Origin of the sequence: Tenacibaculum soleae (assembly GCF_001693415.1) — a bacterium.
GTDB classification, from domain to species: Bacteria; Bacteroidota; Bacteroidia; order Flavobacteriales; family Flavobacteriaceae; genus Polaribacter; species Polaribacter soleae.
Genome location: NZ_MAKX01000041.1, coordinates 57,672 through 115,342, shown reverse-complemented (window position 1 = coordinate 115,342; position 57,671 = coordinate 57,672). Strand labels below are relative to the sequence as shown.

Sequence of the window (57,671 nt, the reverse complement as noted above, 5' to 3'; positions counted from 1 at the left end):
ATCTTGTATAAAAAAATCAGCTATTATTAAATAATAGCTGATTTTTTTTATCATTTCATAAAACATAGTTTTACTTACACTTCCTCAAATTTTGAATTTTCTGAATACGTTCGCCATTTCACTAAACAATTTTCAATATCTGTAGGTATTTCAGTATTAAATTGCATAAACTCACCTGTTGTAGGATGTGTAAAACCTAATGTTTTTGCATGTAACGCTTGTCTTGGTAGTGTTTTAAAACAATTTTGCACAAATTGCTTATACTTTGTAAAAGTGGTTCCTTTTAAAATAGCGTCTCCTCCATAACGTTCGTCATTAAAAAGTGTGTGCCCTATGTGTTTAAAATGCGCTCTAATTTGATGAGTTCTTCCAGTTTCTAATTTACATTGCACCAAGGTAACATACGTTAAACGCTCTAAAACTTTGTAATGTGTTACAGCATGTTTACCATGATCGCCTTCAGTAAAAACATCCATTTGCAAACGGTTTTTAAAGCTACGTCCAATATGGCCCTCAATAGTTCCAGTATCCTCCTTTACATCGCCCCATACTAACGCATAATATAATCGCTCGGTAGTTCTATCAAAAAATTGTTTTGATAAATGCGCCATTGCAAATTCGGTTTTTGCAACCACTAACAAACCACTGGTATCCTTATCAATACGATGTACTAACCCTGGACGTTCATTAGAGTTTGTTGGTAAATTTTCAATATGATAAATTAATCCATTCACTAAAGTACCTGAGTAATTTCCATGTCCTGGATGCACTACCATTCCTGCTGGTTTATTTACCACAATTACTGCATCATCCTCGTATACAATATCCAAAGGAAGCTCTTCAGCTACTAATAAATTTTCAGCTGGCGGGTATGCTAAAACCACACGAACAACATCTTTTGGCTTTACTTTATGATTTGGCTTTACTATTTGATCGTTCACCAAAACATTACCAGCCTTGGCCGCTTGTTGAATTTTACTTCGCGTTGAATTTTCAATAAAATTCATTAAAAATTTATCTACCCTTAATGGCTCCTGTCCATCAGTTGCAACAAATCTGTGATGCTCATATAAGTCATCATTTTCGGCTGCTAAATTTACATCTTCCTGCATAAATCAGTTATATTTTATTACCTTTTACCGTCTCCTAAAACAAGATTAATCGTTGTTTTTTTTGGTAATTTTGTTCCTGGCTCAATTATCTTTCCGTTATATTTCAAACCTCTTACTACATTTTTACCTATATCTCTTACCCAAGTAATTTTTTTCCCGATTATAAAACCTTGAGATTGTAAATGTGTTGTTGCCTGTCTTTTGGTTCTTCCATTTAAATTAGGCACCTCAATATCTCTATATTTAGACGGATTTAAAGTTAAATACAACTTTCGTTTTTCTTTTACAAAATCTCCTACTGTAGGGTCTTGTTCTATCACCGATTTTTTTGGATATTCAGGATTATAAGTTGCACTATCAATTATAATAAAATCTAAATTAAGTTCATCTAATTTCTTTTCAACTTCTGCTAACGACATTTTATGCAAGTTAGGCACCTGTATTTTTTGGTCATGATTCGTAGTCATTCCCAACCACCATTGTAATGTAAAAACAAATAATAATAGCGATACAACCGCAATTCCTATTTGAATTAAAAATGTTTTACTCTTTATAAATTGAAATAAACCTTTAAGGTTTCCTATAAAATTATTCATATCCTTTTTTTGTAAGCTGGCGCAAATTTACAGTAAAAAAATTACTATTTTTAATTCATGAACTCTTAAACGAGTTTTTTTGGTAAGTTTGTATAAACTTAGGCAATCAATTTTATAAAATTAATAAATCAAAAGTATTTAAAGTGAAAAAAAACATAGCTATAATTATGGGAGGTTATTCCTCTGAAGTTGAAATCTCCTTAAAAAGCGGTGCCGTGGTTTATAAGCATCTTAACAAGCAAAAATATACTGCTTATAAAATTCATATTTTAAAAAACAAATGGGTTTTGGTTGATGACAACAATGATGAATTCCCTATAAACAAACATGATTTTTCTGCAGATGTAAATGGGAAAAAAATAACTTTCGATTGTGTTTTTAATGCCATTCATGGTGCACCAGGCGAAAACGGAACTATTTTAGCTTATTTTGATTTAATTGGATTAAAACATACTTCTGCTCCTTTTTATCAAATGGCACTAACATTTAATAAACGTGACACCTTAAGTGTTGTTAAACAATACGGTATTGCCACTGCAAACTCAATATATTTAAATCAAGGAGATGCTATAAATATTGATAAGATTATTACCAAAGTAGGCTTACCATGTTTTGTAAAACCTAACAACGCAGGCTCTAGTTTTGGAATATCAAAAGTACATACTAAGCAAGAATTAATACCTGCTTTAGAAATAGCTTATAAAGAGGATTCTGAAATTTTAATTGAAAGTTTTTTAGACGGAACTGAAGTTTCTGTAGGAGTAATCAACTACAAAAATAAAATTACCGTTTTACCAATCACTGAAATTGTTTCGGAAAATGACTTTTTTGATTACGAGGCAAAATACGAAGGGAAATCACAAGAAATTACTCCTGCTCGCATTTCTAAATCACAAGAAAAAAAAGTTACCGCTGTTGCTAAACGTGTCTATCAAGTTTTAAATATGAGTGGTTTTTCACGTTCTGAATTTATTTTCGTAAACGACGAGCCACATTTTTTAGAAATAAATACTGTTCCTGGTTTAACAGAAGCTAGTATTTTGCCACAACAAGCAAATTGCGCAGGTATTTCATTAGCCGAATTATTTGGTAACACTATTGAAACGGCCTTAAAATAACCCTAAATGGAAAACACTACCATAAATATTAATGAAGCTACAATTAAAAATTTTGTAGCATCAATACGACCTGAAGATATTGAAATTAGAAAACAATTAGATTTTGGGTATTCTTTTGATAAAAACATCGCTATTCTTTATGAAATTAGACCTGACTGGCTTAACCCAGAAGAAAAAAACCATATCGAATTTGCTAAAATTAGATTTTATAAATCTAAATTAGAATGGAACTTATATTGGATGCGCGCTAGTGAAAAATGGGAACTGTACAAACCTTTTCCGAAATCAACACACTTAGATGAAATTATTCAAATAATTAAAAAAGATAAAAATGGTTGTTTTTTTGGCTAATAAAAAACACCTTTTTAAATACCTAATTTTATGAAAAAAGCTATTTTCCCAGGATCTTTTGATCCTATTACTTTAGGACATGTAGATATTATTGAACGTGGTGTTACCTTGTTTGACGAACTCGTAATTGCTATTGGTGTAAACTCTGATAAAAAATACATGTTTTCTTTAGAAGAACGCAAACGTTTTATTGAAGAAACTTTTAAACACCAACCAAAAATTAGAGTCGTTACCTACTCTGGTTTAACGGTAAATTTTTGTAAAGAAGAAAACGCGCAGTTTATTTTAAGAGGACTTAGAAACCCGGCTGATTTTGAATTTGAAAAAGCCATCGCACATACCAACCGTAAACTATCTGAAATAGAAACTGTTTTTTTACTAACCTCGTCTGGTAAAAGCTATATTTCATCATCTATTGTACGTGATGTTATTAGAAATGATGGTGATTATACTGGTTTGGTTCCTGATGCTGTAAAAATTTAATTCTTCTTATTTTGAAAAAAACACTCTTACTTTTATTGTTGATTTCCTTCGGATGTCAAAAAAAATTAACAAAAAAAACAGACGATTTTACCACCTTATTTGAAACATCAAATGGAACTGAAACTCCTGAATACAAAGATGTAATTTCTTTTTATCAAAAATTAGCTACTAATTACCCTGAAGTTTCACTCTTTGAAATGGGAGAAACTGATTCAGGAAAACCACTACATTTGATAGTTTTTAATGCTGATGGAAAAATTGATTTAAAAAAATTAAAAGACTCTTCAAAAAACAGAATTTTAATCAACAACGGAATTCATCCAGGTGAATCAGACGGTATTGATGCATCCATGCTACTTTTACGCGATATTGTTCAAAATGACTCACTAAAAAAAACATATAAAAACGCACTTATTTGCGTTATTCCTGTTTACAATATTGGAGGTGCTTTAAATAGAAATTCGCATACACGCTCCAATCAAAATGGCCCAAAAGAATATGGTTTTAGAGGAAATGCACGAAATTACGATTTAAACCGTGATTTTATAAAACAAGACACTAAAAATGCCGCTTCTTTTGCTGAAATTTTTCATACCATAAACCCTGATGTTTTTATTGACAATCACGTAAGTAATGGTGCCGATTACCAATATGCAATTACCCACTTATTTACTCAGCACAATAAACTGGGTGGAAAATTAGGACAATTTTTAGAAACAGAAATGCGTCCTTACATCGAAAATTCTTTAGCAAAAAAACAAATTCCCATTACACCTTATGTTAATGTATGGGGAAATACCCCTGAAAAAGGATGGTCGCAATTTTATGACTCACCCAGATATTCAACTGGCTACACAACATTATTCAACACTTTAGGTTTAATGGTAGAAACTCACATGTTAAAACCTTATAAAACACGTGTAATACAAACCTATGAATTATTGTTTTCTACTTTAGATTTCACAGAACAAAAATCATCAGAAATAAAATTGCTTCGTAAAAATGCAGTTGCTAAAATTATTAACAACAAAACTTACCCTATTACCTTTAAGATTGATAAAGAAAATACTAGCAAAATTAATTTTAAAGGATATGAAGGCACTTACATCCCTAGTAAAGTAACCACAGGAAAACGATTGTTTTACGATAAATCTAAACCATACAATAAAACAATTTCTTATTACAATAATTTTAAAATAATAAAGGAAATAAATATTCCTGAAGCCTATATATTACAAAAAGGTTGGCATAGAATAACACAAAGACTTATTGATAATAAAATTAAGTTTACTCCTTTTAAAAACGACACTACTCTAATAGTAGAAACTCAACACATCAATAGCTTTAACACAAAAAAAGCAGCTTATGAGGGGCATTATTTGCATCATAACACAACTGTTAAAACAACAACAAAAACAATTCATTTTAAAAAAGGAGATATTTATATTCCTACAAAACAAAATGGAATTCGATATATTATTGAAACTTTAGAAGCCGAAGCGACCGATTCATTTTTTAACTGGAACTTTTTTGATACTATTTTACAACAAAAAGAAGGGTTTTCAGCTTATGTATTTGAAGATGTTGCTGCTCAATTCTTAAAAAATAACCCAATCATAAAAAAAGAATTTGACCACAAAATAAAAACAGATAAAAAGTTTGCAAAAAACACCCACGCACAATTAAATTTTATTTACAAAAAAACACCTCATTACGAAAAATCACATATGAAATTACCTATCTATAAAAAATTTTAGTCAGTATTTAAATTTTTTTGAATACTACTTAATTTCAATTTTATATTTTTGTTATACTTTATATGAACAACCTTCCTCAAAAATCTGTTTGTGAACAAAAAAATTTCGAAAAAATTTTTAACAAACATTCACAAACCTTAAGAAACTACATTTACTATAAATGTGGAAACATGCAGCAATCCGAAGATTTAGTGCAAGAAGCATTTATAAAACTTTGGGACAACTGTGATAAAGTAATATTTGAAAAAGCTAAATCGTTTTTATATACAGTTGCAAACAATCGTTTTTTAAACGAGATAGCTCACAAAAAAGTGGTTTTAGAACATTATCGAAAAAATATTTATCTAGATAAAACCAATGAAACACCTCAGTTTATTTTAGAGGAAAAAGAATTTCATCAAAAACTTAAAAAAACAATTGCTAATCTACCAGAAAAACAACGAGAAGTTTTTCTTTTAAGTAGAATTGACAAGAAAAAATATACTGAAATAGCCGAAATTACAGGAATATCAGTGAAAGCAGTAGAAAAAAGAATGAGCAAAGCCTTGCTCATACTAAAAGAACAAATTGGTAAAATTTAACAATACGCATTAATAAGTAGGGTAATTAAACTTTTAATTGTTCTTATACTACAAGTGTGAAAAACAAAATATGAAAAAAGAATATTATACAGATGAGACTTTTTTAGCTCGGTGGATTGAAAATGATCTATCAACAGAAGAGTTAAAACAGTTTAAAAATTCTGAAGAATATCATCAATTTAAAAAAATAAATGACGCTACAAAGTTATTAAAGGTACCTGACTATAATTTAAAAGACGCTTTTAGTACTGTTTCAGAAAAAATAGCTCACAAAAAGAAATCAACAAAAATTTTAAGACTAAAACCTACTTGGTTATATAGTGCTGTTGCTTCTATTATTTTATTTTTAACTATTTTTTATTTAAACAATGATAATAATACGGTTTTTTCAACAACTTATGGAGAAAAAATGGTTGTTACCTTACCTGACAATTCTGTTGCACACCTTTCTCCTTTGTCTAGTTTAAAATTTAAAAAAAACAACTGGAACAATAAAAGATCTTTATCTTTAACTGGAACTGCATATTTTGAAGTAGAAAAAGGTCAATCTTTTACCGTAAACACAAACGAAGGAAATGTTGTTGTGTTAGGTACAAAGTTTACTGTAAACACCTCAAGTAATTTTATTGAAGTACAATGTTTTGAAGGAAGTGTAAAAGTTACTTCAAGAAATAATAAAAAAACAATTCTAACTAAAGGAGAAGCTTTTAGAAGCTATAAAAATAAAAGTGAAAATTGGAAATTTTATTTAAAAAAACCTTTATGGGTAGATGGTGAAAGTAATTTTAATAACGCCCCCCTTAGTAAAGTAATTTTAGCTTTAGAAAAACAATATAACCTAAAAATAAACACCAGTAAAGTAAATATCAATAAACGTTTTACAGGTACTTTTACTCATAAAAATGTTAATATCGCACTAAAAACTGTTTTTGCTCCTATGAAAATTTCTTTTAAATTAGCAAAAAATAGCTCAGTGATATTAAAATCTGATGAATAAAAAAATAAGTATTCTTTTTATAAGCTTAGCAATGTCTGTTTTTTCTCAAGAAAAAATAGACATTGCTTTTTCTAATGCACCAATATTAACGGTGTTAAAAAAAGCGGAAGAAAACTTTAATGTTAAATTTTCTTTTGATGCTTACATTACTGAAAAAGTTTTTTTTTCCTTAACTAAAAAGAAGTGCTCATTACGAGAATTTATAATAGCAATAGAAAATAAAACACTTCTTAAATTTAATAAAATAACAAATAAGTATTATTTTATTACTTTACTAGAAAAAAAAGAGAATTATAATCTCTTAAATGAAGTTTTAATAGATAGTTATGTTACATCTGGAATTAATAAAAATAAAAACGGATCTATCGCTATTCTACCACAACAGTTGGGAGTATTACCTGGTTTAACAGAACCAGATGTGTTGGAAAGTTTAAAAATTATACCTGGTGTGCAAAGTCCTGACGAAACAGCTGCTGGAATATACATAAGAGGTGGTACTCCTGATCAAAATTTAATTTTTTGGGATGGAATAAAAATGTATTATTCTGGTCATTTTTTTGGAATGTTATCTGCCTTTAACCCATATACCGCAAAAAAAATAACCCTTTCTAAAAGTGGGACCCAAGCCAGATATGGTAATAAAATTGCTGGTGTAATTGACATAAAAACAATAGATAGTATCCCTCAAAAAATAACAGGTGGTTTTGGTACTAACATGACACATGCTGATGCTTATATAAGAATTCCTTTATCTAAAAAGACAGCTTTCACAACTTCCCTGAGACGTTCTTTTAACGATGTTTTTAACACCTTTACTTTTGATAAATTATCAAATAGAGTTTTTCAAACAATTAATGCTAATCAAGAAAGAAATATACTAACTAAAAACGTCTCTTTTAACAGAAACAATCATTTCTTTTTCTCTGACTATTCAGCTAAATTCATATATAAACCTACACCTACTCAAAGCCTATCTTTTAGCTATTTACATACTATAAATGAGTTATCTTATAACTTCGAAATACCTATTTATAAAGATAATTATATAAATGACTTAGATATTAGAAGTAACGGTTTAAGTATTGTTTGGAACAACGAATTAACGTATAAATTAACACAAAATTTTAAAGTATATTTCTCTAACTTTAATTTAAACTATCATGGTAACTACAACTATCTTGATAATTACTTAATCAAAAAGTCCTCAAAAAAAAATTCAGTTAACGACTTTGGTTTTTCATACAATATAAAATATAAAGTTAATAATCGCACAAGTTTTTTATTCGGTTATGACTTTTTATCAAACGAAACTGAATATTTATTAGAAGACGAAACTGAATCTAAAGATAACGGTACTAATAACTCTATTCAGCAAGACAAAGGAACTAATAATACACATTCTTTTTTCTCTGAATATATATATGATACTAAAAGTTGGAAAATAAATGCTGGTGTCAGATTTAATTATTTTAATAAAATAAACGAATCAGTCTTAGAGCCAAGACTTTATTTAGAAAAAAAAATAAACAATAGTTTAAACTTTAAGGTTTCTTTAGAACAAAAACATCAAATATTAGGACAAATAATAGAGTTTCAATCCTCTAGCTTAGGCTTCGATTTAGAGAATCAAATTTGGGCACAAGTAAATAATAATAATATTCCACTACAAAAAAGTTTTCAAGTTTCATCAGGATTAATTTTTAATAAAAACAAATGGAAAATAGATTTTGATACCTACATTAAAAATGTAAGCGGTATGACCTCTCAAACAAGAGGTTACAATGATCAAACAAAAGATTTTTCTAATGGAGAAGGAAAAATTTTTGGTATTGATGTACTTATTAATAAAAAATTTAGAAACTATCGAACCTGGGTTAATTATTCATACACAAAAAATCAATTTAAATTTTTAGATTTAGAAAACACTTTCTTTCCTTCTAATCATGATATCACAAACTACTTTTCATGGTCACATGCTTTTAAGTATAAAAACTATGAATTTTCGTTAGGATGGATGCATAGAACAGGAAACCCTTACACTGAAGCTCTTGAATTAAAAACGAATACTAATAACGGAAATCTTGTAATTGTATTAGACACCAACAATATGAATTCTAAACGACTACCTAAATATCATCGTTTAGATACATCTATAACATATTCTTTTAACTTTTCAGAAAACTGGAAAGGTAAATTTGGAATATCTATTTTAAACATATATAATCAAAAAAATATTATTAATAGAACTTACACAGCAATGCCTACGCTAAACAGTGATAATACTATCTCTTATGAATTAGCAAAAGCTGATAAACTTTCTTTGGGTATAACTCCAAATTTTGTTTTTAGAGTATATTTCTAACTTTACTATTACGTAAAGTTGTTTTTGCTAGTATTTTCTATATTTTTTAGATTCTTCAAAAACATGTTCTAGAATTTTTTTCTCCTTTTCATCAAACTCTATATCACGTCTTTTCATTACAACTTCTGCTACTTCAAAAACTTTATTTGTTTTATACTCTGTAAAACCAGCTGCTCCACCCCAACTATAAGAAGGGACAAAGTTTCTTGGAAATCCAGTTCCAAAAATATTTGCTGACACTCCTATAACTGTCCCTGTATTAAACATGGTGTTAATACCACACTTAGAGTGATCTCCCATCATTAATCCACAAAATTGCAATCCTGTTTTAGCAAAACGCCCCGTTTCATAACTCCATAATTTTACTTCAGCATAATTGTTTTTCAAATTAGAATTATTGGTATCAGCTCCTATATTACACCATTCACCAATCACTGAATTTCCTAAATACCCTTCATGTCCTTTACTAGAGTATCCCATTAAAATAGAGTTATTAACCTCACCTCCTACTTTACAACATGGTCCTAAAGTAGTTGCTCCATATACTTTTGCTCCCATTTTTAATACTGATTTTTCACACATTGCTAATGCCCCTCTAACAAGAACACCTTCCATAATTTCAGCATCTTTACCAATATATATTGGTCCATTAGTTGCATTTAAAGTAGCAAATGATAGTTTTGCTCCTTCTTCAATAAATATATCTTTTTTATTTATATAGTTAACTGTTTCTGGTATAGGCTCAGACTCTCTTCCTTCAGTTATTAAATCAAAATCAATCTTTATTGCTTTATCATTTAATGAAAAGATATCCCATGTATTTTTTATTTGAATGATTTCTTCTTCAAATTCAATTTGTTTATATAAAGAAAAATCTACTTCCTCTTGTGTATCTTCTGTATAAAAAGCAATGACATCTTCTCCTTTAAAAATAGCTTGATTTTTAGATAAACTTTGTATTTCTTTAATCAATGACTTTGTTGGTAAAAAAGAAGCATTTAACAATACATTTTTTTCCATTTCAACCATTGGGTACTTCTCTTCTAAATATGCTTCCGTTATGGTAGTAGTTGTTGATCCTAAATATTTTTCCCATTTTTCTCGAATCGTTAAAATACCAACTCTAATATCAGCTACAGGTTTAGTATACGTAAAAGGTAAGAGTGATGTACGAACATCACCATCAAATAAAATGTAATTCATCTTATGCTTTTAATTTTTACAAATATAAAATATTGATGGTTAATTACCCTAACAAAAAAACACTATTACCACATATTAAACCCCTACAAATAACTACAAAAATCATATTAACAACATTAAACAACACACAAACAACATTTTGCATTTTAAACTTTATATGTTTTTAGTTTTTAACTATTTTACTAGGAGTATTAATATTACTTTTGTTTTATGAAAAAAATATTAACACTTATTATTGGCGTTATCTTGGTAATTGCTAGTTTGTATTACGCGTTTATATATTATGTTCCTTACAGCGAAGGGGTTCGTTCTGGTGAATTAATAAAGATTAGTTACAAAGGTGTACTTATAAAAACATGGGAAGGAGAAATAAGTCAAGGAATTTCTGGAGCACAAATTTTTTCTTTTTCTGTTGAAGATCAAAAAAAGAAAGTAATAGCTGATTTACAAAAATTTCAAGGTCGCTATGTTAAAGTTACCTACAAGGAGCGTTATGACGCTTTACTTTGGTTGGGAGATACCAAATATTTTATAACAAAAGTAGAAGAAGAAGTTTCTCCGCATTTTAGAGGATTAAAGCAAGAAAATGAGCAATAAAAAATACAAACAGGTAGCAGAAACTTATATTACGATTTCTGAATTAATGCTTCCTTCACATGCCAATTTTAGTGGTAAAATTCACGGAGGATACATATTATCATTATTAGATCAAATAGCTTTTGCTTGCGCATCAAAGCACTCAGGAGAATACTGTGTTACCGCATCTGTCGATACAGTAGATTTTTTAAACCCAATTGAAGTTGGTGAATTAGTTACCATGAAAGCGTCTGTAAATTACACAGGACGAACCTCAATGGTTGTTGGTGTTCGTGTCGATGCCGAAAATATTAGAACAGGAGAAAAAAAACATTGTAATTCTTCTTACTTTACCATGGTTGCCAAAGATGATGAAGGAAAAAGTATTGAGGTTCCTGGTTTAATTGTTAAGAATGATATTGAGGTTAGTCGTTTTTTAAAAGCTATAAAACGAATTGAAATGAAAAATAAACGTCAAGATGAATTTGATGGGGATAAATTTACCCCACATGATTACGTAAAAGAACTAGAAAATTATAATGTAAAAATTGAATTATAGTTTATGTCTGAAATTATAGATTTAAGTCAAGAAATATTTGAAGGGATGCCAGTTTATAAAAGTCTTCCTCAAGTAAAAATGACAGTTCATAATACGCACGAAGAATGGGACGGAATTAAAAACCCAGCAACAAAAACTCCCGCGGTTTATAAATTAGAAATGGGAGAACATACCGGAACTCATGTTGATGCTTTAAACCATATGGAGGCCAAATATATTGGTAAATCTATTGACACAATGCCACTTTCTATGTTTTATACAGAAGGAATTTGTTTAGATTTTTCACATAAAAAACTACAAGAACTAATCACTACTAAAGAAGTTAAAACGGCTTTACTTAAAAGCAACCAAACCATAAATAAAGGAGATACAGTTCTTTTATATACTGATCATTATCGCAAACATTTTAATACTGATAATTGGGGCAAAGGTCCTGGAATTACAGCAGAATGCGCTCGTTGGTTAGGTGAACAAAAAATAGCCGCTTTTGGTGTTGAAACCATGTCACCAGGTATTCCAAAAATTTCTAATAAAGAAGTACATCATATTTGCGGGGAATTAAAATTTACGCATTATGAAAATATGATTAATTTATATAAATTGATAAACAGAGGACGATTTCGCTTTATAGGGCTTCCTTTAAAAATAAGAGGCGGTACAGGCTCTCCTGTAAGAGCTGTTGCTGTTTTTGAATAAAAAAAATCCGAAGTTAGCTAACTTCGGATTTTTTATGCTGGTTTAGCTCTTAAAAATTCTTATTATCTATTAAGGTTCCTGCTAATTGTAATAATTGCAATTCAGCATTTTTGGCTGTATATTTTGCATTACTTACACTTAATTCTGCATTAATTAAATTTACTTGTGCTTGACGGAAATCAATCGATGTTACTTGCCCTAATTTATAACGCTCGTTAGTTCTATCAAAATTAAGCTTATTTGTTATTACATTTTTTTCTTGAGCTTGTAATGAAAACAAGGCGTTTTGATAAGTTTCCCAAGCATTATTTACATCTCTTTCTAAACGTTCTTCTTGTTGTAATTTTTGAATCTCCTGTGTTTCTAATGCAATCTTTGAGTTTGTAACATTCGTTTTGGTACGTCCACCATCAAAAATATTCCATGATAAGTTTACACCTGCGTTTAACCCTTTACGTGTATTAGAAATCGGACTAAATGCATTAACAGCATCGTTATTACTTTTTACCCAAGCATACGAACTTGTTAAACCGATATTAGGCATCCATCCAGATTTATTAACCTTAACATCTAATTGCCTCAACTCAATATTCTTTTGGGCTTGTAATAAATTAGCATTGTTAATTTTTGCTTTTTCTAAAACATCAATTAAATTTAAATCTATTGCATAATTCACATCCGTATTTACAGTAATTGGTGTGTTTACACTTCTACCTAAAACTACGTTTAAATCTCTTTTAGCATTCGCTAATTCTCTTTTTATATTGATGTAAGTAATACTATCATTATTCACATCAACTTCAGCATTTAAAACATTTAACTTCGTATTTTGACCGTAATTAAAACTATAATTTGCTCTTTGTAAACGCTTTTTTGAAATCGCTAAAGTTTGCTTTTGTGTAGTTTCATTTTCAGTTAATCTACCAACTTCATAATAGGCCAAAAACAAAGTCGTTAATGTATTTTCAATTACTTGACGCGCTTGTAACTCTGTTAAATTATATAGTTCTTTTAAACGTTTAAACGTATTCTGTCTGTTAAAACCATTAAAAATGGTATAATTTAAACCAATCGAAGCATTATAACTTTTAGACTCTGCTCCAGACACCGAATTTATGGTTCCGTTTTGAAACTCATTATCAGAATCATTGTTACTATAGGTAGCTCCAGCATTTCCAACTATTGTTGGTAAATAACCACTATTGTAAATACTTTTATTATTTTTAGCCGTTTCTAAGTTGTTTTTAGTAACTCGTATGTCATAGTTATTTTCTAAGGTAATTTCTACCGCTTTTTCTTTCGTTAAAACTTCTTGTCCATAAAAAGAAATAGTCACTAATAAAAATAAGGTATTTAAATATGCTGTTTTCATCTTGATTTTCTTTTTACTATGCTGTTTCATCTTTTTCAGATTTTAATTCTTTAATTGCTCTTTCAACTTCTTCTTTTGTTGGCTTTTTTCCTTCCCACAACCATTTTGTATACACTTTCGAATAGTTTGCTATAGATAATAAAATAGGTAATGTTAGCAAGGTTAAAAAAGTAGCTATTACGATTCCGTATGCGATTGATATTGCCATTGGAATTAAAAATTGTGCCTGACGACTTGTTTCTAAAATCAAAGGAGCTAAACCAGCTACCGTAGTTATCGTGGTTAAAAATATGGCTCTGAATCTTGATTTTCCTGCCGCAAATAAAGCTTCTTCAAACTCTAAACCTTCTTTTAAATAACTATTGAATTTACTTATCAATACCAAACCATCGTTTACCATAATTCCTATTAAAGCAATGATTCCTAAAAATGATAAAATATTTACTGGAAATCCGTGAAACCAGTGTCCCCATGCAACTCCTATCAAACTAAAAGGCACCATAATTAACAACATAAATGGTTGTCCGTATGAGCGGAATGTAAACACAATTACAATATAAATCAGCAATAAAATTACAGGACCAACTAAAGTTGCAGAGCTTGAAACTTTTGATGCTTCTCTATTCTGACCTTCATACAAAGCCGTTACTGATGGATATTTTGCATTAATTTGAGGCATCAATCTTGTTTTAATATCATTTAAAACATCTGTTGCACTTCCTTGCGCATCTTTTAAATCAGCATTTACTTTTATTTCTCGTTGCCCATCTAAATGATTTATTGATATTTCTCCACGTTGAATAGTATAGGTTGCTATTTCTGATAACGGAACTCTACTTCCGTTTGGAGTAACAATTCGCATATCATCTAAATTTTTAATTGATGAACGCTCTTTTTTATCATAACGAACCCATACTTTTATTTCATCTTGGCCACGTTGAAAACGCTGTGCTTGACGACCAAAAAATCCGCTTCTGATTTGCGACATTACATCGTTTAAATTCAAACCTAACAAATATGCGTTGTCTTTTAAACGCATGTTTATTTCTTTAATTCCCTGTGGATCATTATCTGTAACATCCTTTAAATTCTGATTTTTAGTTAACTCAGCTTTTAATTCAGTTTTTGCAGCTTTTAATTCTGATATGTTATTACTTAATAATGATACAGAAACCGGACTTCCTCCAAAATTCCCTCCTGAGCCAAAAGTTAACGACTCTACTCCGTAAATATCTCCTACTCTTTTTCTGATTTCGTTGGTAATTTCACCCGAACTAAAAGTTCTTGTTTCACCTGGTAATAAATTGATTCGCAAAGATGCCTTTGCTGAACCTGGTCCAATTTGTTTTAAAACATTTTCAACTACAGGCTCATTGGTAATCGCATATTTTTTAGTAAATTCTTTTTCTACTTCCCATGTTTTAGCTTCGATGATAGAAATAATACTATCTGTAATTTTTTCGTTAGTTCCTTGTGGCATCGTTAAATTTACCGAAACACGATCACTAGCTATTGATGGAAAAAAAGTTCCTTTTATAATTCCTCCTTGGAAACCTCCCATAGTAATCATCAATAAAGCAACTGGGATTACCAATCCAAAAAATTTATTATTTAATACAAATCGTAATGCTGGCGCGTATAATTTATCACGCATAAAATCCATGAAATTTTCAGCATACTTATTAAAAGCATACAATTTCTGATTTCTATCCAATGCTTTTGAATGTGCAACGTGCGCTGGTAAAATAATTAAAGCTTCAACTAACGACAAAATCAATGTTAATGCAACTACGGTAGCAACTTCTCCAAAAAACTCTCCGATATTTCCATCTAAAAAGAAAAATACTGAAAAAGCTAAAACCGTTGTGGTAATTGCCGAAATAATTGGCGGAACAACTTCCATAGTTCCGTCAATTGCAGCCCTAATTGGGTTTTTACCTTTTTCATAATGATGGTAAATATTTTCAGCAATTACAATTCCATCATCCACCAAAATACCGATAACGATAATCATACCAAATAATGACAATACATTAATGGTAATATTAAAGTATCCTGCCAACATAAACATTCCGAAAAAGGCTACCGGCAATCCTGCAGCTACCCAAAATGCTAACCTCGGACGTAAGAATAATGATAAAAATAACATCACTAATAACATTCCTTGCCACGCATTTTTAAATAATAATTCGGTACGCTGGTTTAAAGTAATTGAGGAATCACGTGTTATTTCAATATGAATATTATCATGTTCTTTATTAAACTTCTCTATATATTCATTAATTTTCTCTGCTGATGATAATAAGTCTTCATTATTCGTATTATTCACCTGAATTCTTACCGCTAAATCTCCATTGTAAAAGTTTCTATTTGGTGTTTCGTTCCAAATGTCTTTTACCGTTGCTACATCTTTTAACCTAATAATAGCCCCTGAACTTTCAGTCTTTACCACTAAATTATCTAATTCATCACCATAATAAAAACGATTATTTGCACGAATTAAATACTCTTCAGCTTCTGTTTTTACTGAACCTCCTGTGGTTAAAATATTTGCTTTTGATACTGCATCTGCAACTTGATTAAACGTTAAATTATATGCTAATAAATCGTTCTCTCTAACAGCTATTTCAATTTCTTCGGCTGGATAACCAGAGATAGATATTTGCGAAATACCGTCTATTCTTCTAATATCATTTTCTATATCCCTAGCAATACTTTTTAATGATTTTAACGGTATTTTATCTCCTGTAACTACAAAACTGATGGTTTCTGCTATTTTTTCAATTTTTGAAACAACTGCAGGTTCCATTCCTGAAGGAAAATTTGGTACTTTATCTACCGCATTTTTAACATCTGCTAAAACCACATTAATGTCATAGCCTTTTAAAATTTCAACTGATATACTTGCTGTATTTTCTGAAGATGTTGATGTAACCCTATCTACCCCAACCAATCCTTTTAAATTATCTTCAATTTTTAACACAACTCCTTCTTCCATTTCTTGTGGTGACGCACCTGGATATGCTACATTTATATTAATAAATTTAGCATCAGTTAATGGAAAAAAAGACGATTTTAAAGATGAAAAACCAAAAGTTCCTAATACCACAAAGGCAATGATAATGATGTTTACCGCTACTGGATATTTTATAAAATATGCAATTACTTTTTTCATATCTTATTTTTTTGATGTGTTTTTAGTTTCCGAAAAAATAGTAACTGGCAAACCAACATACGCTCCTGCTACTGGTTTTCTAACTAATATTTCTCCATTTTCCAATCCTTTTACAACTACTGTTTTTTCATTAAAATGAATCGGATTTACAGTTACCATGTCTAACTTATTATTTTTTACAACATATAGCGAAGTATTATCTACTAACAATTTTCTATCAATTTCAATCGCCTCAGTTGCTGTTTTTATAGGTACATTTGCCTCTAAATACATACCTTCTCTAACATCTTTTCCTTTCACTTCAATAAACACTTGAACGGTTTGTGTAGCTTGATCAATTTTACCATTGATTCGTGTTACTTTTCCATTCCATGTTTTTGTTTTTTCTAAATTATTCAACGTTACTTTTTTCCCTTTTTGCAACACATCAGCAAACGATCCGTTTACAGATAAAGCCAATTCAAAAACAGTATCATCAATAAATTCTCCCATTTTTTGTCCTGCACGTACCAAAGTTCCGTTTGTTACTAATGCTTCGGTAATAATTCCGTTAAAAGGCGCTCTTACATTGTATTTGGCCAAACGAGCTTCTAAATTTTTCACATTATAAAAAGTAGTATAGATATTTTTACCGGTGATAAAATACTTTTCTTTATCCGAACTTGGTTCTGGCAAAGGTTTTATAGTGCTTTTAATATCAAAATTTCTTAAATACACATCCCATTTTTGAAAAGATTCGGGATAATCCAATTGCATATCTGGCATAATTGAAGCAATTAAATTTTGTAACGTACTGCGTTGCGATTGAATTGTAGCGTAAAATTCTTGGTTATTAATACGTAATAAAGTTTGTCCTTTTCTATAAGAAACTCCTGCTTTAAATTCTTTTCCTGTTCCTTGTAAAACACCTTGTACTTCAGAAAAAATAGCGACTTTATTTTTAGCTGTTACACTTCCGTTTGCCGTAATTGCAATAGCTACATCTCCGTTTTTTACTTCTTCAGTAAAAACCGTTTTTTCTACTTTAACTGCTTTTTGTTTAGGTCGTTTTTTACTATTTTTAAAGTAATTAGATAAAGCAAATGACAATGCAAGTACTACGACTCCTACTCCTACGATGATTAATTTTCTCATGATTTATAGTTTAGTTGCAATGGCAACTTTTAGTTGATTTTTGTTTGTAAGTTTTCTTGGATCTTTTTTATCACTTTTATAGTTTGAGTTATTTCTTCTGATGATATATTTTTTTGTAACCCAGCTACAAATTTTTCTATGATTGGTAAAGTTTCGTTATATAACAACGCTCCTTTTTTGGTAATATGGATATTATTAATTCGCTTATCTAACTTAGATGGAATCCGAGCTACCAAGTTTTTCTTTTCCATTGTATTTACAAGCCTTGTTAACGATGTTTTATCTCTTCCTGTTAAACAAGCAAGTTCTTGTTGCGCTACTCCGTTTTGCTCTTGTACTTTTTTTAAAAAGACCCATTGTATTTTAGTTAAACAAATGTCTTTTTTACAAAAAAGCTCTTGAACATGATTATCAATCATTTTAGAAGTCCTTCCTAACCAAGGTACCAATGTGTTTTCGATTCCCATAAAACTATCTTAAAATTTTATACAAAAATACTCTTTAATCAAAATATAGTTGCATATGCAACTTATTAATTTTTTGTTAAAAAAAACCGAAACTATATCAGTTTCGGTTTTTAAAAATTTAGCTTATAATTTTACTTACTCAAGTACATTTTACGTCTTGCATATAAATCATAAAATTGATCGTCTTTTAAATCATCAATAAAAAGAATACTTTCTCCTGTTGATTTCATCTCTGGACCTAATTTCTTATTCACATTCGGAAACTTGTTAAATGAAAATACTGGCTGTTTAATTGCAAAACCATCTAATTGTGGATTGAAATCAAAATCAGTAACTTTTTTATCACCTAACATAACCTTGGTTGCATAATTTACATATGGTTCTTTATATGCTTTTGCAATAAAAGGAACTGTACGAGAAGCTCTTGGATTTGCTTCAATAATATAAACCGTATCATTTTTGATAGCAAACTGAATATTTATCAATCCAATAGTTTTTAATTCTGTAGCAATTGTTCGTGTATGATCTTTAATTTGTTGCATTACAAATTCACCTAAATTAAATGCAGGTAGGGTTGCGTTTGAATCTCCAGAGTGTACTCCACAAGGCTCAATATGTTCCATTATTCCGATAATATACACATTACCGTCAGCGTCACAAATTGCGTCTGCTTCTGCTTCAATTGCACCGTCTAAATAATGATCTAATAATAATTTATTTCCTGGCATTCCTTTTAATAAATCAACAACATGCTCAACTAACTCTTCTTTATTGATGACGATTTTCATCCCTTGACCACCTAAAACATAAGAAGGTCTTACTAAAATAGGAAAGTCTAATTCATCTGCTAAAGTTAAAGCTTCATCTGCTGTTTCTGCAATACCAAATTCTGGAAAAGGAATATTATTTTCTTTTAACATTGAAGAAAATCTACCTCTATCTTCGGCGATATCTAACGCTTCAAAAGAAGTTCCAATAATTTTAATTCCGTATTTAGTTAATTTCTCTGCAAGCTTTAAAGCTGTTTGACCACCTAACTGAACAATTACACCTTCTGGTTTTTCATGTTTGATGATGTCATAAATATGTTCCCAAAAAACAGGCTCAAAGTATAGTTTATCTGCAGTATCAAAATCGGTAGAAACCGTTTCTGGATTACAGTTAATCATAATAGTTTCGTAACCACATTCGGCAGCCGCTAAAACTCCGTGTACACAACAGTAATCAAACTCAATTCCTTGTCCAATTCTGTTAGGTCCAGAACCTAAAACGATTATTTTTTTCTTATCAGTTACAATACTTTCGTTTGCAACAGAAACTGTTCCGTCTGCCGACTCAATATTGTTTTCAAAAGTTGAATAATAATAAGGTGTTTTTGCAGTAAATTCTGCTGCACAAGTGTCTACTAACTTATAAACTCTGTTTATTTTAAGTTCTTCTCTTTTACTATAAACTTGGCTTTCTAAACAATCTAGCATATGTGCAATCTGACGATCTCCATATCCTTTTTGTTTTGCTTCTAACAATAAATCTCTATCTAGTGTATCAATTGTATACTTAGAAATTTCTTTTTCTAATTGAAAAAGTTCTTCATATTGCTTTAAATACCACATATCAATTTTTGTGATTTCGTAGATTTTACTCAATGGTATTCCCATTGCAATAGCATCGTAAATCGCAAAAACCCTATCCCAACTTGCGTTGGTTAATTTATCTATAATTTGATTGTAATCTTTATAACCTTTTCCGTCTGCACCTAAACCGTTACGTTTAATTTCTAACGATTGTGTTGCTTTGTGAAGTGCTTCTTGGAAAGAACGTCCAATTCCCATTACCTCACCAACAGCCTTCATTTGTAAACCTAAAGTTCGGTCAGAACCTTCAAATTTATCAAAGTTCCAACGAGGTATTTTTACAATTACATAATCTAATGTTGGCTCAAATAGAGCTGAAGTAGATTTTGTAATTCCGTTTTCTAATTCATCTAACGTATAACCAATGGCTAATTTTGTTGCTACTTTTGCAATAGGGTAACCGGTTGCTTTACTTGCTAATGCTGATGAACGCGATACACGTGGATTAATTTCAATAGCAATAATATCTTCTTTTTCATCTGGTGAAACAGCAAACTGCACATTACATCCACCTTCAAAATCTCCAATAGAACGCATCATTTTTATTGCCATGTCACGCATTCTCTGATAGGTTTTATCAGAAAGTGTCATTGCCGGCGCAACGGTAATTGAATCTCCAGTATGAATTCCCATCGGATCCATATTTTCGATAGAACAAATAATTACAACATTATCGTTTTTATCACGCAATAATTCTAGTTCATATTCTTTCCATCCCATCATTGCTTTATCGATCATGACTTCATGGATAGGAGATGCTTCTAATCCCCTACGCAATAATTCATCAAAATCATTTGGGTCATATACTATTGAAGCTCCTGCTCCTCCCAAAGTATAAGAAGAACGAATTACTAAAGGAAAGCCAAACTCTTGAGCAATTTCTTTTCCTTTTAAAAATGATGTAGCCGTAGCTTGTGGAGCCATTGGTACATCAATTTTTAACATTAACTCTCTAAACTGTTCTCTATCTTCTGTTATATTAATAGCGTCGATATCAACACCTATTAACTTTACATCAAAATCTTTCCAAATTCCTTTATCATCAGCTTCAATACATAAATTTAATGCTGTTTGCCCTCCCATTGTTGGTAAAACTGCATCAATTTGTGGGTGCTCTTTTAAAATTTGAATAATTGATTTTGTTGTTAGCGGCAACAAGTACACATGATCAGCCATTGAAGGGTCTGTCATAATTGTTGCTGGATTAGAATTGATTAAGATTGTTTCAATTCCATCTTCACGTAAAGAACGTAAAGATTGTGATCCTGAATAATCAAATTCACAGGCTTGTCCAATAACAATTGGTCCTGATCCGATTATTAAAATAGATTTAAGGTTTTGATTTTTAGGCATTTTACTTGATGTGTTGTGTTATTTGCAAAAATATAAAATGTTATTTATAAAAAAAGGTGTTACTAAAAAATAGTAACACCTAATATATTAACAATTGTTAATCATTATTTTTTTGGTCTTGGAGCTGAAGATACACTTATACTTTTTCTTCCTTTAGCCCTTCTTCTAGCTAATACTTTACGTCCATTAGCAGATGCCATTCTTTCTCTGAAACCGTGTTTGTTTCTTCTTTTTCTTTTCGATGGTTGGTACGTTCTTTTCGGCATTATTTATATTTTTAAAATCGTCTTTAATTATATGTTTGCTTTTATGAAATTCCGTCTGCTAAAAGCGTGGGCAAATATACAACAGTTTTTTTGTCTGACAAATACTAGTTTTGTTTTTTTTTAATATTTTTTGACTCAGCAAAAATAATAAATTTTTATCGATGTTTTTTCACTTTTTTATTTGTTCGAATTGTTAGACTTCTTACTTTTGCCCAAACCTAACAATACCATGAACAACACTAAATACGTTTTTGTAACAGGAGGCGTAACTTCATCACTAGGAAAAGGAATTATAGCCGCTTCTTTAGCTAAATTATTACAAGAAAGAGGATTTTCTGTAACTATACAAAAACTAGACCCATATATTAATATCGATCCAGGAACATTAAATCCGTATGAACATGGCGAGTGCTATGTTACTGACGATGGAGCAGAAACTGACTTAGATTTAGGGCATTACGAACGTTTTTTAAACATCCCTACTTCGCAAGCAAATAATGTTACTACAGGTAAAATTTATCAATCGGTAATAAACAAAGAGCGTAAAGGAGAGTTTTTAGGTAAAACAGTGCAAGTAATTCCGCATATTACTGATGAAATTAAAAACCGTATTCAAATTTTAGGAAACACTGGCGATTATGATATCGTTATTACCGAAATTGGTGGTACCGTTGGTGATATAGAATCGTTACCTTATATAGAAGCTGTTAGACAACTACAATGGGAATTAGGTGAAGACAATGCCATTGTTATTCACTTAACCTTAGTACCTTATTTAGCAGCAGCTGGTGAGTTAAAAACAAAACCCACACAGCACTCAGTAAAAATGTTAATGCAAAGTGGTTTGAGCCCTAACATTCTTGTTTGCCGTTCTGAACACGAAATTAACGATACTATTAAACGTAAATTAGCTTTGTTTTGCAACGTTAAAAAACAAGACGTAATTCAGTCTTTAGATGCTGAAACAATTTACGATGTACCTAATTTAATGTTTAAAGAAGGATTAGATTATGTTGTTTTAGATAAATTAAACTTATCTACTCGCAAACAACCTGCTTTAAAAAAATGGAATAAATTTGTAGACGCTCATAAAAACCCTGCCGCTACTATTGAAATTGGTTTGGTTGGTAAATATGTAGAATTACACGATTCTTATAAATCGATTACCGAAGCATTTATTCACGCTGGCGCTACAAATAAAGCAAAAGTAAATGTTCGTTGGATTCATTCAGAGGAATTAACACCCGAAAATGCTGCTTCAAAACTAAAAGGATTAAACGGAGTTCTAGTTGCTCCTGGTTTTGGTGATCGTGGAATAGAAGGTAAAATTGCTGCTGTACAATATGTACGTGAAAATAACATTCCCTTTTTAGGAATTTGTTTAGGTATGCAAATGGCTGTTATCGAATATTCTCGTAACGTTTTAGGTTTAAAAGAAGCTATTTCAACTGAAATGAATGAAAAAACAGCGCACCCTGTTATTAATTTAATGGAAGAGCAAAAAGACGTTACCGAAAAAGGTGGAACAATGCGATTGGGTGCTTGGGATTGTGAATTAACACAAAACTCTAAAGTTTTAGAGGCTTACGGAGAAAAACTAATTAGTGAACGTCATCGTCATAGATACGAATATAATAATGAATATAAGGAGCAATTAGAAAACGCTGGATTAAAAGCTACGGGTATTAACCCAAAAACAGGATTGGTTGAAATCGTTGAGATTGATACGCATCCTTGGTTTGTTGGTGTACAATATCACCCAGAATATAAAAGTACTGTGCTAAATCCACATCCTTTATTTGTAAGTTTTATAAAAGCTTCATTAAAACAATCTAAAAAATAAATTTTAAATCCTGTAATTTTTAATTACAGGATTTTTTATAAAGTTGGAACACTGTTTGAGCTATCATACTTATCAAAATTAATCACAGTAAAACATCATAAATAATATAGGGTTTTACTACATTTGTCGGGTTTTTCAATTTTGAGAGAAACAAAAAATGACAAGTTGACATTATAACACATATCAATGGAACAAAAAAAATTTGATTTAAATTCCTTTATAGGAATGCTATTATTAGGAGGTATTTTACTTTGGTGGATGAATACTCGTAAACCAGAAGTAACTCCTGAAAACACTACACAAACCGAGCAAGTTTCTGAAACAACAGCTACACAAAACAATACAACTGAAACACCAATCTTAAACGATTCGTTACAGCAAATTGCTTTAAAAAATAAGCTAGGTGCTTTTGCTTACGGAGCAGCAACTAGTAAAAAAGGTGTTACTTCTATTGAAAATGATCTTGTAAAATTAACTATTGATAATAAAGGAGGACAAATTACCGAGGCGTTAATTAAAAACTATAAGACTTACGATTCACTTCCTTTATACTTAGTAAAAGACAAAAACGCTTCTTTTAATATTAATTTTGGTACTACTGATAATCGTATTTTAAATACTAAAGATTTATTATTTAGCCCTACTTTAACTAAGAATGGAGATTCTCAAATACTATCAATGAAATTGAAAGTATCTGAAGCTCAATTTTTAGAATATCGTTACGAAATTAAAAAAGACGATTACCGTGTTGGTTTCGCTGTTAGATCACAAGGATTAAGTTCGGTAATAAACAGCTCGCAAGCTATTAATTTAGACTGGAGTTTAAAAGGTTTTAGAAATGAAAAAAGTTTAAAAACCGAAAATATGTACTCTTATTATTATTACAAAGCTGATGATGAAGTTGAGTACCTACAAATGAATGATGATGAAATTGCTAATGATATTGATTGGATTGCTTACAAACAACATTTCTTTTCATCAATCTTATCTTCTGACACTCCTTTTAACAACGCTAGTTTAAAATCTGTTGATTTTGCAGGCGAAGAAAAAGATACTGTTTTCACAAAAACTTATGGCTTAAAAACTCCTTTAGCATTAACTAATGGTGAGTTAAACTATAACATGCAATGGTTTTATGGACCAACAGATTATAACTTATTAAAATCATACGAAGGAACAAGTTTAGACGAAATAGCAGATTTAGGTTGGGGAATTTTCGGATTCTTAAACCGTACCGTTTTTCATCCTGTTTTTAATTTATTAAAAGGATTTATTGGTAACTACGGATTGATTATTATTTTTATGACAATCGTTGTTCGTATTATCATGTCGCCAGTACTTTATAAATCATATTTATCTAGTGCTAAAATGAAAGTGATTCGTCCAGAAATGGAAGAAATCAATAAAAAATTTCCTGGTAAAGAAAACGCAATGAAACGTCAGCAAGAAATTATGGCGGTACAGCGAAAAGCTGGAGTTAGTATGATGTCGGGTTGTATACCTGCATTACTACAAATGCCTGTTTTCTTTGCGTTATTCAAGTTTTTTCCAACAAATATTGAGTTCCGTCAAAAATCATTTTTATGGGCTAATGATTTATCATCATACGATATGATTTATCAATTGCCATTTAGTATTCCTTTTTATGGAGATCATGTAAGTTTATTTCCAATTTTAGCCTCGGTTGCTATTTTCTTTTACATGAAAATGAACCAAAGCCAGCAAGCAAACATGCAAGCACCTACACAAGAGGGAATGCCTGATATGAGTAAAATGATGAAGTATATGATTTACTTCTCTCCTATTATGATGCTGTTTTTCTTTAACAATTATGCAAGTGGTTTAAGTTTGTATTACTTTATATCTAACCTATTGACCATTGTAATTATGTTAGTTATAAAAAACTTTGTAATTGATGAAGCTAAAATTCATGCAAAAATTGAAGAAAACAAAAAGAAGCCTGAAAAAGCAAAAAGTAAATTTCGTGAGCGTTTAGATAACGCTATGAAACAAGCCCAAGAGCAACAGGCTGCTCAGCAAAAAGCAAAAAAGAAAAAATAAGCAAGTAATATTATTAAAAAAAAAACCGAAACTTAACAGTTTCGGTTTTTTTTGCTTTCTGTATATTAAAAACAACTCGAAAAAATCATTCTAAATAAACTTGTTTTTTCACCACTAAGTACCTGAATAGTCGATTTTCCTTCTTTTTGATTTTAGGTTTTATTTAACATTCCTTTAACTCCCCCTCTTTAAACCTTTAAAGAACTTCGCAGTCTTATCTATTCAAAATAATTTCAAATTCAATGAAAAAAATTATATTTATAATTACCGCTATACTTTCTTTTTCGGTAACTGCACAAAGACCTAACAAAGGACAAATTCCTAAAATTACCTTAACAGGAAAAATTATTGAAGCCAACTCTAAACAACCTTTAGAGTATGCAACCTTGGTATTAACACATTTAAAAAGTAAACGTATTTCTGGAGGGATAACAGATGCGAAAGGAAGTTTTACAATTGAAGTTCCAAAAGGGGTTTATGCTATAAAAGTAGAATTTATAGGTTTTAAAACTAAAAATCTTCAAAATCAAAAATTAATAACAAATACAAACTTAGGTACTATTACTTTATCTGAAGATACCGAAACTTTAGAAGAAGTAGAAATCATTGCTGAAAAATCTACTGTAGAGATCCGTTTAGATAAAAAAATATACAACGTAGGTAAAGATATGACCGTAAAAGGTGGTACTGCTTCTGATGTATTAGACAATGTACCCTCGGTAAATGTTGATGCTGTAGGTGCTGTTAGCTTACGAGGTAATGAAAACGTACGTATTTTAATTGATGGCAAACCATCGGCTTTAGTTGGCTTAACGGGTACTGATGCTTTAAGAAATCTTCCTGCCGATGCTATTGAAAAGGTAGAAGTAATCACCTCGCCATCGGCACGTTATGATGCCGAAGGAACTGCCGGAATTTTAAATATCATCCTTAGAAAAGGAAAAATAACAGGTTTTAATGGCTCCTTAAACGTTACTGCTGGTAATCCTGATATGCTTAGAGTAGCCCCAAACTTAAATTACCGTACTAAAAAAGTTAACTTATTTTCTAACATCGGGTACTCTTACCGAAAAGGACCAGGAAACTCGCAAACTTATTTTACGAACTTTAATAGTGATAATACTATTAAAGATTTTAGAAATGAAGACAGAACTTTTGATCGTAAAAACAAAAATTTCAATGCATCTATTGGAATGGAATATTATATAAACGATAACAGCTCAGTTACCGGTAATTTTGTGTATAGAAAATCTAATGGAAACGATATTGCAACCAATATTTCAACTTTTTTTGACGAAAACAAGGTTTTAACAAATACAGAAAACAGAATTGAAAATGAAGATGAAGATGGTGTAGACAAACAATACTCTATAAATTATACCAATAGATTAAATGATTCTGGACAAAAATTAACCATCGATTTACAATATGGAGACAGTAAACAAACAGAAAACTCTCCAGTAACTGTAAACGGAGCTCTTTCTGAAGATAATTCACAAATTACCAACTCTAAAGAAAAGCTATTACAAATAGACTATGTATTACCGATTGGTGAAGATAGCCAGTTTGAAATAGGTCATAAATCAACTTTACAAGATTTAGATTCAGATTTCAGAGTAAATCTATTAGATCCTCTGGCAACTTTCGATCCTTCAAATGCCATTACTTTTAAGCAAAACATTTATGCTTTTTACACACAATACGGAAGTAAAATTAACAAGTTTTCTTATTTATTAGGATTGCGTACAGAAATTACTGACATCGATTTAAATGTGTTAACCACCAATCAAAAATCAGATAAAAACTATACCGAATGGTTTCCAACCATAAACCTTGGCTATGAATTAAACGATAATGAAAACGTTACTTTAGGTTATAGCAGGCGTTTAAGAAGACCGCGTCACTGGTTTTTAAACCCGTTTGAAAGCCGTAGTTCTGCCACCAATGTATTTAGAGGAAATCCTGATTTAAACCCAACCTACACAAGCTCATTCGATTTAGGTTACAACACAAAAATCAGAAAATTTAATTTAGGAGCTTCGTTATATTATCAACATTCAACTGATAAAATTCAACGTGTTTCTATAATCGAAGAGCGGAGTGGAACCAATGTATTTGTTAGTCAACCTTTAAATTTAAATGATGAACAACGTTACGGATTTGAATTTACAAGTAACTACAACCCTACTAAAAAAGTACGTTTATCTGCAAGTTTCAACTACTTTAAATTTAATACTGATGCTTTTTCATACACATATACAGCACAAGACAACTCGCAAGTTACCACAAACTTAGCCGAAGTTAATGAAAGCAGCTGGTTTGCTCGTTTTAACTCACGCATTACCTTACCAGCAAAAATTGAATGGCAAACACGTTTAATGTATCGCGGACCACAAAACAGTGCGCAAAGTGATCAAAGCGGAATGTTTATGGCAAACTTAGCTTTTAGTAAAGATATTTTAAAAGACAAAGCTTCATTGGTATTAAATGTAAGCGATTTATTTAACTCACGTAAACGTGAAAGTACTACGTATTATGGTGGTAGAGAAAATCCATCAACCATTTCTAATGGTGAATTTCAATGGAGAGAGCGTCAAATATCATTAAGTTTTACCTATCGTTTTAATCAAAAGAAAAAAAGAGAAAGACCACAAGGCGGTGGTCAAGATGGTGGCGAAGGTTTTGAAGGATAATATTTTGGGCGTTCGAGCGGGCTTTCATTACTCGCTTTTTGCTAACTGTGTATAAAAACACACAGTTAGCAAAAGAGCTCAAACAAACCATTCAATCCCTAACGCAATAAACACTACTTAAAACATTATCTATGAATAAATTTATTTTCATAAATATCTTATTACTATTTTTATCTTTAAATATTTTCGCTCAAAAAAAACAAAATACTGAACAAATAACTGATAAACAACTTGAAAAAATTCAAAAAAAACTTAAGTTAGACAATATTCAGTTATTAATGGTTAAAGATATTCTTATAAAATACGGCAAAGAAAAAAAAGAAATCAAAGTTCAGGAAATACCTGATCAGGAAAAAAAGGCTCGCATTCAAGAGATAAACTTAAAACAACAAAAAGAATTATATAAGTTTATAAACAGCAAACAATTAGATGAACTTAAAAAAATTATGACAGAACACAAAAAAGAGTTTCGAAAAAATCACCCCTCAAGAAAAGGTAACAGAAATAGAAGAAGAAACTCTTTTTAAAATAAAAAGCTCGTTCAAACTAATGAACGAGCTTTTAATATATATTTAAAAGGCTACTTTAATTCTTGAGCTGCCTTTTTAGCTTCTCTTTTTAATTTTATGTTTTCTAAAATTGTTCCTCCAATCCAATAAGGAACCACAAATGTTAATAAGAAAATTAACAACCAAAATCCGGTTGTAAAAATAAACATGAATAATACCAATCCTGAAAATTCTGAAAAATCTAACATTTGTTATTTATTAATAATTGTTATACTGCAAAATTAAAACTATTTTTCTTTTCAAACAATAAAATCTGACAAAAATAACGTACAAAAAACTATAAGAATTTGTAATTTTGAAACTTAGTTAAATTATATTCTTTTAAATCATTTTATAATGACAAAATTCAGAATCGAAAAAGATACGATGGGAAACGTTGAAGTTCCTGCTGATAAATATTGGGGAGCACAAACTGAGCGCTCTCGTAACAACTTTAAAATAGGACCAGTTGGCTCAATGCCTTTAGAAGTAGTATATGGTTTTGCTTACTTAAAAAAAGCTGCCGCTTATACCAATGCCGAATTAGGTGTATTAGCTAATGAAAAAAGAGATTTAATTGCACAGGTTTGTGATGAAATTTTAGCTGGTAAACACGATGATCAATTTCCGCTAGTTATTTGGCAAACAGGTTCTGGTACACAAAGTAACATGAACTGTAACGAAGTAATCGCTAACAGAGCGCATGAAATTGCTGGTAAAGTAATTGGTGAAGGTGAAAAAACCATCCAGCCAAATGATGATGTAAACAAATCGCAATCATCAAACGATACTTTTCCTACAGGTATGCATATTGCTGCTTACAAGAAAATTGTAGAAGTAACAATACCTGGAGTAGAACAATTACGCGATACTTTACAGGCAAAATCAGAAGCTTTTAAAGATGTTGTAAAAATTGGTCGTACACACTTAATGGATGCAACTCCGTTAACTTTAGGACAAGAATTTTCTGGTTATGTAGCACAATTAAACTTCGGATTAAAAGCGTTAAATAACTCTCTTGAACATTTAAGTCAATTAGCTTTGGGTGGTACAGCTGTTGGTACAGGATTAAACACGCCTGCTGGTTACGATGTATTAGTTGCTAAGTATATTGCTAAGTTTACAGGTTTACCGTTTATAACTGCAGAAAATAAATTTGAAGCCTTAGCTGCACACGATGCTTTAGTTGAAACACACGGAGCTTTAAAACAATTAGCGGTTTCAATTAATAAAATTGCTAATGATATTCGTTTAATGGCATCAGGACCTCGTAGTGGTATTGGTGAATTAATTATTCCTGCAAACGAGCCAGGTTCTTCTATTATGCCAGGAAAAGTAAATCCTACGCAAGCAGAAGCTATTACTATGGTTTGCGCACAAGTTATGGGTAATGACGTTGCTGTTACCGTTGGTGGTACGCAAGGACATTACGAATTAAATGTATTTAAACCAATGATGGCGGCTAACGTATTACAGTCTGCTCAATTAATTGGAGATGCTTGTGTATCTTTTGATGTTAACTGTGCTGCCGGTATTGAGCCTAACCACGGTAGAATTACCGAGTTAGTAAACAACTCATTAATGCTAGTTACTGCATTAAACACGAAAATAGGGTATTATAAAGCTGCTGAAATTGCTAACACTGCACACGCAAACGGAACAACTTTAAAAACTGAAGCCGTACGTTTAGGGTATGTTACCGAAGCTGAATATGACGAATGGGTAAAACCTGAAGACATGACTGGTAGTTTAAAATAAACTGACTTACTATATTATAACAAAACCCGCAATTTAAAATTGCGGGTTTTGTTTTACATGCTATTTTAATAATTTTCTACTTCTTTTAAATCTTAACAAAACAAGGTAATACCACTAAAAACAATTCTTATCTCCTTCACCTACAACACTCATTACCAAACAACAAGCTCTCAACGTTTTTTTATAAATACTTTTATTATTTATTAAAATTTAAGATACATATATGGTTTTACCGTAAATATATTACGGTTTTTTAAGCTACATTTTAAAATTTAAAAAGTAATTTTGATTGCTATACACCTAATACACAGCTATTAAAACTTACACATCCATCAAAAAAAAGAAAAACACACTAATAAGATTACTCAAATAATAAATTTCTTTAATTAAAAAGATACTAACCCAAAAATCAATAAATATGAAACGAATTTTAACTATACTATTAACTGCAATATTATTAATAAGTTGTACATCAACAAAAGATTTAATGAAAAAAGTTGTTGTGAATAACACCGAATTTTATCCTATTGATCCTGTAGAATACGGATGGACAATTCCTTATATTGACACAACAACTAACTTAATAGGTAAAAGAGAGTTAATTAAAGCCAGTAAAACAGAGATTACTGACTTTTTAAAAAACCAAGGAACTTTAGTTTCAATAATTGAAAATACAATAAATGGGGAATTAAATTATGGAGCTTCAAAGGTTTCTTCAAAAAATTCATATTATAGAATTGTAATGGATTATACCAAATATAAAAATCATCATACAAAATTTGGTGAAGCAAAGGTTGGAGTTGGCTTGAGACTTGTGGCAAAAGTAAAAACCTCAAACAATAAAGTTAATTTAGGAGATTTGTTTGCTTTAGGCTTAGCTGCTGAAGCAAATCACTTAGAAGGTACACTTTCTGTAGATGTTATTGGAATGGATTCAAAAGATATAACAAACATACTACCATTTCAAAGTGAGATAAATAAAACGACTATTCAAAATGTTATGCAAGCATTAGCCTCTATAAAAGCAAAAATTTACGACAAAGACACAGACTTATATCCACATATTTTATCAATAAAGCCTAACTTAGGTTACGGAGAAATGGACTTGAATACATATAATAAAGAATTAGCGTTAAAGAGAGATGAAGTTGTAAAATTATTATCAGTCAAAAAAATGGGGAAATAATTAAAGTTATACCGTATAAAATTAATTATTGATACAAACCCACATACGAGAACCTTCGAAGGTTTTACACTTTGTTTATATAAAAAATTACGTGAAAAAAGTTACAATATAAATTTAATAACTCTCCCATACCCCAAATTAATACACTCGTGACCATAATATATTAATGAATGTAATTATATGTTATTTTTATTCTTATTCAATAATTTTTATTTTATAACAACTTAAACTAACCAATAATGACAAAACCTTCAAACGATAAATCTACATCATGCTGGAACTGCGATGGAAATATCACCTTAGTTACACAACGTCTTAAAGAGATGTTTGTAGAAATCGGTCAAAAAACTAGAATTGAAAACGGACAACAACCTGCTAAAAGAGCTGTATTCAGAAAACAACACGGTATAGCTTATGGTCGTTTTGAAATAAATAAAGATATTAACGAAAAATTTAAAGTCGGAATATTTGCTAGTGACACCTACGAATGTGCCGTTCGTTTTTCAAGCGATACAGGGCCAACATCTCCTGACTTGCATTCAACTTTAGGAGTAGGTTTAAAATTATTTGGTGTTGATGGGCCTAAACTATTAGGCGATGGTACCAATGCTGATTTTATTTTTCAAAACATAGATCGTTTTTTTGCTCGTGATGCACAACAAATGTGCAGTTTTACTAAAGCCGGCGTTATTAATCACGATTATGACACTTACATAAATAAGCATCCTGAATTGGCAAGTATTTTACAAGCAATGACCAAAGAAGAAGCTAGTGTGTTAAGCGCAAGCTATTGGGCAATACTTCCTTTTAAATTAGGAGACTCTCAAATTGTAAGATATCGCCTAGTACCTGAAGATATTTATAAAGGAACTCCCTTTAACGATACTAATTACCTAGGACTAGATTTACAACAACGTTTAGTAAAAAAAGAAGCTATCTTTCGTTTTGAAATACAGCTAAGAACTAACGATGCTACTATGCCGTTAGATGATGCTCAAGTTGTATGGAGTACAGAAGAAAGTCCGTACATCTGTATTGCAAAATTACATTTACCTCAGCAAGATGTATCAGCAATTGGGCAAGCTGAGTTTGGTAGTAATTTAGCCTTTAATATTTGGAGAACATTACCGCAACACCAACCATTAGGCTCTATTGCACAAGCAAGAAAAGTTGTATATGCTGCGAGTGCTGAAGCAAGACATCAAGCAAATGGGCAACAATTACAAGAACCAACTAAGATAAACCCCGAATTTAAAGGAAACACAGATGAAGATAGCGACTGTATTGTAAAAGCAGGTATCTACCCTCCTATTGGTGTTATGAGAGTTGGAAATAGTAAAGATGAATACTTTTTAGGTCCTTTAGTTGATAATCCAGCACCGCAAACCGATCCGTATGCATACAGAGATAAAACGGGGGCTTTAAAAAGACAAGCTGCTCAGTTTAGAATTTACGGTTTTAATGCTGCGGGTAAAGCTGTAAAAGAATTAACTTCCGAAAACTCAAACATTACATGGCATAGTCATTTATCGAACCAAAAATCTTCATGGTATCAATTTAATATTGCTTTAGATATTCCTGAGGCAGCTGATGTTCCTCCATCTATGTTACGAAACATCGATGTAAAAGATCGTGAGTCATTACTAATCGACGGAGGTGCTAAATCTATTTCGGGTACCAATAATAAAAGTGATGCTTTTGAAGGAGAATTTTTAACTACCAAAGTGTATTTAGGTGAAATGCATACCGATGAAAAAGGACGCTTAGTTATGTTAGGTGGGCATGGAAAATCTGAAAATATTAACGGAGATATTGCTATTACTTTTGCAAATAATGAAGGTTGGTACGATGATATTTCTGACGGCCCTGTTACTGCTGAAGTTGAATATAACGGAAATAAACTTACGGTAGATCCTGCTTGGGTTATTTGTGCGCCACCAGATTATGCACCAATGCAAAAATCGGTACGTACCATGTGGGATTTAATGCGTGATGTAGCCGTAAAATCGAATATGTTAGTTCGCCCTACAAGACCATCGTTTACTAAAGATATTTTACCAATATTTCAACGTATGACCGATTTACAATGGGTAAATGCTGGTTTTGCTGGAGCTTTTGGCTTTGGTGGTCAATTTAATTACACAACCATCGAATGGATAAAAAAACTAGGGAACCCATCTTCTGCTTATATGGAAATGCGACGTACGCTTTCTAATAATTTCCGTCGATTTGAAGTCTCTGGAGCAGAAGCTCCGCAATTATGGCCTTGGTTATATGGTGATGCTATTAGCATTCCTTCTACTGGCTCTGTTCGTCAACATGCTACTTTATCTAATTTACAATTAGAATTTTTAGATCAATGGGTTAAAGGTGATTTTGATGCCGATTATATTGATATGACTGGATGCCCTCATATACCTACTCCTCCAACAATTGATGAACTAACAATAGCTGAGCAACCAGATATGCTTACCAAAGCTGCCATGGAATTTTGTTTAGCGGATGCTTTTCACCCTGGTTGTGAAATGACATGGCCAATGCGTTCTTCAGGAATGTATATGGCACCTTTTCGAATAAAACATGCTCCTAAAACACCACCTGTTAACACAATGTATTATGGTGCAATGATGAATAACGATATACTGCCTTTAGCTAAAGGACCTATTTTAGGAGGACAAGTTGCTGGTAGTATTACTCGTTGGATGGCTATTCCTTGGCAAACTGATACGGCTAGTTGTAGAGATGGTTACACAAGTGACTATGATCCGTATTTACCTACATTTTGGCCTGCTAGAGTGCCTAATAACATTTTAAATGAAGATCGTTATGAAGAAGTTATCAATCCCGAACTAGCTGAAGAAACACGTATTCAAGCGTTTAATTTCCGCTCAGAATGGCTAGATGACCTTCCTTTAGATGGAGGAGCTCCTACGTATACAAATCAAATTAATAGTATGATTAAATATTTTGATAAGTTAGCTGTAGTTCAAAAACGTCCTGGTGTTGCACATGACTCTAACTTTCCGAAAGAAATGCAGGTTGGAATTACGCCTACTCCTGAGCAAGAGGCTGAATTATTAAAAGCTACTTTAGTTGATTTAGATAGTATTTTAAATAGCAATCATACTTTAAATGATACGACTAAAAATGTATTGTATGCAGCTGTAGACAAACTTTCTCATGACAATTTATTAAATGAGCAGTTTTTATTAGAAGGTGCTAAAGGAGAATTATTAACATTGGTTGAAGATGAATTAACAAAAGATTTTAAAACATCAACAAATGTTACCAACACGATACATCTTATTGCTTCTAAGCTACATACAATGAAACAATCAGATTCACATCAACAAGAAACTCTTTTAAAAGTAGAAGTTGGTATTCCTGAAAAAATGACACGTTTTTCTAGATATACGCCTAAATAATATATTTTTATAATTGTTTAATACAATTAACAACCTTGTAGTTTTACAAGGTTGTTTTTTTAATTAGTAAACCATTAATTTATTTAAACATCACTTTGTGGAAAAAACAGATATACTTATTATAGGCGGAGGTATTGCAGGTTGTATTGCTGCTATTTCTTTGGCTAACGACTATAATGTTACTTTAATAGACAAAAAAACAACACCTGTTGATCGAATTGGTGAATCTTTAGCACCAGCTGCTCAAAGAATATTAAAAAAATTAGATCTTTTAGAAAATGAATCTGATGATTTTAAACAATCGCTATTTAGTAATAACCTTGGTATGCAATCTTACTGGGGAAGTGATCAACTTCACATAGTAGATCACCTTAAAAACCCTGATGGTTTTTCTAGAAGTTTAGATAGAAAGAACTTTGAAGTATACCTAAGACAAAAAGCTTTTGAAAGAGGTGTTAACTGCTTGTGGGGAATTCGTCTTTTTAATAGCTCTTATGAAGAAAACTTATGGAAAGTAACAGGTAAATCTGATGATTTAAAAAATAGAACAACGCATACTATTCATGCAACTTTTGTAATTGATGCAACCGGTAGGCAATCTCACTTTGCTAAAAGTATTGGAATTAAACGAGTTCAATATGATAAATTAATTTCATGCTGGATAAGTATGCCTAATACAAGTATTAATACTATGAGTACCATTGTTGCTGATGAATTAGGTTGGTGGTATAGTGCCGTTTTACCTAATAATAAAAGAATTATTTCTTTTCAAACAGATGCTGATCTAATTGATAAAGCTATACTTAAAAATTCAACTTCTTTTTTAACGCTTATTAAACAGCATAAAATAATGCAATCATTACTAGCAAAAAACGAAAAGGATATTACTTTTCATGGAACTGTTAGTGCTAATTCAACACGTTTAGAGCAACCAGCAGGTAAACAATGGATTGCTTTGGGTGATGCCGCTATTAGTTTCGACCCTTTATCTTCTCAAGGAATGTTTAATGCCATGGCTAACGCAATGCAATTTAAAGAACTAGTAACAAATTTTAATTTTATAAAAGATTTTAGTGTTGCTAAAATGGAAGATTTTAATATGCTATATTCTAATCAAATAAAACAAGTATGGAACCACTATTTAAAGCATAAAAATTTATTTTATAAAGCAGAAGCAAGATGGAAAGAAAGTACTTTTTGGAAAAGGAGATCATGATAAATATTTGTTTCAAAAATAAAATAAAACAACACCTTACAAAACGTGTAAATTGTAAAAACCTTTAGACTAAGAATTAATCTAAAGGTTTTTTATAATTTATATAGCACTAATAATATCATACTTAGTAATAATATGGTGTTTATTATCACCTAAATCAACTAAGACTGCTTGATTATCTTTTGTTATTAATTTAGAAACTTCATCAATAGATGCTGATAATTTTACAACAGGATAAATAGAACCCATAACCTCTTTAATTGGTTTATCAGCTATATCCTTATCAGCTATATAACTTCGTAATAAATCTGATTCGTTTACCGAGCCTACAAACCCGTTAATATCTTTTACCGGAATTTGCGATATTTTAAAATCACGCATTCTTTCAATTGCATGTGATACCAGTTCTTCTGTTTGAACAGTTACTAACGGCTTATTAATGTGTGATTTTATTAAATCCTCTGCCTTTGTAATTGTTTCTTCTAAAAAACCACGCTCACGCATCCAATCATCATTAAACATCTTACCTACATACCTACTTCCATGATCATGAAATAGTACTACTACCACATCATCTTTCTTAAAATGCTCTTTTAACTGTAACATTCCTTTAATAGCAGACCCTGCTGAGTTACCTACAAAAATACCTTCTTCTTTTGCTATTTTACGTGTATAAACTGCTGCGTCTTTATCCGTTACTTTGGTAAAGCCATCAATTAAAGAAAAATCTACATTTTTAGGTAAAATATCCTCTCCTATACCTTCGGTAATGTATGGGTAAATTTCATTTTCATCAAAAACACCTGTTTCATGGTATTTTTTAAATACTGATCCGTAAGTATCAATTCCCCAAACTTTTATATTCGGATTTTGCTCTTTTAAGTATTTTGCCGTTCCCGAAACAGTACCTCCAGTTCCAACACCTACGACAAAATGTGTTATTTTACCTTCGGTTTGTTTCCATATTTCAGGCCCTGTTTGCTCATAATGTGCCAATGCATTACTTGGGTTGTCATATTGATTTACGTACCAAGAATTAGGAGTTTCTTCACCTAAACGTTTAGAAACCGAGTAATAAGATCGAGGATCATCTGGTTCTACATTGGTAGGACAAACAATAACCTCAGCTCCTACAGCACGTAAAATATCCATCTTTTCTTTCGATTGCTTGTCTGAAATTACAAAAATACACTTGTACCCTTTTATAATTGCTGCTAAGGCTAACCCCATACCTGTATTTCCTGAGGTTCCTTCAATAATAGTCCCTCCAGGTTGTAAGCGCCCATCAGCTTCAGCATCTTCAATCATTTTTAACGCCATTCTATCTTTAATCGAATTTCCGGGGTTAAAGGTTTCTACCTTTGCTAAAACTAAAGCATCAATTTCTTTGGTTACTGAGTTTAACTGAACTAATGGTGTATTACCAATGGTTTCTAATATATTTTTTGCGTATTTCATCTCTTTATTTTACAGTTGCAAAGGTAAATTCTTTTTGGGCGTTCCACAAGTGTCGCGCTTTCATTACTCGCTTTTTTTAATTTTGTGCACTTTGTTAATTTGTTCGTCCCTCACAAATAAAAAAACAAAATTAAAAAAGAGCTCAAACACACCATTCAATCGCTAACGCAGTCAGTTTATAAGAATAATTAAACATTAAAAACATATTATCAACTTTACTATAATGAACAATATTATATCTCACTTTAACTTAAAAAAAGACAAATAGTTTTTATATAAACTAATTGCAATCCCTTTATTGTATTCAAAATAATTAATAACAAAAAATACTGCATAATAAAATGCAGTATTCATTATAAAATCTAATAGTAAAAGACTGTTTATCCTGTTCTAACTTAGATTAAACGTTAAACCTGAAGTTCATTATATCACCATCTTGCACGATATACTCTTTTCCTTCAACTCCTAGTTTACCTGCTTCTTTTACTTTTTGCTCGCCACCTAAAGTAGTATAATCATCATATTTTGTTACTTCGGCACGTATAAATCCTTTTTCGAAATCAGTATGAATTACTCCAGCTGCTTGTGGTGCCGTGTCACCAATATTAATCGTCCACGCTCTTACTTCTTTTACACCTACAGTAAAATAAGTTTGTAAGTTTAATAATTTATAGGCTGCCCTAATTAAAACAGAGGCTCCTGCTTCTTTTAAACCGATATCTGCTAAAAACATTTCACGTTCTTCATAATCATCTAACTCGGTAATATCTGCTTCGGTACCAACTGCCAACACAATAACTTCGGCGTTTTCATTTTTTACAGCTTCTTTTACAGCGTTTACGTAATCGTTTCCTGTTACTGCAGCACCTTCATCAACATTACAAACATATAATACTGGTTTTGAGGTTATGAATTGTAATGATTTTACAACTTCTATTTCTTTTTCAGAAAATTCGATAGCTCTTACTGAAACTCCGTCTAGTAATGTTTTTTCTACTTTTAAAAGAATTTCTAATTCAACTTGCGCCTCCTTATTACCCGTTTTAGCCGTTCTTTTTACACGCTCTAAACGTTTTTGAACAGTTTCTAAATCTTTTAATTGTAACTCAATATCAATCGTTTCTTTATCTCTAACAGGATCTACTGAAGCATCAACATGAATAATATTTTCGTTATCAAAACAACGTAATACATGAATAATTGCGTCTGTTTCGCGAATATTTGCTAAGAATTGATTTCCTAATCCTTCTCCCTTACTTGCTCCTTTTACCAAACCAGCAATATCAACAATCTCTACTGTTGCAGGTACTACTCTTTCTGGATTTACCATTCCTTCTAAAACCTGTATTCTTGGGTCTGGTACATTTACCACTCCAATATTTGGTTCGATAGTACAAAAAGGAAAGTTTGCACTTTGCGCTTTTGCGTTAGATAAACAGTTAAATAAAGTTGATTTTCCTACGTTTGGTAATCCTACAATTCCGGCTTTCATTCTGTTGTTTTATTGAAAATTTTCGTGTGCAAATATACTGCTTTGCTTTCAAAAAAACGATATTTAACAATTCACACAACTTTAACTAAAAAAAAATACAATAAACGTTTTTTTAACACAAATTAACAAAATAACACTTCTTTTTACTACATTTAAAGAATATTAATCAATAAAACCTCATTTATGAAAAGACTGCATTTTTTTTAATTTGTTTTTTATTCTTTGGAACACAACTAATAAATGCCCAATTACAAATTAAAGGAACTATAAGAGATAGCACTAACGAACCTTTACCTGGTGCAAATATTTTAGAAAAAGGGACAAGCAATGGAGCTTCTACTGATTTTAACGGAAACTTTACATTAACTACCAGTCCAAATAGTACACTAATTATTAGTTTTTCGGGTTTTGAAACCCAAGAAATTCCTGTTAATGGAAATACAACATTTAACATTACTTTAAATGAAGGTTTACAGTTAGATGAGGTTGTGATTGTTGGTTCTAGAAATGCAAAAAGAACCGCAGTAGACACTCCTGTACCTGTTGATGTTATTGATGTTGGTAGTTTGGCTTCTAAAAACGGTAAGGTAGAAGTAAATGATCTTTTACAATACGCTGCACCTTCTTTTAATGCAACTAAGCAATCTGGATCTGATGGAGCAGACCATGTGGTTCCTGCTTCTCTAAGAGGTTTGGGACCTGACCAAACACTGGTTTTAATCAACGGTAAAAGACGTCATCAATCATCATTAGTAAATATTTTTGGTACACGTGGTCGTGGTAATTCTGGTACCGATTTAAATGCTATACCTACAGCAGCAATTAAAAGAATAGAAGTTTTACGTGACGGAGCATCTGCACAATATGGTTCTGACGCTATTGCCGGAGTAATAAATATTGTTTTAAAAGACGCTACTGATGGTGTTTCTGGAAGTATTGGTTACGGTGTTTATAGTACCGCTATTGGAAATGGTTGGGAAGATGCCACTGGAGAAACTTTATATAATGTAGAAGGAAAAAGTAGATTAGACGGAAAAGACAAAAGTTTTGATGGAGGTACTTTTAAATTAGATTTAAATTATGGTGCTAAACTAAATGACAAAGGAGGTTTTGTAAACTTTACAACAGAATTGTTGTCAAAAGAAAACACGTTGCGGCCTGGTTTTTCATGGCGTAAAGGTTATGGTAGCGCAGGTGTTGATGGTTTTAATTTTATGGTAAATGCTAACTTACCTGTTAATGATAACACTGAAGTATATGCTTTTGGTGGACGAAATTATAGAGATACCGATGCCTACGCTTTTTCAAGAGATAGCTATGCTGATGGCGATAACAGAAGTGTGCCTAGTTTATATCCTAATGGATTTACTCCTAGAATAACGTCTAATATAGCCGATATTTCTGTTTCTGCTGGAGTAAAACATATATTAGCTAACGGATGGGAACTTGATTTTAACAATACTTATGGAGAAAATAAGTTTCATTATTTAATAAAAGACACCAACAACGCTTCTTTAAAAGATGCTTCACCAACAGAGTTTGATGCTGGTGGCCATAGTTTATCTCAAAACACAACAGGTGTTGATTTCTCTAAATATTTTGAAGACTCAATGAGTGGTATAAACATCGCTTTTGGTTTAGAATACAGAACAGAAAACTTTATTATTTTTGCTGGTGAAGAACGTTCATATGGATTATATGATGAAGACGGACTTTTAATCACCAATCCTGCTACACAAGTAATAGCAACAGATTCTAATGGCGATGATTTACCCGGAGGCGCACAAGGTTTTCCTGGATATAGTCCAGATAACGAAGTAGACCGATCAAGAAGTAATGTTGGTGTATATTTTGATTCTGAATTTAATTTTACTGATAAATTTTTAGTTGGTGCTGCTCTTAGATTTGAAGATTACAGTGACTTTGGTAGCACTTTTAATTTTAAACTAGCTTCTCGATTTAAAGCGAATGATAATTTAACCTTAAGGGGATCAATTTCTTCAGGGTTTAGAGCACCTTCATTAGCGCAACTATATTACAACCTAAAATTTACAAACATTGTAAACGGTGTATCTTTACCTTCTTTATTATCAGCAAATAACAGTACCGTTACCAGAGCTTTTGGTATTGAGCAACTAAAAGAAGAAACTGCTTTTAACAGTAGCATTGGTTTTACCTATAAAACTGGTGGATTTACAGCAACTATTGATGCCTACTCTATTTCTGTTGATGATCGAATTATTTTGACAGATAATTTTGATGCTACTCCATTAAATTTAGGCGTAGATGCAGCTCAATTTTTTGCCAATGGTGTAGATACCAAAACACAAGGAATTGATATTGTTTTAAATTATAAGAAAAAATTTAATGACCATAGGTTAGATGTAGGACTTGTTGGAAATTTTAATGATACTAAAATTGAAAAAATAAAAAATGGAAATCTAAATAGATTTACCTTTTTTAGTCCTTTTTCAGAAGCTTATTTAAAAGCTGCTGCTCCTGACCATAAATTTGGTTTAAACTTAGGGTATGGTTACAAAAAATTTGATATCGCTTTAGGATTAACTAAATTTAGTGAAGTACAATTACAAGATTTTCAATGGGTAGACTCTCCTGCTACAACACAGGCAGAAGCAGATGCTTTATATCCTGTAGCTACTGATACCTATAAGAGTAAAATTACCACTGACTTGAGTTTAAGCTATGCTTTTACTGATAAAATTACGTTTACAATGGGTGGTAACAATATTTTTAATGTATACCCTACTTCTCAATTTGATGGATGGACAGATCAAGGAGGACTAGCTGATTCTGTACAAATGGGATCAGATGGTGCTTACTTTTTTACAAGATTAGGTTTTAGTTTATAAAAACTATCGATTTTAAATAAAAAAATCCCGAGAACAAATCTCGGGATTTTTTTATTTTATATAATATTGTAAACTATTCGTTATGCATAAAACTTTGTTTAGCTAATAACTCTTCTTCAGTTTCTACATTATCATCATCTGGCACACAACAATCTACTGGGCAAACCGCTGCACATTGTGGCTCTTCATGAAAACCTTTACATTCAGTACATTTATCTGCTACAATAAAATAAATTTCATCTGAAATAGGCTCCTGATCTTCATCAGCATTCGCTTTTTTACCACTAGGTAAAACCACGTTTCCTGTTAAATCAGTTCCATCAGCATATTTCCAATCATCAGCTCCTTCGTAAATTGCCGTGTTTGGACATTCTGGTTCACATGCACCACAATTTATACATTCATCTGTTATTATAATTGCCATAATTAATCTATTTCAGTTTTGTAACTTTGCAGGTACAAAAATAGTTCCAAATTAATTTAGAAACAAAATAAATGGATACAATCCAAAATAGAATTTCAGCATTTGTAGAATTAGGGAAGTTTTTAGGTCAGTTTACTCAAAAAGAAACTACTCAAAAAAACGAAATTAAATTTAACGACTTATTTTTTGACGGATTTAAACATCAATTAAAAATAGCTGGAGAAAATAATACTTGGTTTACCAAAGAAAACTTATTATTTGCTACCGAAAGTTGGTATAAAGCCTTAACCAAAGAAAATATTCAACAATGGATTGCTAATGAAAATTTAGGCGAAAACGATTCAAAACAAGTTGCTGTTATTATGGCTGGAAATATTCCGCTTGTTGGTTTTCATGATTTTGTAGCTGTTTTAATTGCTGGACATTCAGTATTAGTTAAACAATCATCAAACGATAAACATTTATTACCTTTTTTAGCTAAGTATTTAGAATACGTTCAGCCCGAATTGAAAGGTAAAATTACATTTACCGAACAAAAATTAACCGATTTTGATGCTGTTATTGCTACTGGAAGCAATAATACGGCGCGTTATTTTGAATTTTATTTTAAAGATAAACCTAGTATTATTAGAAAAAGTAGAAATTCGGTAGCCGTTTTAACAAGAAATGAAACTGCTCAAGATTTTGAAAATTTAAGTAATGATGTATTTCGTTATTTCGGGTTAGGTTGTCGTTCAGTATCAAAATTATATGTTCCAAAAAATTATAATTTCGATCCTTTTTTTACAGGCATGTACAACAAGCAAGAAATTATTAACAACGCTAAATATGCCAATAATTACGATTATAATAAAGCGGTTTATTTAATGAGCGAGTTTGATATTTTAGAAAACGGTTTTTTAATGATTAAAGAAGATGAAAGTTACGCCTCTCCTATCGCTTCAGTTTTTTACGAATATTACGACAATATCGAAGATTTAAAACTAAAATTAAATCAAGACAAAGAAAAAATACAATGTGTAGTAGCTCGTAATTTTACAGCAAATGAAATTGCTTTTGGCGAAACTCAAAATCCGCAATTATGGGATTATGCTGATGGAATAAATACGCTTGAGTTTTTATCAAAAATATAAAAATACACTCTATAAATTTCGCACCTTTGTTATAACAAAACACCACTTTAGTAATGAAAAAGCATAATTTTAGCGCAGGCCCTTGTATTTTACCTGAAGATGTGCTTCAAAAAGCATCCGAAGCAGTTATCAATTTTAATGATGATAATTTATCGTTATTAGAAATATCGCACAGAAGTAAGCCTTTTGTTGCTGTTATTGAAAAAGCACGAAGTTTAGCCTTAGAGTTATTAGGCTTACAAAACAAAGGTTATAAAGCATTGTTTTTGCAAGGCGGTGCCAGCAATCAGTTTTTAATGACGGCTTATAATTTACTAAATAAAAAAGCAGCTTATTTAAATACAGGTACTTGGAGTAGCAAAGCTATTAAAGAAGCTAAATTATTTGGCGAGTTGATTGAGGTAGCTTCATCCGAAAAAAATAACTTTAATTACATTCCAAAAGGTTATGAAATTCCTACGGATGTTGATTATTTTCATTGCACAAGTAACAACACGATTTACGGAACGCAAATGAAAAGTTTTCCTGAAACTTCGGTTCCGTTGATATGTGATATGAGTTCTGATATTTTTTCTCGTCAGTTAGATTTTTCAAAATTTGATTTAATCTATGCTGGGGCACAGAAAAACATGGGACCTGCAGGAACTACGTTAGTTATTGTAAAAGAAGAAATTTTAGGAAAAGTAGAACGTATAATTCCATCAATGTTAAATTATCAAACATTTATCGATAAAGACAGTATGTTTAACACACCTCCTGTTTTTGCCATATATACATCGATGTTAACTTTAGAATGGTTAAAAGATTTAGGCGGAATTGAATTTATAGAAAAAGTAAACCAACAAAAATCGGCACTTTTATATACCGAAATAGATAGAAATCCGTTATTTAAAGGGGAAGCTGTTACTGAAGATCGAAGCCAAATGAATGCTACGTTTTCTTTAACAAACGAAACCTTAAAAAATAAGTTTGATACTATGTGGGCCGAAGCCAATATTAATGGTTTAAACGGGCACAGAAGTGTTGGTGGTTATAGAGCAAGCATGTACAACGCATTACCTTTATATAGTGTACAAGCCTTAGTGGATGTAATGCAAGAATTAGAACGAATTAGCTAAAAGCTATCAATAAAAAAGAGACACATTTTAAATGAAAATATTAGCAAACGACGGAATTTCTGAAAGTGGAAAAGCTACTTTAGAAAATGCAGGATTTGAAGTAATAATAACCAAAGTTGCTCAAGAGCAATTAGAAAATTTTATTAATGAGGATGAAATTAACGTAATTATTATTAAAAATAACACCGAAATACATGCCGAATTAATTGACAACTGCCCTAGTTTAAAATTAATAGCAAACGCTGGTACCAATAACGATAATATTGATGTTATGTATGCCCAAGAATGTGGTGTACAAGTGGTAAATATTGCTGACGCTAGCGCCAATGCTATTGCCGAATTAGTTTTTGCACACTTGTTAGGGATGGCTCGTTTTTTACACCAAGCCAATAGAGAAATGCCTTTAGAAGGTGATATGAGTTTTAATGCTATGAAAAAACAGTTTTCTAACGGAACTGAATTACGCGGAAAAACTTTAGGGATTGTAGGTATGGATGCTGCCGGGCAGCAAGTAGCTAAACTTGCTTTAGGTGTAGGAATGAAAGTGGTTGCTTATGATGTAGACTACGATAATTCGATCATTATACCGATTGATTTTTTTAACGGGCAAAATATTGACATCGAAATTGATATGTTAAGTTCAGATGAGTTATTTAAAGAAGCGCATTTTATTAGCTTACATTTATCAGCACAAGAAAACCATCTAATTAGCACCAAAGAATTTGAACAGATGAAAGATGGTGTTGGTTTTATAAACGTAGCACAAGCAGGCTTAGTTGATGAAATAGCTTTAGTAAAAGCCATTGAAAGCGGTAAAGTTAAATATGCTGGTTTAGATACTTTTGAAAATCAACCAAAACCAGAAATTCAGCTATTAATGAATCCAAATTTGTCTTTAAGCCCTAATATTGCAGCTTACACTGTAGAAGCGCAACATAAAATTGGTACCGAGTTGGCTGATAAAATTATTAATTCTTTACAAGAATAAATTAAAGTATTAATGGCAACTGTAAAACCTTTTAAAGCGGTAAGAGCTACCAGAGATAAAGTAGCATTAGTTTCATCTAAATCGTATGAAATTTATCCTCCAGAAATGTTAAATGCTAAATTAGCTTTTAACCCTTATACATTTTTACATGTAATTAACCCTGGTTATAAATATCACAAACAAGATGTTACTGGTGAACAACGCTTTAAATTAGTGCACAATCGTTATTTAGAGTTTAAAGAAGATGGTATTTTTACAAAAGATAAAAATCCTGGATTTTATATTTATCAAAAAACAACACCAACAAACTCTTTTTGCGGAATTATAGCTGCCACCTCAGTAGAAGATTATCATAATAATACGATAAAAAAACACGAAGGTACTTTAAAAGAGCGCGAATTGTTATTTGAAAATTATTTAAAAAACACAGGTTTTAATGCTGAACCTGTACTTTTAACATACCCAGATAATAATGTAATTGAAACAATTATAAAAAAATATACAATTAACAGAGCTGAGTACGAATTTTCTACAACTGATAAAGACTCACATTTACTTTGGATTGTTGATAAAGAGAATGACATTACGCAAATATCCAATGCTTTTTCGCAAGTAAATACATTGTATATTGCTGATGGACATCACCGATCTACATCTTCATGTTTATTAGCCAAAAACTTAGCTAGTGAAAATTCGAAGCATACAGGTAATGAAAAATATAACTTTTTTATGAGTTATTTATTACCTGAAAGTCAATTAAGTATTTACGAGTTTAATCGATTTATAAAAGATTTGAATGGTTATACAACCGAAGAATTTTTAATAGAGTTAGATACTTTTTTTAGGATAGAAAACAGAGGGCAAGAGTTATACAAACCCAAAGAAAAACATCAATTTAGTATGTATTTAAATGGTGAATTTTATGCATTGCATTTGCGTAAATCTAGATATAAATTTACAGATGCCTTAAGTAAATTAGATGCACAAATTTTATATCAAACTATTTTAAATCCGATATTAGGAATCAAAGACATTAGAAATGCATCAAAAATTATGTATTCTCAAGATAAATCTGATAGTTTAGAGTTAAAAACAAAAGTAGATGCTGGTAATTTTGAAGTATCCTTCGGAATGTTACCAACCACCATACATGAACTAAAAGAAATTGTTGATGCCGATATGTTAATGCCACCAAAAACAACATATATCGAACCCAAATTAAGAAGCGCTTTAACTATTTATGAAATTTAATTAGAAATGACAGGAATTAAAGAAAATCTTCAAAAAATAAACACAACCATACCTAATAACGTAACTTTAGTTGCTGTTTCTAAAACCAAACCAATTGCTGATATTCAAGAAGCTTACGATGCAGGACAGCGTGTGTTTGGTGAAAATAAAATTCAAGAAATGGTTACCAAATACGATGCGCTACCAAAAGATATTAAATGGCATATGATTGGTCACTTACAGCGAAATAAAGTTAAATACATGGCACATTTTGTTGATTTAATTCATGGTGTTGATAGTTTTAAAACACTAAAAGAAATTAACAAACAAGCTAAAAAACATGATCGGGTAATCAATTGTTTATTACAAGCACGTATTGCCAAAGAAGAAACAAAATTTGGATTATCTTTTAACGCTATTGATGAAATTATTTCATCTGAAGAATTTGCTGAATTACAACACATAAATGTCGTAGGTTTTATGGGAATGGCTACATTTACTGACAACCAAGAACAATTACAAGAAGAATTTGTCTCTTTAGCTAACTTTTTTAGTGAAAATAAAGAAAAAAACTCAAAATTATCTATTCTTTCAATGGGTATGAGTGGTGATTATCAATTAGCTATAAAAAATGGTAGTAATATGGTTCGAATTGGTAGCGCTATTTTTGGAGTTCGAAATTATATTGTTTAGATTTACATTAATCAGCTAAAAAAAAAAGAATTGTACGCAGTTTTAGATATTGAAACAACAGGAGGTAAATTTAATGAAGAAGGAATTACTGAAATTGCTATTCATAAGTTTGATGGTCATCAAGTAGTTGACCAGTTTATCAGCTTAGTTAATCCTGAAAAAGAAATTCAAGAATTTGTTGTTAAACTAACCGGTATTAATAATAAAATGCTTCGCAATGCACCTAAATTTCATGAGGTTGCAAAACGAATTATTGAAATTACCGAAAATTGTATTATCATTGCTCATAATGCTAGTTTCGATTATCGCATTTTACGTACAGAATACAATCGTTTAGGTTACGATTTTAAAAGAAATACCCTTTGTACAGTAGCGCTTAGTAAAAAATTAATTCCTGAAGCTCCTTCACATAGTTTAGGTAAATTATGTAGATTTATTGGCATTCCAATGTCCGACAGGCATAGAGCAAACGGTGATGCTTTGGCAACAGTACAATTATTTAAATTACTATTAGAAAAAGATATTGAGAAAAGTATCATTCAGCAATCTATAAAATATACTGATAATAGACATGAAAAACAACTTTTTATAAAAATACTAGATCAATTACCAGAAAAACAAGGCGTATTTTATGTTCATAGCGAACAAGGAAATATTATTTTTATTGGTAGAGGTACAAATATAAAACAGGAAGTAAATAAGCTATTATTAAAAGACACTCCTAAAGCTCAAAAAATAATAAAACGTATTAACGAAATTACCTATGAAGAAACAGGTAATATACTTTTTACCAGGTTAAAATATCATTTAGAACTTGTAAAATTAAAACCAAAATTTAATGTTATTCGTAAACGTAAAAATTTAAATAAGAATTTTAATAATGATAATTTATTATTAATCGATAAAGGTAGAACGCCAGAAGAACATGCTGTTATTTTAATTGAAAATAACGTTGTTTTAGGGTACGCTTATACTAATTTGGCTTTTCAAGAAAATCAGTTGGCTATTTTAAAATCAATGCTTACACCTATTGAAAACCCTGATTTAGCTAAAATCATTATTAAAAACTATTTACTTAAAAATAAAGTAACAAAAATAGTACGATTACAAGTTGAAAATAATTTGTAATATTGTTATAATCACCTAAAAATCTTTCTTTTTGAAGAACGAACAAAAAAACTGGAAAGACAAACTTCATGAAATAATTTACGAAGCAGATACCCCAACAGGTAAGGTATTTGACATTGTAATATTAGTTTCAATACTAACCAGTATTTTATTGGTAATGTTAGAAAGTGTTGAGAGTATCAATAATAAATACGGAACATTTTTAAATATAGCTGAATGGATTATTACCATATTATTTACTATTGAATATTTTGCAAGAATTATATCCATAAAAAAACCATATAAATACATTTTTAGTTTTTACGGTATTATTGATTTCTTATCTACTATCCCTAAATACTTATTGCTATTTTTTGGTAGTTTCCATTCTTTAATTGCATTTAGAGCCTTACGACTAATGCGTATTTTTAGAATTTTAAAATTAGCACGTTTTATTGGAGAATCTAATAATTTTACTAGAGCATTGAAAGCTAGTAGAATTAAAATAGCCGTATTTTTATCTTTCGTTATCATACTTTGTTTAATCTTAGGTACTATTATGTATCTTATAGAAGGAAATGCTAATAGTGGGTTTACAAGCATACCTAGAAGTGTATATTGGGCAATAGTTACCCTTACTACTGTTGGTTATGGAGATATTGCTCCTGTTACTGCTTTTGGGCAATTAATTGCTTCTTTTATTATGATATTAGGTTATGGTATTATTGCCATCCCAACCGGAATTGTTTCGTCAGAAATGACAAAAACAAATAGTAATAGTTTACACACCAATACACAGGTTTGCCCAAATTGCGCTGCAGAGTTTCATAGAGATGAAGCAGAATTTTGTTATGAATGCGGACACCAATTAAATCCTTAAAATTGAGTAATTCAACTACCAAAAACACCTTAATTACCATTGTTGGCGCTACTGCCATTGGTAAAACAGCTCTAAGTATTAAATTAGCACAACATTTTAATTGTGATATTATTTCGTGTGATTCTCGTCAATTTTTTAAAGAAATGACCATCGGAACAGCGGTTCCTGAAACTGATGAATTGGCAGCTGCTCCTCATCATTTTATTCAAAACAAAAGTATCTTCGAAGAATACTCGGTTGGGCAATTTGAAAAAGATGTTTTAAAAAAATTAGACAACTTATTTTTAAAAAACCCAGTACAAATTATGGTTGGTGGCAGTGGTTTATATGTTGATGCTGTTTTAAAAGGATTGGATTATTTTCCTGAAGTTGATCCTTCAATAAGAGTTAGTCTTACTAAAGAATTAGAGAAAAACGGAATTGAACCGTTACAAAATAAATTGAAAGAATTAGATATTGAAACCTATAACTCAATTGCTATCGACAATCCGCATCGGGTAATGCGTGCCTTAGAAATTTGTATTGGCACAGGCAAAACATATACTTCTTTTAAAAACAAACCAAAAGCTCCTCGCAATTTTAAATCAATTAAAATTGGATTGACTGCCGATAGAGAAATAATGTACAATCGTATTAACCAACGTGTTGATATTATGATACAAAATGGTTTATTAAACGAAGTTAAAAACCTGTATGCAAACAAAAATCTTAATGCTTTAAAAACCGTTGGATATCGTGAACTTTTTGAATATTTTGATGGTAATTTTACGCAAGAGTTTGCCATTGAAGAAATTAAGAAAAACACCAGAAGGTTTGCTAAAAGACAAGGTACTTGGTTTCGAAAAGACACCTCAATTCATTGGTTTGACTATCAATCAGATGTAAACTCGATATTAACCGTTATCAACAATCAATTTTAACAAATTTTAAAACATTTAACTAACCCACTTTTTTATATTTGTGGAAAAACATTAAAAAATGAAGTCAAAAATTATATTTTTAGTTGTAATTCTTTTATCAACAATATCATTTGCTCAAACCAAATTAGGCACTGTAAATAGCGAGTTAATTATAAGTAAAATGCCTCAAATGAAAACTGTTTTACAAAGAATTGATACCTATAGTAAAAAATTAGATTCATCATTAAATATAAAATTTACAGATTACAAAAGCAAAGTAGAATCTTTTAAAGCTGAAGAAAAAATAATGACTGCTGATGATAAAAAAGTTAGAATTACTGAGCTTCAAAAAATAGAGCAAGAGATGGGAAAGTTTCGTAAAAACGGAACCGCTATGATGCAATTACGCCGGGATGAGTTTATGCGTCCGTTGTATAAAAAATTAAGTGAAGTTATTAGTGAAGTTGCAAAAGCAAATGGATATACACAAATTTTAACTACCGGAGGAAACGAGTTTGGTTATATCGATGAAAAATTTGATATTACTCAGTTAGTTTTAACTAAACTAGGAATAAAAGAGTAATTTCTTTGGATGAATTTTAAATCGAAAGATATACAATTACAATACAAAGGATTTTTACAAACACCTTTTCTATGGCATGGAAAAGGTGTTTTTGGTTTGCAACAATTTACAGAGTTATTGCCTACAAAAACATCTATCTTTAATCAGCACATTACTAAACTTCCTCGCTTAGGTAAATTAGTTGAACGTTTTGTTTCTTTTAGTTTATCAGAAGATAAAGCAATAAATATTTTAGCTGAAAACATTCAAATTCAGCAAAACAAAATTACTTTAGGTGAATTAGATTGTATTATTTTAAAAAATAAACAACCCATACATTTAGAAATTGTTTATAAATTTTATTTATATGATTCATCGGTAGGAAATACCGAAATAGAACATTGGATTGGTCCTAACAGAAAAGATTCTCTCATTGAAAAACTCACTAAATTAAAAGAAAAGCAACTTCCACTACTCTATTCTAAAGAGTGTAAAGAATATATTTCACAAATTAATTTATCTCCAAAAAAAATTGAACAACAGGTTTATTTTAAAACCCAATTATTTGTTCCATTAACTCAATTTGGCAAGCAGTTTTCAACTATTAATAACAATTGTATAATTGGTTTTTATATTTATCAAAATGAATTAGCTCAATTTTCTGATTGTAAGTTTTTCATCCCAACAAAACACCATTGGTTAACTCAGCCACATGCTAATGTTAATTGGTTAAATTTTAATGATTTTATAACAAAATCTAGCGATTTTTTAATTGAAAAAAGAGCGCCCTTATGTTGGATTAAAAAAAATAACGGAGAAATATTTAAATTTTTTATTGTTTGGTGGGATTCTTGATAAGACTATAAAAAATAATTATGAAAACATTAAAACTCTTAGTATTCTCTCTTGTATTCTTTTTCTCTTTTTTTTCTTGTGTAAAAGATGAAGATAACACTCCATCGTGTATTGATTTTGATACGACATCACAAGACTATAGTGTTATAGAAGCTGCGATTTATACAAGTGAAATTATTGAATTCGAAATAGCGAACGTTTGTCCATATAAAATAAAAGTTACCGATATAAAAATTGAAGGTAATAATTCAAACGAATTTACTATTCAAAAATTACCAGTAGGTACTTACTTAACAGGAAAAAAAGTAAATTTCAATATTGTTTTTTCACCAAAAAGTTTAGGCGAAAAAAAAGCAGTATTAACAATTTTTCATGAATTTGGTTCTATTGTAATCCATTTATCTGGAACAGGTATTTAATTTACGAACCTTTTCTGGCAACTGTTTTTACCGACCTTTTTCTAGAAGTAATAAAATATACACCAATTAATAAAATTACAGAAGCTATTATTGATTGTTTGGTTAGCTGTTCATCCAACAAACTCCAACCTAAAAACAAGGCTATAATAGGATTTACATAAGCTGATGTTGCTACTTTTTCGGGCGAAACTGATTTTAATAAATAATTAAAAGCTGTAAAAGCTACAATACCACCAAAAACAATTAAAAACAACATAGCCCCCTGTGTTTTAAGTTCCCAATTTAAAGGAGAAATCCAAGTTTCTTTAAAAATCAAGCTTGAAATTGCTAAAATAAATCCAGCAATTAACATTTGATATCCAGTTGCTATCAAATAATTTTTGGGTAAATCTGCTTTCGATACAAAAACACTTCCGTAACTCCAACTTAACACACAAGTTAAAATCATAAAAATACCTAAAACGCCCCCCTCTGAGGTTGTAATTTCTTTCTGACTCACTAATAAATACATTCCTAGTAACCCCAATAAAACCCCAATAATTGACTTTTTTTGTAATCTTTTTCCGTCAATCAACCGCAATAAAAAGAGTACAAATAATGGCTGTGTTGATGCTAATAATGCAGCAAAACCAGTATCAACATATTTCAAAGCCCAAACAAAAACTCCATTTCCGTATACTAAAAATAAAAAACCTGCAATTGCCGAATTTATCAACTGATTTTTAGTAATTCCAATAGGTAATTTTAACAATTTAGCAATTATCATAATCAATCCGCCTGCAATTAAAAATCGAATCGATGCTAAAAACAAAGGCGATAATTCAGTTACTGCAATCTTGTTAAACAAATACGTTGATCCCCAGATAATATATATTGAAAAAAATGCAGAGATGATTAACAATTTTGAATTTTTCATGTTTATTTATTTTATTGTTAAAAATACAATATTGTTTTTAGTTTTACTCAAAAAAAAATCGTCTAAAAGATAACTAATAGACGATTCTTATATTAAAAATACTTTCCTATAATTTAACAAATAATTTTTGTGCTACTAACTCAGATGATGCAGGGTTTTGTCCAGTAATTAAATTACCATCCTCAACTACGTGAGGTTCCCAATCTGAGCCTCTTGTAAAAAATCCTCCGTTAGCTTTTAACATATCTTCTACTAAAAAAGGAACCACTTCAGTTAACTTTACTGCAGCTTCTTCTGAATTTGTAAACCCTGTTACTTTTTTACCATTTACTAATGGTTTTCCATCAGTTCCTTTGGTATTTTTAAATATCGCTGGGGCATGACAAACTGCTGCCACTGGCTTATTATTCTTATAAAAAGACTCAATTAAAGCTATAGAATTTTCATCTTCTGATAAATCCCATAAAGGACCATGACCGCCTGGATAAAAAACAGCATCGTAATCCGCTTCATTTACCTCAGCTAATTTTAATGTTTTTGCTAAAACAGCTTGTGTTTCTTTATCATTATCAAAACGTTTTGTAGCCTCAGTTGCTGCGTTTTCTGCTGCACTATTCGGATCAATTGGTGGCTGCCCTCCTTTTGGAGATGCTAATGTAATTTCTACACCTTTATCTTTTAAAGAGTAATATGGTGCTGCAAATTCTTCAATCCAGAAACCTGTTTTATGCCCTGTATCACCTAAATCTTCATGAGAAGTTAACACAAATAAAACTTTTTTTATTTTAACTTCTTTTTCTGTAGTGTTACCAACTTTATTAACTTCTTTTTTATTTCCGCAAGATGCAAATAAAGTAATTGCAAAAAATGCTGTTATAGTTTTTTTCATTTTATGATATTTATAATTTACAACAAAATTACTACAAGTATTAAGTGTAAAAATTGATGTATGATAAGAAATTTATAATTCCGAAAATTCTATAATTTTATGAGAAAGAATTATGGATGTTTCTGGTTTTAACTCCACTATATTTTTCATAGCTGTAGCTATTATTTCAGCTTTTATACTTCTATATTTTTTAAAGCGTCCAATTAAAAGCGGGTTCATAAAATTGGCTATAAAATTACCAATATCTTCTCCTAACCTACTTTCTTGTCGATTTCCTTTTATTAAAGACGGACGTAAAATGTAAGTGTGTTTTATTTTCTGTTCTAAAACTGAGGCTTCCATTTCTCCTTTGGTTTTATTATAAAACACATTACTTTTTGAGTTTGCCCCCATGGCTGAAACAACAGTAAAAACTTCTACTCCGTTCGCTTTTGCTAATTTTGCGGCAGTAACAGGAATACCATAATCTATCGATTTATAAACAGCCTTATCCTTGGTTTTTTTTGCAGTTGTACCAATACAACAGAATACTTCATCAGCAATAAAATCGGTTGTAAACTGATCTAAAAGAAGTAAATCAACTATAAATTCTTTAATTTTTGGTGATTGATTACCTGTTGATCTTCTCGTAAAAACTTTAATCGTTTTATAATTATCGTCTTTTATCAACTTATTTAACAACAAACTTCCTGTTAAACCTGTTGCTCCTAATACAATTGCTGTTTTCATAAAATTATTTTGCTATTTCTTTTCTTATTCTACTTAAACTTTCTGTTGTAATTCCTAAGAAAGAAGCAATATGGTAATTTTTTACGTGCTGCTCTATATTTGGATACGTTTCTATAAAACTCAGATACCGTTCTTTTGCTGATTGAGATAAGTTAGCTAAAATTCTCTTTTGAAAACTTACAAAAGAACGTTCCATTTTCTTTCTAAAAAAACGCTCTATTTTAGGTATTTGATTATAAGTATTTTCTATATTTTTCTTTGATACTCGTAGTAAAACAGCTTCTTCTATACATTCAATCGTTAACACCGATTTTGTTTCAGAAAAGTAGCCTATATAATCACTAATCCACCAATCGTTAACCGCAAATTGTACCGTATGTTCTTTTCCTTTTTCATCAATAAAAAATGCTCGTAAACAACCACTTAAAACATAATATTGATATTTTACATCTTCATTACTTCTTAAAATAGTGTCTCCTTTTTTAAAAGTCACCTTCGTAAAACTTTCTTGAATACTTTCTATTTCTTCATTTGAAATTTCTAAGCCTTTAAAAACTATTAATAATTCTTTTTTCATTATTTGTAAAATTAAACTAAAAAATCACCAATATTGGTGATTTTTATTATTTATTAATATGTTTTATAACACTACAAAAGTGTTTCTAAATAATGATTATCAATAGCATACATTTCTTTTAAACCTGATATTTTATCATCAATTTTAGAAATGTCATTCTTTTTACTTGATTTACTCGCCACCAACATTACATTTTTACGTGTATGTTCGTTACTTATAAATTCAAACACTTTCGTGTTATAGTTACTCTTCTCTAAAATAAGTGCACGAATGGTATCAGTTACCATTTCAAACTGACGCTCTTTAAAAATTCCGTATTTTAAAAGCGGACTCTCCTGTTCTTTTCCTTTTACTTGCTGACGAATTTGTTTATGACAACACGGTGCACAAATAATTAACTCCGCTTTGGCTGATAAACCTTTGTAAATAGCATCGTCTGTTGCGGTATCACAAGCATGTAATGCTATTAGAATATCTATTTTAGTATTGTCATATTCTTGAATTCGCTGTGCGACAAATGATAAATTTTTAAAATCAGATTTCCTTGCAATATCATTACAATAATTTACCAATTCTTCACGTAATTCAATTCCAGTAACTGTAGCACTGTATTTTTTAGTGTTTACTAAATAATCGTACAAAGCAAATGTTAAATAACCTTTACCCGACCCCATATCAACTATATTAATATGCTTTGGTAATTTTGTAGATTTTAATAAACCTTCAATAATTTCGAGGTATTTATTAATTTGACGGTATTTGTCCGCCATTTTATGAATAACCTTCCCTTCTTTATCGGTAATTCCTAAGTGATGTAAATAACTACCTGCTTCTGCTAAACGTTCTTTAGGTTTGTCATGTGTTACAGGTAATTTATTTTTAAAACTTGCTGCATTTAATTTGTAAGAAACCTTTTTCTTTTTTGATATAAAAATCAACAAATCATTTGCTAAAGTAAATAAAGTAGCCGCTCTAAAATTATCCATCAATAAGATTTCTAATTCTGATATTGCCTCAGAAATGGAGTAATTTTTAACCTTATCATTAGTAGTATAATGATAAGTAAATTGAAACATTTCTGCACCTTTTATTTCTACCAAACGTACATAAACATTTGGCAAGCCATCGCTTTTTTTAATCGGTTTACTTAACGTAAGTTTTACAAAATTTGCATCTAAAACACTTTTACGTAAAGTATCATTTAATTGTTGAAAATCATTCATACTGCAAAAATACCATAAAAAGTAAAATCGATAGCAAACAAAATTGTTTTACTATCGATTTTTTAGTTTTAATTACGTTCTTTTAAAACTTTCTCTATATCTTCAAGTTTAAATCCTTTTGCTTTTAAAAGAATTACAATGTGATAAAATAAATCGGCTGCTTCGTTTTTAAATAAATCATCATTATCATCCTTAGCTTCAATAACTAATTCAACCGCTTCTTCTCCTACTTTTTGCGCTACTTTATTAATCCCTCTTTTATATAATTTATTGGTATATGAAGTTTCGTTATCAGTGTCTATACGCTCGCTAACAATTCGCTCTAACTCGTATAAAAAACCTTTTGGAGTTTCTTCTGCAAAGCAAGACGTAGTTCCTTTATGACATGTTGGTCCTTTTGGAGTAGCTTTTATTAAAATAGTATCATTATCACAATCGATTTTGATATCATTCACTTCTAAAAAATTCCCTGATTCTTCTCCTTTTGTCCATAATCTATTTTTACTTCTACTGTAAAAAGTAACACGGTTTTCAGCCTTTGTTTTTTCAAAAGCCTCTTCATTCATATAACCTAACATTAACACTTGTAACGTGGTATTATTTTGAATGACAACTGGTACTAATCCGTTTGATTTATTAAAATCTATTTTCATCGTACAGGTATGTTTTTTGTTTTTAAATAATTTT

The 57,671-nt window shown here is 30.6% G+C and carries 50 protein-coding genes (1 of these 50 only partly in view); 30 read left to right on the top strand and 20 right to left on the bottom strand.

From position 1 onward, the window contains the following. Positions 1 to 74: 74 nt before the first annotated feature. Positions 75 to 1,112, bottom strand: a complete 1,038-nt coding sequence (locus BA195_RS13715) for an RluA family pseudouridine synthase (protein ID WP_068706423.1) — start codon at positions 1,110 to 1,112, stop codon at positions 75 to 77. 17 nt (positions 1,113 to 1,129) lie between these two features. Beyond that, positions 1,130 to 1,708, bottom strand: a complete 579-nt coding sequence (locus tag BA195_RS13710) for a PASTA domain-containing protein (protein ID WP_068706421.1) — start codon at positions 1,706 to 1,708, stop codon at positions 1,130 to 1,132. 143 nt (positions 1,709 to 1,851) lie between these two features. Here BA195_RS13710 and BA195_RS13705 point away from each other — a divergent pair, with 143 nt between their 5' ends. From BA195_RS13705 to BA195_RS13675, 7 genes are all read left to right on the top strand, one after another. Further along, a complete protein-coding gene (locus tag BA195_RS13705) occupies positions 1,852 to 2,826 on the top strand; it encodes a D-alanine--D-alanine ligase (protein ID WP_068706419.1) in 975 nt (324 codons plus the stop codon). Between the two features lie 6 nt (positions 2,827 to 2,832). Beyond that, the gene (locus BA195_RS13700; protein WP_068706417.1) at positions 2,833 to 3,177 is read left to right on the top strand and encodes a DUF3024 domain-containing protein; all 345 of its coding nucleotides are present in this window, start codon (positions 2,833 to 2,835) and stop codon (positions 3,175 to 3,177) included. Positions 3,178 to 3,207: 30 nt separating this feature from the next. Then, the gene (gene coaD / locus BA195_RS13695; RefSeq protein ID WP_068706416.1) at positions 3,208 to 3,660 is read left to right on the top strand and encodes a pantetheine-phosphate adenylyltransferase; all 453 of its coding nucleotides are present in this window, start codon (positions 3,208 to 3,210) and stop codon (positions 3,658 to 3,660) included. Between the two features lie 11 nt (positions 3,661 to 3,671). Next, positions 3,672 to 5,417: a M14 family metallopeptidase gene (locus BA195_RS13690; protein WP_068706415.1), complete on the top strand. Its 1,746-nt coding sequence runs from the start codon at positions 3,672 to 3,674 to the stop codon at positions 5,415 to 5,417. Between the two features lie 62 nt (positions 5,418 to 5,479). Further along, positions 5,480 to 5,998, top strand: coding sequence for an RNA polymerase sigma factor (locus BA195_RS13685; RefSeq protein WP_068706414.1), 519 nt, complete (start codon positions 5,480 to 5,482; stop codon positions 5,996 to 5,998). Between the two features lie 70 nt (positions 5,999 to 6,068). After that, positions 6,069 to 6,995: a FecR family protein gene (locus BA195_RS13680; RefSeq protein WP_068706413.1), complete on the top strand. Its 927-nt coding sequence runs from the start codon at positions 6,069 to 6,071 to the stop codon at positions 6,993 to 6,995. Further along, a complete protein-coding gene (locus BA195_RS13675; protein WP_068706412.1) occupies positions 6,988 to 9,357 on the top strand; it encodes a TonB-dependent receptor plug domain-containing protein in 2,370 nt (789 codons plus the stop codon). Before BA195_RS13680 ends, BA195_RS13675 begins: the two co-directional genes overlap by 8 nt. A 27-nt stretch (positions 9,358 to 9,384) precedes the next feature. Here BA195_RS13675 and BA195_RS13670 read toward each other — a convergent pair whose 3' ends face one another. Next, positions 9,385 to 10,560 (bottom strand): GlmU family protein, encoded by a 1,176-nt coding sequence (locus BA195_RS13670; protein ID WP_068706410.1) that lies wholly within the window; start codon positions 10,558 to 10,560, stop codon positions 9,385 to 9,387. A 210-nt stretch (positions 10,561 to 10,770) separates the two neighbouring features. On the opposite strand from BA195_RS13670, the gene BA195_RS13665 reads away from it, so the two are divergent. Genes BA195_RS13665 through BA195_RS13655 form a run of 3 tightly spaced genes read left to right on the top strand, consistent with a single transcriptional unit; the run spans position 10,771 to position 12,391 of the window. Beyond that, positions 10,771 to 11,157: a 6-phosphogluconate dehydrogenase gene (locus BA195_RS13665; RefSeq protein WP_068706408.1), complete on the top strand. Its 387-nt coding sequence runs from the start codon at positions 10,771 to 10,773 to the stop codon at positions 11,155 to 11,157. After that, the gene (locus BA195_RS13660) at positions 11,147 to 11,695 is read left to right on the top strand and encodes an acyl-CoA thioesterase (protein WP_068706406.1); all 549 of its coding nucleotides are present in this window, start codon (positions 11,147 to 11,149) and stop codon (positions 11,693 to 11,695) included. Before BA195_RS13665 ends, BA195_RS13660 begins: the two co-directional genes overlap by 11 nt. Before the next feature lie 3 nt (positions 11,696 to 11,698). Beyond that, positions 11,699 to 12,391 (top strand): cyclase family protein, encoded by a 693-nt coding sequence (locus tag BA195_RS13655; protein WP_068706404.1) that lies wholly within the window; start codon positions 11,699 to 11,701, stop codon positions 12,389 to 12,391. 49 nt (positions 12,392 to 12,440) lie between these two features. Here the strand turns inward: BA195_RS13655 and BA195_RS13650 are convergent, their stop codons facing one another. From BA195_RS13650 to rpmH, 6 genes are all read right to left on the bottom strand, one after another. Beyond that, a complete protein-coding gene (locus tag BA195_RS13650; RefSeq protein WP_068706431.1) occupies positions 12,441 to 13,763 on the bottom strand; it encodes a TolC family protein in 1,323 nt (440 codons plus the stop codon). Positions 13,764 to 13,779: 16 nt separating this feature from the next. After that, positions 13,780 to 16,938 carry an efflux RND transporter permease subunit gene (locus BA195_RS13645; RefSeq protein WP_068706402.1) on the bottom strand — a complete coding sequence of 1,053 codons (3,159 nt, stop codon included), beginning with the start codon at positions 16,936 to 16,938 and terminating at the stop codon, positions 13,780 to 13,782. Between the two features lie 3 nt (positions 16,939 to 16,941). Continuing rightward, positions 16,942 to 18,072: an efflux RND transporter periplasmic adaptor subunit gene (locus BA195_RS13640; RefSeq protein ID WP_068706400.1), complete on the bottom strand. Its 1,131-nt coding sequence runs from the start codon at positions 18,070 to 18,072 to the stop codon at positions 16,942 to 16,944. A gap of 29 nt (positions 18,073 to 18,101) precedes the next feature. Next, positions 18,102 to 18,539 carry a MarR family winged helix-turn-helix transcriptional regulator gene (locus BA195_RS13635; RefSeq protein WP_068706398.1) on the bottom strand — a complete coding sequence of 146 codons (438 nt, stop codon included), beginning with the start codon at positions 18,537 to 18,539 and terminating at the stop codon, positions 18,102 to 18,104. A gap of 131 nt (positions 18,540 to 18,670) precedes the next feature. Further along, the gene (carB, locus tag BA195_RS13630; RefSeq protein WP_068706396.1) at positions 18,671 to 21,526 is read right to left on the bottom strand and encodes a carbamoyl-phosphate synthase large subunit; all 2,856 of its coding nucleotides are present in this window, start codon (positions 21,524 to 21,526) and stop codon (positions 18,671 to 18,673) included. 104 nt (positions 21,527 to 21,630) lie between these two features. Continuing rightward, the gene (rpmH, locus tag BA195_RS13625; protein WP_068706394.1) at positions 21,631 to 21,792 is read right to left on the bottom strand and encodes a 50S ribosomal protein L34; all 162 of its coding nucleotides are present in this window, start codon (positions 21,790 to 21,792) and stop codon (positions 21,631 to 21,633) included. Between the two features lie 229 nt (positions 21,793 to 22,021). Between rpmH and BA195_RS13620 the strand changes: the two genes are divergently transcribed. From BA195_RS13620 to BA195_RS13605, 4 genes are all read left to right on the top strand, one after another. Further along, entirely contained in the window at positions 22,022 to 23,635 is a 1,614-nt protein-coding gene (locus BA195_RS13620) for a CTP synthase (protein ID WP_068706392.1), read from the top strand. 186 nt (positions 23,636 to 23,821) lie between these two features. Further along, positions 23,822 to 25,696, top strand: coding sequence for a membrane protein insertase YidC (yidC, locus tag BA195_RS13615; RefSeq protein WP_068706390.1), 1,875 nt, complete (start codon positions 23,822 to 23,824; stop codon positions 25,694 to 25,696). Between the two features lie 242 nt (positions 25,697 to 25,938). Next, positions 25,939 to 28,389: a TonB-dependent receptor gene (locus BA195_RS13610; RefSeq protein WP_068706389.1), complete on the top strand. Its 2,451-nt coding sequence runs from the start codon at positions 25,939 to 25,941 to the stop codon at positions 28,387 to 28,389. Between the two features lie 131 nt (positions 28,390 to 28,520). Further along, positions 28,521 to 28,916: a hypothetical protein gene (locus BA195_RS13605; protein ID WP_068706387.1), complete on the top strand. Its 396-nt coding sequence runs from the start codon at positions 28,521 to 28,523 to the stop codon at positions 28,914 to 28,916. 53 nt (positions 28,917 to 28,969) lie between these two features. Here the strand turns inward: BA195_RS13605 and BA195_RS14485 are convergent, their stop codons facing one another. Continuing rightward, complete coding sequence (locus BA195_RS14485; protein ID WP_176715005.1) at positions 28,970 to 29,146, bottom strand: hypothetical protein; 177 nt, start codon at positions 29,144 to 29,146, stop codon at positions 28,970 to 28,972. Positions 29,147 to 29,294: 148 nt separating this feature from the next. Between BA195_RS14485 and fumC the strand changes: the two genes are divergently transcribed. The 4 genes from fumC to BA195_RS13585 all read left to right on the top strand — a co-directional run bounded on the left by fumC (position 29,295) and on the right by BA195_RS13585 (position 36,522). Next, entirely contained in the window at positions 29,295 to 30,695 is a 1,401-nt protein-coding gene (gene fumC, locus BA195_RS13600; RefSeq protein ID WP_068706385.1) for a class II fumarate hydratase, read from the top strand. Positions 30,696 to 31,113: 418 nt separating this feature from the next. Next, complete coding sequence (locus BA195_RS13595) at positions 31,114 to 31,881, top strand: hypothetical protein (protein ID WP_068706383.1); 768 nt, start codon at positions 31,114 to 31,116, stop codon at positions 31,879 to 31,881. A gap of 239 nt (positions 31,882 to 32,120) precedes the next feature. Beyond that, the gene (locus tag BA195_RS13590) at positions 32,121 to 35,306 is read left to right on the top strand and encodes a LodA/GoxA family CTQ-dependent oxidase (RefSeq protein ID WP_068706381.1); all 3,186 of its coding nucleotides are present in this window, start codon (positions 32,121 to 32,123) and stop codon (positions 35,304 to 35,306) included. Positions 35,307 to 35,403: 97 nt separating this feature from the next. Further along, complete coding sequence (locus BA195_RS13585; RefSeq protein ID WP_068706379.1) at positions 35,404 to 36,522, top strand: NAD(P)/FAD-dependent oxidoreductase; 1,119 nt, start codon at positions 35,404 to 35,406, stop codon at positions 36,520 to 36,522. Positions 36,523 to 36,621: 99 nt separating this feature from the next. Here BA195_RS13585 and BA195_RS13580 read toward each other — a convergent pair whose 3' ends face one another. Together BA195_RS13580 and ychF are read right to left on the bottom strand one after the other, a co-directional pair. After that, the gene (locus BA195_RS13580; protein ID WP_068706377.1) at positions 36,622 to 37,980 is read right to left on the bottom strand and encodes a pyridoxal-phosphate dependent enzyme; all 1,359 of its coding nucleotides are present in this window, start codon (positions 37,978 to 37,980) and stop codon (positions 36,622 to 36,624) included. Between the two features lie 400 nt (positions 37,981 to 38,380). Then, a complete protein-coding gene (gene ychF / locus BA195_RS13575; protein WP_068706375.1) occupies positions 38,381 to 39,472 on the bottom strand; it encodes a redox-regulated ATPase YchF in 1,092 nt (363 codons plus the stop codon). Positions 39,473 to 39,651: 179 nt separating this feature from the next. Here ychF and BA195_RS13570 point away from each other — a divergent pair, with 179 nt between their 5' ends. Next, entirely contained in the window at positions 39,652 to 42,342 is a 2,691-nt protein-coding gene (locus tag BA195_RS13570; RefSeq protein ID WP_084443222.1) for a TonB-dependent receptor, read from the top strand. A 73-nt stretch (positions 42,343 to 42,415) separates the two neighbouring features. Here BA195_RS13570 and BA195_RS13565 read toward each other — a convergent pair whose 3' ends face one another. Continuing rightward, positions 42,416 to 42,766 carry a 4Fe-4S binding protein gene (locus BA195_RS13565; protein WP_068706371.1) on the bottom strand — a complete coding sequence of 117 codons (351 nt, stop codon included), beginning with the start codon at positions 42,764 to 42,766 and terminating at the stop codon, positions 42,416 to 42,418. 71 nt (positions 42,767 to 42,837) lie between these two features. On the opposite strand from BA195_RS13565, the gene BA195_RS13560 reads away from it, so the two are divergent. Genes BA195_RS13560 through BA195_RS13510 form a run of 11 tightly spaced genes read left to right on the top strand, consistent with a single transcriptional unit; the run spans position 42,838 to position 52,650 of the window. Beyond that, positions 42,838 to 43,899, top strand: coding sequence for an acyl-CoA reductase (locus tag BA195_RS13560; RefSeq protein ID WP_068706369.1), 1,062 nt, complete (start codon positions 42,838 to 42,840; stop codon positions 43,897 to 43,899). Positions 43,900 to 43,952: 53 nt separating this feature from the next. Next, the gene (serC, locus tag BA195_RS13555; RefSeq protein ID WP_068706368.1) at positions 43,953 to 45,017 is read left to right on the top strand and encodes a 3-phosphoserine/phosphohydroxythreonine transaminase; all 1,065 of its coding nucleotides are present in this window, start codon (positions 43,953 to 43,955) and stop codon (positions 45,015 to 45,017) included. A 31-nt stretch (positions 45,018 to 45,048) separates the two neighbouring features. Further along, on the top strand, positions 45,049 to 46,005 hold the full coding sequence (locus BA195_RS13550; protein WP_068706366.1) for an NAD(P)-dependent oxidoreductase: 957 nt from the start codon (positions 45,049 to 45,051) through the stop codon (positions 46,003 to 46,005). A 12-nt stretch (positions 46,006 to 46,017) separates the two neighbouring features. After that, positions 46,018 to 47,256 carry a DUF1015 domain-containing protein gene (locus BA195_RS13545; protein WP_068706364.1) on the top strand — a complete coding sequence of 413 codons (1,239 nt, stop codon included), beginning with the start codon at positions 46,018 to 46,020 and terminating at the stop codon, positions 47,254 to 47,256. A 6-nt stretch (positions 47,257 to 47,262) separates the two neighbouring features. Next, the gene (locus tag BA195_RS13540) at positions 47,263 to 47,928 is read left to right on the top strand and encodes a YggS family pyridoxal phosphate-dependent enzyme (RefSeq protein ID WP_068706362.1); all 666 of its coding nucleotides are present in this window, start codon (positions 47,263 to 47,265) and stop codon (positions 47,926 to 47,928) included. Between the two features lie 30 nt (positions 47,929 to 47,958). Further along, on the top strand, positions 47,959 to 49,056 hold the full coding sequence (locus BA195_RS13535; protein WP_068706360.1) for an exonuclease domain-containing protein: 1,098 nt from the start codon (positions 47,959 to 47,961) through the stop codon (positions 49,054 to 49,056). 31 nt (positions 49,057 to 49,087) lie between these two features. Then, a complete protein-coding gene (locus BA195_RS13530; protein ID WP_068706358.1) occupies positions 49,088 to 49,915 on the top strand; it encodes an ion transporter in 828 nt (275 codons plus the stop codon). A gap of 2 nt (positions 49,916 to 49,917) precedes the next feature. After that, entirely contained in the window at positions 49,918 to 50,835 is a 918-nt protein-coding gene (gene miaA / locus BA195_RS13525) for a tRNA (adenosine(37)-N6)-dimethylallyltransferase MiaA (protein WP_245662362.1), read from the top strand. Positions 50,836 to 50,893: 58 nt separating this feature from the next. Continuing rightward, positions 50,894 to 51,397: an OmpH/Skp family outer membrane protein gene (locus BA195_RS13520; protein ID WP_068706354.1), complete on the top strand. Its 504-nt coding sequence runs from the start codon at positions 50,894 to 50,896 to the stop codon at positions 51,395 to 51,397. Between the two features lie 9 nt (positions 51,398 to 51,406). After that, on the top strand, positions 51,407 to 52,231 hold the full coding sequence (locus BA195_RS13515) for a DUF1853 family protein (RefSeq protein ID WP_068706352.1): 825 nt from the start codon (positions 51,407 to 51,409) through the stop codon (positions 52,229 to 52,231). Positions 52,232 to 52,251: 20 nt separating this feature from the next. Then, complete coding sequence (locus BA195_RS13510) at positions 52,252 to 52,650, top strand: hypothetical protein (RefSeq protein ID WP_068706350.1); 399 nt, start codon at positions 52,252 to 52,254, stop codon at positions 52,648 to 52,650. Between the two features lies 1 nt (position 52,651). Here BA195_RS13510 and BA195_RS13505 read toward each other — a convergent pair whose 3' ends face one another. From BA195_RS13505 to hisF, 7 genes are all read right to left on the bottom strand, one after another. After that, positions 52,652 to 53,566 (bottom strand): EamA family transporter, encoded by a 915-nt coding sequence (locus BA195_RS13505; RefSeq protein ID WP_068706348.1) that lies wholly within the window; start codon positions 53,564 to 53,566, stop codon positions 52,652 to 52,654. 106 nt (positions 53,567 to 53,672) lie between these two features. Continuing rightward, a complete protein-coding gene (locus BA195_RS13500) occupies positions 53,673 to 54,455 on the bottom strand; it encodes a type 1 glutamine amidotransferase domain-containing protein (protein WP_068706346.1) in 783 nt (260 codons plus the stop codon). 72 nt (positions 54,456 to 54,527) lie between these two features. Next, positions 54,528 to 55,184, bottom strand: coding sequence for an NAD(P)H-binding protein (locus BA195_RS13495; RefSeq protein WP_068706344.1), 657 nt, complete (start codon positions 55,182 to 55,184; stop codon positions 54,528 to 54,530). A gap of 4 nt (positions 55,185 to 55,188) precedes the next feature. After that, positions 55,189 to 55,761 (bottom strand): Crp/Fnr family transcriptional regulator, encoded by a 573-nt coding sequence (locus tag BA195_RS13490; protein WP_068706342.1) that lies wholly within the window; start codon positions 55,759 to 55,761, stop codon positions 55,189 to 55,191. Between the two features lie 71 nt (positions 55,762 to 55,832). Then, complete coding sequence (locus tag BA195_RS13485; protein ID WP_068706341.1) at positions 55,833 to 56,984, bottom strand: class I SAM-dependent methyltransferase; 1,152 nt, start codon at positions 56,982 to 56,984, stop codon at positions 55,833 to 55,835. Between the two features lie 68 nt (positions 56,985 to 57,052). Further along, on the bottom strand, positions 57,053 to 57,637 hold the full coding sequence (gene hisIE / locus BA195_RS13480; RefSeq protein WP_068706339.1) for a bifunctional phosphoribosyl-AMP cyclohydrolase/phosphoribosyl-ATP diphosphatase HisIE: 585 nt from the start codon (positions 57,635 to 57,637) through the stop codon (positions 57,053 to 57,055). After that, positions 57,634 to 57,671: the end of an imidazole glycerol phosphate synthase subunit HisF gene (hisF, locus tag BA195_RS13475; RefSeq protein ID WP_068706337.1), read on the bottom strand. The gene runs 715 nt beyond the window's last position; the window shows 38 of its 753 coding nt (coding positions 716–753); the start codon falls outside the window, past its right edge — the gene reads right to left on this strand; its stop codon occupies positions 57,634 to 57,636. Before hisF ends, hisIE begins: the two co-directional genes overlap by 4 nt.

Coding starts and splice junctions, on each gene's coding strand:
- BA195_RS13715 (WP_068706423.1), bottom strand. CDS start 1,112: ATGCAGGAAGATGTAAATTTAGCAGCCGAAAATGATGACTTATATGAG.
- BA195_RS13710 (WP_068706421.1), bottom strand. CDS start 1,708: ATGAATAATTTTATAGGAAACCTTAAAGGTTTATTTCAATTTATAAAG.
- BA195_RS13700 (WP_068706417.1), top strand. CDS start 2,833: ATGGAAAACACTACCATAAATATTAATGAAGCTACAATTAAAAATTTT.
- coaD (WP_068706416.1), top strand. CDS start 3,208: ATGAAAAAAGCTATTTTCCCAGGATCTTTTGATCCTATTACTTTAGGA.
- BA195_RS13685 (WP_068706414.1), top strand. CDS start 5,480: ATGAACAACCTTCCTCAAAAATCTGTTTGTGAACAAAAAAATTTCGAA.
- BA195_RS13680 (WP_068706413.1), top strand. CDS start 6,069: ATGAAAAAAGAATATTATACAGATGAGACTTTTTTAGCTCGGTGGATT.
- BA195_RS13675 (WP_068706412.1), top strand. CDS start 6,988: ATGAATAAAAAAATAAGTATTCTTTTTATAAGCTTAGCAATGTCTGTT.
- BA195_RS13670 (WP_068706410.1), bottom strand. CDS start 10,560: ATGAATTACATTTTATTTGATGGTGATGTTCGTACATCACTCTTACCT.
- BA195_RS13665 (WP_068706408.1), top strand. CDS start 10,771: ATGAAAAAAATATTAACACTTATTATTGGCGTTATCTTGGTAATTGCT.
- BA195_RS13660 (WP_068706406.1), top strand. CDS start 11,147: ATGAGCAATAAAAAATACAAACAGGTAGCAGAAACTTATATTACGATT.
- BA195_RS13655 (WP_068706404.1), top strand. CDS start 11,699: ATGTCTGAAATTATAGATTTAAGTCAAGAAATATTTGAAGGGATGCCA.
- BA195_RS13650 (WP_068706431.1), bottom strand. CDS start 13,763: ATGAAAACAGCATATTTAAATACCTTATTTTTATTAGTGACTATTTCT.
- BA195_RS13645 (WP_068706402.1), bottom strand. CDS start 16,938: ATGAAAAAAGTAATTGCATATTTTATAAAATATCCAGTAGCGGTAAAC.
- BA195_RS13640 (WP_068706400.1), bottom strand. CDS start 18,072: ATGAGAAAATTAATCATCGTAGGAGTAGGAGTCGTAGTACTTGCATTG.
- BA195_RS13635 (WP_068706398.1), bottom strand. CDS start 18,539: ATGGGAATCGAAAACACATTGGTACCTTGGTTAGGAAGGACTTCTAAA.
- carB (WP_068706396.1), bottom strand. CDS start 21,526: ATGCCTAAAAATCAAAACCTTAAATCTATTTTAATAATCGGATCAGGA.
- rpmH (WP_068706394.1), bottom strand. CDS start 21,792: ATGCCGAAAAGAACGTACCAACCATCGAAAAGAAAAAGAAGAAACAAA.
- BA195_RS13620 (WP_068706392.1), top strand. CDS start 22,022: ATGAACAACACTAAATACGTTTTTGTAACAGGAGGCGTAACTTCATCA.
- yidC (WP_068706390.1), top strand. CDS start 23,822: ATGGAACAAAAAAAATTTGATTTAAATTCCTTTATAGGAATGCTATTA.
- BA195_RS13610 (WP_068706389.1), top strand. CDS start 25,939: ATGAAAAAAATTATATTTATAATTACCGCTATACTTTCTTTTTCGGTA.
- BA195_RS13605 (WP_068706387.1), top strand. CDS start 28,521: ATGAATAAATTTATTTTCATAAATATCTTATTACTATTTTTATCTTTA.
- BA195_RS14485 (WP_176715005.1), bottom strand. CDS start 29,146: ATGTTAGATTTTTCAGAATTTTCAGGATTGGTATTATTCATGTTTATT.
- fumC (WP_068706385.1), top strand. CDS start 29,295: ATGACAAAATTCAGAATCGAAAAAGATACGATGGGAAACGTTGAAGTT.
- BA195_RS13595 (WP_068706383.1), top strand. CDS start 31,114: ATGAAACGAATTTTAACTATACTATTAACTGCAATATTATTAATAAGT.
- BA195_RS13590 (WP_068706381.1), top strand. CDS start 32,121: ATGACAAAACCTTCAAACGATAAATCTACATCATGCTGGAACTGCGAT.
- BA195_RS13580 (WP_068706377.1), bottom strand. CDS start 37,980: ATGAAATACGCAAAAAATATATTAGAAACCATTGGTAATACACCATTA.
- ychF (WP_068706375.1), bottom strand. CDS start 39,472: ATGAAAGCCGGAATTGTAGGATTACCAAACGTAGGAAAATCAACTTTA.
- BA195_RS13565 (WP_068706371.1), bottom strand. CDS start 42,766: ATGGCAATTATAATAACAGATGAATGTATAAATTGTGGTGCATGTGAA.
- BA195_RS13560 (WP_068706369.1), top strand. CDS start 42,838: ATGGATACAATCCAAAATAGAATTTCAGCATTTGTAGAATTAGGGAAG.
- serC (WP_068706368.1), top strand. CDS start 43,953: ATGAAAAAGCATAATTTTAGCGCAGGCCCTTGTATTTTACCTGAAGAT.
- BA195_RS13550 (WP_068706366.1), top strand. CDS start 45,049: ATGAAAATATTAGCAAACGACGGAATTTCTGAAAGTGGAAAAGCTACT.
- BA195_RS13545 (WP_068706364.1), top strand. CDS start 46,018: ATGGCAACTGTAAAACCTTTTAAAGCGGTAAGAGCTACCAGAGATAAA.
- BA195_RS13540 (WP_068706362.1), top strand. CDS start 47,263: ATGACAGGAATTAAAGAAAATCTTCAAAAAATAAACACAACCATACCT.
- BA195_RS13520 (WP_068706354.1), top strand. CDS start 50,894: ATGAAGTCAAAAATTATATTTTTAGTTGTAATTCTTTTATCAACAATA.
- BA195_RS13515 (WP_068706352.1), top strand. CDS start 51,407: ATGAATTTTAAATCGAAAGATATACAATTACAATACAAAGGATTTTTA.
- BA195_RS13510 (WP_068706350.1), top strand. CDS start 52,252: ATGAAAACATTAAAACTCTTAGTATTCTCTCTTGTATTCTTTTTCTCT.
- BA195_RS13505 (WP_068706348.1), bottom strand. CDS start 53,566: ATGAAAAATTCAAAATTGTTAATCATCTCTGCATTTTTTTCAATATAT.
- BA195_RS13500 (WP_068706346.1), bottom strand. CDS start 54,455: ATGAAAAAAACTATAACAGCATTTTTTGCAATTACTTTATTTGCATCT.
- BA195_RS13495 (WP_068706344.1), bottom strand. CDS start 55,184: ATGAAAACAGCAATTGTATTAGGAGCAACAGGTTTAACAGGAAGTTTG.
- BA195_RS13490 (WP_068706342.1), bottom strand. CDS start 55,761: ATGAAAAAAGAATTATTAATAGTTTTTAAAGGCTTAGAAATTTCAAAT.
- BA195_RS13485 (WP_068706341.1), bottom strand. CDS start 56,984: ATGAATGATTTTCAACAATTAAATGATACTTTACGTAAAAGTGTTTTA.
- hisIE (WP_068706339.1), bottom strand. CDS start 57,637: ATGAAAATAGATTTTAATAAATCAAACGGATTAGTACCAGTTGTCATT.